The sequence below is a fragment of the Streptomyces sp. S07_1.15 genome (assembly GCF_020739505.1).
Lineage (GTDB): Bacteria > Actinomycetota > Actinomycetes > Streptomycetales > Streptomycetaceae > Streptomyces > Streptomyces xinghaiensis.
Window position 1 is genome coordinate 6,942,519 of the sequence record NZ_JAJBZK010000001.1, and the last position, 55,752, is coordinate 6,998,270.

Here is a 55,752-nt window from a genome sequence, read left to right on the forward strand (position 1 = left end):
TGGCCGGGGAGAGGTGTCCGGTGGCGTGCACCTCGTCGTCGCCCCGCGCGGCCGGGACGATCACGGTGCGGGCCTCGCCCAGCGTCTCGGGACCACAGCCGACCCGGACCGGGAAGTCGGCGTCCGTGCGGATGTCGCCCGGCTCGGGCGCACAGGTCACCACCTCGTACAGCGGTTCCCCGTCCGCCGACCGGGCCCGCCCGAACAACTGGTGCACCACGCCGAGTTCCATGGGAATCAGCCCGTGCCGGACGAGGACGGCGACCGGATGACGGTCCGGGTACCGGAAGACGGCCATGGCGCGATCCTTGCACATACCGGCCGTCCGGCCACTCGTTCCGGCGGCGCCCGGCCCGAAGAATCTCCACAGCGGCCAGAGCGGACCCGCCCCGGCCGAGACCCGCAGGACCCAGGAAGGGACCGTCACATGCGCGTGCTGTGGATCCACGCCCACCCCGAACCGCGCTCCCTGAGCGCCGCTCTCCGCGACGAGGGCCTCCGCGCCCTGCGCGAGTCCGGTCATGAACACCGGCAGAGCGACCTCTACGCCATGGGCTGGGATCCCGTCGTCGACCGCGGCGATTTCCCGGACCACGAGCCGGCCCGCCGCCTGGTCGTCTCCACCGCCTCCAAGGCGGCCCATCTCTCCGGGCGGCTGAGCGCCGACATCCGCGCCGAACAGGAGAAGATCCGCTGGGCCGACACCCTGATCGTGCAGTTCCCGCTCTGGTGGTTCGGCCCGCCGGCGATCCTCAAGGGCTGGTTCGACCGGGTCTTCGTCAAGGGCTTCGCCTACGGCGTCAAGGACCCGGCGGACGGCGGCCGCACCCTGCGCTACGGCGACGGCGGCCTCGCCGGCCGGCGCGCGATGGCCGTCGTCACCACCGGCGGCGCCGCGCCGGCCTTCGGCCCCCGCGGCATCAACGGTGACCTCGACAGCCTGCTCTTCCCGCTGCACCACGGCACGTTCTGGTACACGGGCATGGAAGCCGTCCCGCCTTTCGCCGTGTACGACGCGGACCGCCTGGACCCCGCCGGGTACGCGGCCGCCGCCGCCGGGCTGCGCGAACGGCTGCGCACCCTGCCGGACACCGCGCCGATCCCGTTCCGCCGTGAGGCGGGCGGGGAGTACGACCGGGACTCCGTGCTGCGCGGGGACGTCGCCCCCGGGCGCACGGGGACGGCGGCCCATCTCGCCGCGAGGGCCCCGGCCGGCCGGGACGGCGGCCGTGTGCCCTGCGGTGCCGGGGCAGGGGCCGGCGCCGACGCCGGGGACCGCTGAGCGGGACGGGTGAGAGGGGCGGGGGAGCGGTGAACGGGGCGGGGGCGGTCAGCGGTTCGGCAGCCGGACCACCGTCAGGAAGAACTCGTCGATCTGCCGGATCGCCGAGATGAACGCGTCGAGGTCCACCGGCTTGGTGACGTACGCGTTGGCGTGCAGCTTGTAGCTGCGGAGGATGTCCTCCTCGGCCGCGGAGGTGGTCAGGACCACCACCGGGATGGTGGACAGCTCCGAGTCCGACTTGACCTGCTCCAGGACCTGCCGCCCGTCGTACTTGGGGAGGTTGAGGTCCAGCAGGATCAGGTCGGGCCGGGGCGCCCCGGTGTGGGCGCCGCGCTGGTACAGGAAGTCCAGCGCCTCCTCACCGTCCTGGACGACGTGCAGGGTGTTGCCGATCTTGTCCTCGAAGGCCTCGCGGGTCATCAGGACGTCGCCGGGGTCGTCCTCGACGAGCAGGACCTCGATCGGGCGCGGGGTGTTCATGTGGTGGCTTCCTCGTGGGCGGTGACGGAGTGCGGAACCGTCCGGCCGGGCAGCGTGAAGCAGATGCGGGTGCCCTCGGCCCGGTCGGTGTCCAGGGTGATCCGACCGCCATGATGCTCGACGATCTTCTTGCAGAGTGCCAGACCGATGCCGGTTCCGGTGTACGTCTCCCGGCCGTGCAGCCGCTGGAAGATGATGAAGACCTTCTCGCTGAACTCCGGCGGGATGCCGATCCCGTTGTCGGTCACGCAGAACCGCCACTCCCCGTCCTCCCCGTCCTCCCCGGACTGCTCGGCGGTGATGGTCACCTCGGGGACGCGGTCGGGGGAGCGGAACTTCACGGCGTTGCCGACGAGGTTCTGCCAGAGCATCGCCAGGGTGGTGGGGTCGCCCGTCACCTCGGGCAGCGTCTCCGGGCGCTCGACGCGGGCGCCGGACTCCTCGATCGCGGTCGAGAGGTTCGCCAGGGCGCGGTCCAGCGTCTCGTCGAGCGGCACGGGCCTGCGGTCGTCGTTGACCCGGCCCACCCGGGAGAAGGTCAGCAGATCGTTGATGAGGATCTGCATCCGCTTCGCCCCGTCGACGGCGAAGGCGATGTACTGCTTGCCGCGCTCGTCCAGTTCGTCGCCATACCGTTTCTCCAGCAGCTGGCAGAAGGAGGCCACCTTCCGCAGCGGTTCCTGCAGATCGTGCGAGGCCACATAGGCGAACTGCTCCAGCTCGGCGTTGGAGCGCCGCAGCTCGACGGCCTGGGCGTCGAGGTCGCCGGTCTGCTGGGTGAGCCGGGCCTCGCGGTTCCGGGTGGCCTCCAGCTCCTCCGTGATCCGGTGCCGCATGGCCTCCACGGCCAGGGCGACGGCGCGCACGTCGGCGGGCCCGGCCGCGCTGATGCGGTGGTCGAATTCCCCGTCGGCGACCCGCTGGGACGACTTCCGCAGGGCCAGCAGCGGTCCGCCCACCGTGCGGCGCAGCAGCACCGTCAGGGCGATGGCGGCCAGCACGAAGCTGATGATCATCAGCCCGTAGACCCAGTCGCGGGTGGTGCGGGTGGAGATGAGCTCGGCACGGGCCTCGGCCTTGGCCTCGGCTATGTGCTTGTTCTGTTCGACGAACAGCGCCCGCAGCGCGTCGAAGGACTCCCTGCTGCTCTCCAGCGCCGGGGTGTCGCCGGTCGCCCGCTCCCCGGAGCGGGTGCGCTCCATGAGCGGCACGGCGTGGGCGGAACGCCAGTCGCGGGCGGCCTGTTCGACGGCGGAGAGGTCCTCGGACATCGCGCGGTCCGGCCCGACGAGCGACCGCAGCCGTGCGACGGACCTCCGCTCCTGGGCCCGGCCGTCGGTGTAGGGCTCGAGGAACTGCTCGTCCCCGGTGAGGACGTAGCCGCGGACCCCCGTCTCCTGGTTGAGCAGGGCGCTCTGGAGCTGGTACATCTCGGCGCGGGCCGGCTGGATGCGCTCGACCAGGTCGTTGGACTGCCGCACGGTGCTCGACAGCAGCTGCGCTCCGACGACGGCGCCGCCCAGGACGAACAGCAGCATGAGCGAGAGGATCAGCTGGAACCAGCCCTGCACGGTCAGCCTGCGGCCCGTGAGGGCCGAGCCGTCCGGCCGGAGGGTCTGGGGAAGGGACGACTGGGTCACCGGGGCTTCCTCCATCCGACGCTGACGACCGCGACGTCGTCGGCCAGGCCGCCGTAGTCGGCCGCGGCCAGCTCCGCCCCGTCCACCAGGGCGTCCACGAAGTCCTGCGGGCCGAGACCCGCGCAGGCCTCGCCCGCCGCGAGCTCGCAGAGCCCGTCCTCGCCGAGGCGTTCGCGGCCGGGACCGGTCCGTCCCTCGAACAGCCCGTCCGTGAACATGACCACCTCGGCCTCGTCGGGCAGCGGGAGTTCGGTCTCCGGCCAGCCGACCGTGCCCAGACCCAGGCCCAGCGCGGGCCCGCCCGGCGGCTCCACCAGCTCCACCTCGCCCCGGGTGCGGATCAGCAGGCCCGGGTGGCCGGCGCGGACCACGCGCAGGCTGCCCCGGTCGGGCGGGAGTGTGAGCGAGGTGAAGGTGACGAAGACGGGGGAGTCGGCCCGCTCCGCGACGGTGATCTTCTCCAGGAGTTCCGCCAGGTCGCTGCCCTCGGTGCCGCACAGCACGGCCGTCCGCCAGGCCACGCGCAGGCAGACGCCCAGGGCCGCCTCCGCGGCGCCGTGCCCCGAGACGTCACCGATCACGGCGCGCACGGTGCCGTCCGGCGTCTGCACCACGTCGTAGAAGTCGCCGCCGAGGAGGGCCTGGGCGCGGCCGGGTTCGTAGCGGGCCGCGATGGTGAGGTCGTCGGTGTGCAGCAGCGGCGTGGGCAGCAGACCGCGCTCCAGGCGGGCGTTCTCCTGCGCCCGGAGCCGGCCGGCCTGCAGATCCGCCGCGGTCTGCTCGACCTGCTTGCGCTGGACGGCGTAGCGGATGGCGCGGCCGAAGAGCTCGGACTCCAGCGCGCCCTTGACCAGGTAGTCCTGGGCGCCCGCGGCCACGGCGGCGAGGCCGGCCTCGCCCTCGGCGCGGCCGGTCAGGACCACGACGGCCGTGCTCGGGGCGGCGTTGAGGATCCTGGTGACGGCGGTCACCCCGTCGGCGTCCGGGAGGTGCAGGTCGAGCAGGATGCAGCCCGGCATCAACCGCGCCCCGGCCAGCCACTCCTGGGCCTCGGCCAGGGACCGCACCCACGTCAGCTCGGTGCGGATGTCGCTGTCGGCGAGAAGCTCCTCGACGAGCAGGGCGTCGCCCGCGTCGTCCTCCACCAGGAGGAGGGACTCCGGGTCCCCGCGCCAGCGCGGCCGCGACATCCCGGCGGTGCCGAGCATGTCGGTCGTCACGCCGCCCGCGCCGTTGCCGGGCTCCGGACGAGGACTCGGCACATCCTTCGTACCGCTCACAACCCCCACCCTCCGCCCAGCCGGGCTGCCTCTATGTCTGCTGGACAATACTGTCCGGTCCACCTTGCCACCAGGAAGGTGTCCTCTTTAGCGCATTATGTGTGATTTTTTCCATATTCGGGTTTCGCCGGGCATGCACAGATGGTGACCCCGGCGGTTCGTGTCGGTGGCGAGGGCCCGGGGTGATGGGGGCTCCGTGGTCGCACCCTCTTCGCCGGATCTCCCCGCCATGTTCACGCCATAGTGATCTATCACGAGGAGACTCCTGGGCACCCGAACGCAGGTTCGGGCGTGTCGGAAGTCTACGCGCGTTGCGCATCGGCGGCCGGCACGGACCCCGAGCAGAGGACCGGATATGTCCCCCACCCGTGTCACCCGCTGGAAGCAGCTGGCGCTGCTGGCCGGCGGCCTCTCGATCGCCCTCGTGGCCCCCCACGCCACCGCGGCCGTCGCCCCCGCCGGCCCCGGCACCGGTGCCGCCGCCCCGCTCACGGCGGCCGGCGGCACCGCGTACGACGACTCGTACTACCAGGACGCGCTCGGCCGGACCGGCCCCGCGCTCAAGGACGCGCTGCACGGCATCGTCAGCGAGCAGACGAAGCTGTCCTACTCCCAGGTCTGGGACGCGCTGAAGGCCACCGACGAGGACCCGGCCGACCCGTCCCGGGTGGTGCTGCTCTACAGCGGACGCTCACAGAGCAAGTCCGAGAACGGCGGCGCCGCCGACGAGTGGAACCGCGAGCACGTCTGGGCCAAGTCGCACGGGGACTTCGGTACCGCGACGGGCCCGGGCACCGACATCCACCACCTCCGCCCGACCGATGTCACCGTCAACAGCGCGCGCGGCAACAAGGACTTCGACGAGGGCGGCTCCGAGGTCGGCGAGGCCCCCGGCAACTACACCGACAGCGACTCCTGGGAGCCGCGCGACCGGGTCAAGGGCGACGTGGCCCGGATGATCTTCTATATGGCGGTGCGGTACGAGGGCGGTGACGGCTTCGCGGACCTCGAACTCAACGACCGGGTGGGCAACGGGTCGAATCCCCTGATGGGCCGGGTCTCCATGCTGCTGGAGTGGCACGAGCAGGACCCGCCGGACACCTTCGAGAAGAACCGCAACGAGGTCATATACGCCGACTTCCAGCACAACCGGAACCCGTTCATCGACCACCCGGAGTGGGCCGGGGAGATCTGGGGCTGAATCGTTCCGCCCCGTGGCGCCGCGGACCGCCGGCCGGTGGAGGGCCGGTGATCCGCTCCGGGCCGGCCGGGCCCCGCCGGCCCGGCCGTGCCCGGCCCGGCTCCCGTCCGCCCCGCCGCGCCCGAACCCGCGCGGCGGGGCGGACGCCGGGGCGGCCCGGAGCCGCCATCACCCCCGCGCTCCGTCTGCGGCCCCCGGTCCTCCGGCCGTCCGGCCGTCCTCCGGAGCGGCGTGCGCCCCGGCTCGGAACAGCACCGCGCGGCACTCCGTCCACGCGGCCTCGCTCAGCAGCGGGCGGAGCCGGGTGAGGAGCGCCCGCAGTTCCCCGCCCCGCTGCCGGCGGAACTCCGGGCTCACCCGGGCGATGTCCAGTTCGTTGGCGGCCGTCAGCTCCGCGAAGTCCCGGAGCCGCTGGGGGCCGGGATGGAGGATCCGGCCGGAGAACCGGTCCCGGAAGAGCGGCGGGTCGTCCAGGAGCGCCGGATACGACGCCTTCCGGTCGCAACTCGCGTAGAAGTACACCAGCGCCTCGGCCTCGGCGCCGATGGCCGCCGCGAGCTGCGGGCGGCGGGCGAGGGGCAGCAGGGCGGAGGGAAAGCCGTCCGTCCCGTAGAGGGCGTGGCAGAGTCCGGCGAGCCGCAGCGCGGGCCGGGCGTCCCAGTCACCGAGGAGCTCGCCGACGCGGCGGACGTGCTCCAGCAGTGATCCGCCGGGATGCTCGATCTCCCCGGCGCCCAGCGCGCGGAGCAGGGTCATCGCATGGGTGGCACCGCTCAGGACGGGCATGCCGGTCCCCTTTCCCCGTTCGGAGGGCGGCGGGTCGGCACCCGACCCCCGGCTGTCGCAGCGCTCCGGAGGAAGGTCTGCGCGGTGCGGGGCGGGTTGCCGCCCGGGGCCCGGAACCATCGTCGGACGGGGCAACTCCCAAGTCAATCCTAGGGTTTCCTTGGAGAGGCCCCAGGTCTAGCTTGGGTGTCATGACGTTCGACGACCTCCGCACCTTCGTCGCGGTCTGCGAAGCGGGCAGCCTCAGCGCCGTGGCCCGCGAACAGCACCGCACGCAGCCGGCGGTGAGCCAGCACGTCAGACGGCTGGAACGGGAGCTGGGGCTCGGCCTGCTGGAGCGCCGTCCGCGCGGCGTCACCCCCACCCACGCCGGGCGCATCCTCTACGCGGCCGCCGCCGAGGGCATCGGCGGCATCGACCTGGCGCTGCGCCGGCTCCGCGAACTGCTGGACGGGGAGACGGGCTCGCTGCGGATCACCACCGGCGCGACCACCGTCCGGCACTTCATGGCCGAGGCCGTCGTGGCCTACCGGGAGCGCTATCCGGGGGTCAGCCTGGAGTTCCAGACGGAGAACTCCAGCCGCGGCTGCTTCGCCGCCCTGGCGGCGGACGACGCCGATCTGGCGTGGATCACCATCGGTCCCCCCGTGCGCGGCATCGAGCAGCGGCCCGTCGTCGAACTCCCCTGGGTGCTGGCCGTACGGGACGACGACCCGCTGGCCGAGAAGAGCGCCGTCGGCCCCGGCGACCTGGCGGGCATCCAGCACATCCGGCTCCCCGGGAACTCCACCTCCGGTTCCCGGCTGGACAGCCAACTGCCCCGGCTCGGCGTGCCGTCGGCGTCCGCGACCAGCGTGGCCGACTGGGACACGGCCGTCCTCCTGGCCGAACTCGGGCTCGGCCACGCGCTGGTGCCGGCGATGCCCGGACCTCCGCCCCCGGGGCGGGTCCGGCTCGTCCCCGTCCCGGCGCTGCCCCCGCTGTCGGTCGGCTGGGCCGTGCGGCAGTGGGAAGCCCTGAGCCCGCTCGCGCGCGCCTTCGCCGACACCGTGGACCGCAGCCTGGCGGAACGGTCCGGGCCGGCCCCGGGTGAGGGGGACGGCGCGGGGCGGGAGGACCTCCCGGGCGCCGCCGCCGGCCCGCCGTCGCGAAACAGAGGCGTTACGCGCAAGGGGGTTCGGTGAGGGGACCCGCTGAGGTAACGTCCGTATAACAGCACCGCGTTGCGGCCCGCTTCCGGCGGGCCCCGTCGCGTGCGCACGGGGGAAGGGGCGCTCGGAGTGCCGATCGCCTTGCTCGTCCCTTGTCCCCCTCGAGGCGTGGAGGAGATGCCGGATGCTGATGGCGCACCCGACCGTGCTGCGGAATCTGCTCGAACACTACGAAGCCCTGCGGGCCCTGGCGAAGGAGCAGGTCGTCGCTCCGCACATCCACCGCCAGATGCAGGACACCGCCTACACGCTGTGCGTCTCCACCGGGGCCCGTGACATCGACCAGGCCCTGGCGGAGGCCCGCCGCCGGCTGGACGACGAACTCGCGGCGGCCGCCCCGTAACGGATCCCCCGTCACCGCCCCCGGCCGGCTGCCGGGGGCGAGGGCGTTCCCGGGGCGGCGGCCGCCGCGAGTCCGGCCCCGGATCCGCCGGCCGCGTCCGCCGGGTCAGGAGCCGGAGGCGCCCGGGGTGAGGAACCCGGTCAGCGCCGGGTACCAGCGGGAAGCGATCTTGTGGTCGCCGGAGGAGCTGGGGTGCACGCCGTCATAGGTGTCGGCCGCGGTGTCGAAACCGGTCCACTGGTCGACCGCGACCACGGGCGACTCCGGGGTGCTGATGCCCGAAGCCCACTGCGGGATGCGGTCGTTGAGGTCCCGCACCCGCTGGGCGCACTCGGGGCAGCCGCCCGGGTTCATCGGGATGATCTGGGCGACGAGCACCTTCATCCTCGGGTTGCTCTCCCGCATCTGCCGGACGAGTTCGGTGTACGCGGCCAGGATGCGGTCGGGAGCGATGTTGCTCCAGACGTCGTTGGTGCCGAAGTGCATCATCACGATGTCCGGCCGGGTCGCGGAGAGCCAGCCGGGCAGCTGGTTCCCGTCGGCGACCCGGGTGACCAGGGCTCCGCCGTGTCCCTCGTTCTCCCCGTCGTAGGGCTGCCCGCAGCCCTGGGGACCGAGCGTGCCCACGAAGTCGACCGAGGTGTAGCCGGTGTCCTGCAGCCGGTTCCAGAGGACGGAGCGCCAGCAGCCGGGCGAGCCGGTGATGGAGTCGCCCAGCGGCATGATCCTGGTGGCGGCGGCCGCCGGCTCCCCGCCCGCGGGGGCCGGGGCGGAGACCGGGCCCGCGGGTGCGGCTCCGGCCGGCGGGGCGAGGACGAGCGCGAGCGCCAGGGCCGACCCGGCCATGACCGCCCGGAGGGGGGTTCTGCGCATGGTGGTGGTGCCTCCTGCTGTTCCGTGGGGGACGGTGCGGAACGGGCGGGGCGTCCGGTGCGGTTCCGCCCGGGAACCGTGCCGGGCCGCGTGCCGCGCCTCGGGCACGAGCGTGCGCGGGACGCGCGAGGAGGCCGCGCGCCCCGCGGTGCGGTGAACTCGGGTCGAACCGCCTGACGGTCGGGGGCGGACCGTCAGGCGGAGTACTGTGGGGGTGTGGGAGCGCTCCCATGGTTGAGGGTCATGACAACCTTGTCAACCCCCTCGGTGCGAGCGATGGCAGGACCGCGAAGAAAATAACGGGGGCTCAGCTCTCCGCCGTGCCGCCGCCCGCCGCCCGGTCCGCGCCGCCGGTCCCGGTCCGCGGTTTCTCCGTCCGTTCCGCTTCCCGTCCCTCCGGGTGCTCCTCGGTTTCCCGGCCGTCCTCGGGATCCTGCCAGTTGGGCGTCTCCTCCGGTTCGTCGAAGGAGCGCGCGACCACGATGTCGGTGGAGGAGTGGGCGAGGATCGAGAGCACGATGGTGAGGGCCACCAAGTGGAAGACGAGATCGGCCTCGGCGATGCCGGACTTGAGCACCAGCAGCGCGTAGACCACGGAGGCGAAGCCCTTGGGACCGAACCACATGGCCGCCGCCTGTTCGCGCCGGCTCAGATGGGAGCGGGCGAAGGCGATGGCCAGGGCCACCGGCCGGACCAGCACCAGGGCGAGGACGGCGAACACCCAGCCGCTCCACGAGATCTCGCCCAGGAACTCCACCGAGATCAGCGCGCCGAAGACCAGCAGGGCGGCCAGTTTCAGCAGTTCGGCGACGAGTTCGCCGAACTCGTCGAATGCCTTCCGCTGCCGGGGGCCGAAGGTGGCCACGGTCACGCCCGCGGCGAACGCGGCGAGGAAGAGGTTGGCGTGCAGGACCTGTCCCAGCCCGAGCACGACCAGCCCGATGGCGAAGGCGTTGAGCGGCTCGTAGGCGGCCGAGGCGGCGAAGAAGCGCGTCTGCTCCAGCTTGATGGCCAGCCAGGGCACGGCGACGCCGATGAGGACGCCCAGGGCGAGTTCGGTCGCCAGTTCGTCCAGGTGGAGATCGCCGGACCCCTCGGAGATGCCGAGGAAGAGGATGACGAACGGCAGCGCCAGCCCGTCGTTGATGCCGGACTCGACGTTCAGCACATGCCGGAGCCGCCCGGGGACCCGCTTGTTGCCGACGAGCGCGGCGGCGAAGACCGGGTCGGTGGGGGCCAGGATCGCGCCGAGCAGCAGGGCCTCGGGCCAGTCCAGCCCCACGATGTAGTGGGCGAGGAGGGCGGTGAGGCCGAGGGTCAGCGGCAGGCCCCAGCCCAGGGCCCGGCCGGGCAGCCGCCAGGCGGACCGCAGATCGGTCCAGCCCACCCGCATGCCGTCGGTGAACAGCACCGCGAACAGGGCCAGTTCGGCGAAGTGCTCGACCAGCGCGGAGTCGGCCGTCAGCTGGAGGACACCGGTGGTCTCCTTGCCCAGGAGGAAGCCGGCGATCAGGAACAGCGCGGCGGTGGACAGGATGGTGCGGTGCGCCAGGCTGGACACCAGCACGGCGAGCAGCAGCACCACGGCGAAGGCGAGCAGCACGGCACCCACTCCTTGATCGGCTCGGCGCGGATCAGCGTACCGCCGGGAGGAGCGGCGGCCCCGGGCGGGTCCGGTGCGGGCGCGGCCGCTGGGCCGCCTTCCGCGGCCGCGGGGCGCGGCGGTCAGTCCGGCGGACCGGTCTCCTCCCGTTCCAGCCGCCGGCCGAGTTCGTCCACGACCAGGTCACCGCGGCGCACGGCTCCCGTCCGGTAGGCGGTGCGGCCGACGATCTGCCCGGTCACCGGCACGGTGACCAGCTGGAAGAGGGCGAGCAGCAGAAGGACCAGGCCGTACTTCACGGGCACCTGGAGGGCGGTTCCCAGCAGGATGAGCAGCAGGCCCAGGGTCTGGGTCTTGGACGCCGCGTGCAGCCGGGAGGCGGTGTCCGCGAACCGCAGCAGCCCGATGGCGCCGAGGAGGGAGAAGGCGGCGCCGGACAGCAGGAAGACAGCGGAGAGGACGCCGAGGACGGTGCTCACCGCATGCCCTCCCGCCGCTCGATCAGATGGGCCGCGGTGACCGATCCGATGAAGGCCAGGATCGCCAGTACCAGGAGGACGGGGAGGAAGGAGCCCTCCTTCCGGGCCGCGACCCCCAGGGCCGCACCCGCGACGATCAGCGACAGCAGGACGTCCAGGGCCACGATGCGGTCGAGCGCGACCGGGCCGCGGAGCAGCCGGACGAGAACGAGCAGCGCGGCGGCCGACAGCAGGGCCGTGGTGACGGCGTACACCGTGGTCATGTCGTTCCCTCAGCCGGTCGCGGCCCCTGGTCCCGTCCGGCCGCCCCGGCCCGTGCCAGCGCCCAGGTCACATGGTGCTCGGCCCGCAGCACCTCGTGCCGCCGCCGCTCGGCCTGGCGGGGACTGCCGGCGGGCAGCGCGTGGACGTACAGCAGCCGGCGGTCGCGGTCGATCTCCAGGACGAGGGTGCCGGGCGTCAGCGTGGTCAGGGTGGCCGTCGCGGCGATCAGCAGGTCGGTGTCGGCCCGGAGCGGTACCTCCACGACCGCCGCCCTGGCGCGCGGACCGTGCCGGAGGGCCTGCCAGGCCACGGTGATTCCGGACTGGAGGAGGTCGGCGAGCATGAAACCGAGCAGGAGCACCAGCCGCCACGGCCGGACGGCGACCCGGGGGAGCAGCGGCGGAAGGGCGAAGCCGCGCACGACCGCGGCGGCCAGCGGCACACCGCTGAGCAGGACCGCCGGGCGGGGCGATCCCCAGAGGACCGTCCACAGCGCCAGCAGCCAGCAGAACAGCGGCAGATGGTCCCGGGTGCGGTACAGGAAGCGTGGGACGGTCAAGGCTTTGCCTCCGTGACGAGTACGGCGGACCGGTAGGGGTCCCGGTTCAGCAGGTCCTCGGCGGCCCGTTCGCTGATCCCTGCCAGCGGGCCGGCGAGCACGACGAGGGTCACCCCGGCCAGGGCCATGCCCGCGGTGGTGGCCGCCATCAGCCGGGCCGGCCGGCGCGGGGCGGCCGGCGCCGGGGAAGTGCGCGGGTCCGGCCGGGGCGCCCCGGAGAAGGCGCTGCGGCCGAGGCGCGCCATCGCCGCCAGAGTGAGCAGGCTGGTCAGCAGCGCGGCGGCGACCAGCGCGTATGCGGCGGCGCCCCCGTCCGCGGCCCCGGCCCGCAGCAGCGCCAGCTTGGCCACGAACCCGGACAGCGGCGGGATGCCGGACAGGCTGAGCGCCGGCACGAGGAACAGCAGGGCGAGCAGCGCCGGCGGGGGAGCGCGGCCCTCCATCCGGCGCAGGGCCGGGGTGCCCGCCCCCCGCACGATCAGCCCGGCGACCAGGAACAGCGTCGCCTGGACGACGATGTGGTGGACGATGTACAGGATCGTGCCGGTCAGCCCGGCGACGTCGAACAGCGCCAGCCCGAACAGCATGAAACCGATGTGGCTGACCAGGGTGAAGGACAGCAGCCGGTTGATGTCGTCCTGCGCCAGCGCCCCCAGGATGCCCAGCAGCATGGTGGCGACCGCGAGAACGGCCAGCAGGACCCAGGTCTCCTCCCGGGGGAACAGCAGGGTCTGGGTGCGCACCATCGCGTACACCGCGACCTTGGTGAGCAGCGCCGCGAAGACGGCCGTGATCGGCGCGGGAGCCGTGGGATAGCTGTCCGGCAGCCAGAAGTGCAGCGGCACCATGGCCGATTTGATGCCGAAGACCACGAGCAGCAGCAGGCCGAGGGCGCTCCGCAGCCCGCCGGGGAGTGCGGCCGTCCGCTCGCCGAGCTGGGCCAGGTTCACGGTGCCGGTGGCCGCGTAGACCAGGGCGATCGCCGTGATGAACAGCAGTGAGGAGGTCAGGCTGACGAGGACGTACGTCATGCCGGCCCGGGTCCGCTGCGTCCCGGCGTTCAGCGTGATCAGCACGTACGAGGCGCCGAGCATCACCTCGAAGGCCACGAACAGGTTGAACAGGTCCCCGGTGAGGAAGGCCAGCCCCACCCCGCCGGCCAGCAGCAGGTAGGCCGGATGGAACGCGGTCGCCACCCGGCCGCGCCGCTCGGCCGTGCCCTGGCCCATGGAGAAGAGCAGGACGGCGAGCGCGACCAGCAGCGAGACGGTCAGCAGCAGCGCCGACAAGCGGTCCGCCACCAGGGTGATGCCCGCGGGCGCCTCCCAGCCGCCCACCGGCAGCACCAGGGGACCCCGCCGGTCCGCCAGGACCAGCAGCACGAAGGCGACGGTGAGGACGGTGACGAGCACCGCGGTGCTCAGCGACCGCTGGGCCCACAGATGCCGCCGCAGGGCGATGGACAGCCCCGCGGCGAGGAGCGGCAGGATCACCGGCAGGGCGAGCAGCAGGTTCATCGGTTCCCCTCCGGCGGGTCGTGCGCGGCGTCGTCCGAGTCGTCCGTGCCCTCCGGTTCGCCCGCCTCGACGGACCGTGCCCCGGTTCCCCGCTCCGCCGACTCGGCGCGTTCCCGGGCGGTGCCGATCCGCCGGTCCTCCACGTCGTCCCGTACCTCGTCGTGACCGGTCAGCCACCAGGACCGGTAGGCCAGGGCGAGCAGGAAGGCCGTGAGCCCGAAGGTGATCACGACGGAGGTGAGCGCCATGGCCTGGGGCAGCGGATCGGCGTACCGGCCGGCTTCCGCGGTGCCCCCGCCCGTCAAGGGGGGGTCTCCCGGGCGTCCCGCCGAGAGCAGCAGCAGATTCGTGCCGTGTCCCAGGAGGACGAAGCCGAGCACGATCCGTATCAGCGACCGCTGCATCATCAGCAGGAAGCCCACGGCGTACAGACCGCCGACCACGACGGCGAGGGTGATGTCGGGCGTTCTCACCGTGTGAGGTCTCCTTCCGCCGGTGTCCGTGTTCTCCGCGGGGCGGGAGCGAGGTGCGTGCCCAGGGCCGACAGCAGCTTGAGCGCGACGCCGATCACCAGCAGGTAGACGCCCATGTCGAAGAAGAGGGTGGTGGAGAACTTCAGTGTCCCGATGAGAGGCAGGTGGTGTGCCTCCACCAGGACGCCCGACAGGGGCTCGGCCCCGAGGAGAGCCGGCACCAGACCGGTTCCGGCGGCCAGCGCCAGTCCTCCGCCCGCGAGCAGGCCGGGGTCGACGGGTGCGGTCGTTCCCAGGCCGTCCCGGCCGCCCACGAGATAGCGCAGCACGCACGCGAGCCCCGCCACCAGGCCGCCCGAGAAGCCGCCGCCGGGGTGGGAGTGTCCGGAGAACAGCAGGAACACGGAGACCACCATGAGGGAGGGGAAGGCCATCCAGGTGCTGATCTCCAGCAGCAAGGAGCGCTCCCCGCCCGGCCGTTCGCTGCCGCCGGGCAGCCAGCACTCGTGCGGCTCGTCCCACTGGGCCGTCGGCGAGAGGGCCGCCCGGTCGCCCGGTTCCCCGCGGGCACCGGTCGTGCCGTTCCCGGTACGGGCGGACCCGGCCTCGTCCCCGCCCCGCCGGACCCCGGCCAGGCTCACCACGCCGAGTGCCGCGACCAGCAGCACGGCGATCTCCCCCAGGGTGTCCAGCGCCCGGAAGTCCACGACGATCGCGTTGACGGTGTTGTGGGCACCGGTCTCCGGCAGCAGGCGGAAGTAGTCCTCCGAGACCGCGGGAGCCCGGCGGGCACCGGCGGCGGCCAGGGTGAAGACACCGACGAGGACGCCGATCGATCCGGCCAGCGCGCCCTGCAGGACCCGGGTGCGCGGAGCCGCCTTCTCCGGAGAGAAACGGGCCGGCATCCGGCGCAGCACGAACACCACGACCACCAGTGTCAGCGTCTCCACCAGGAACTGGGTGAGGGCCAGGTCCGGAGCGCCGCGGAGCAGGAACAGCCCCGCCACGCCGTAGCCGACCGCCCCCACCAGCAGGACGCCGGTCAGCCGGTGCCGGGTCGCCGTCACCGCCACGGCCGCGGCCAGCACGACCAGGGCGAGCGGCACCTGGACGGAAGAGGTCCACAGCCGGGTCCCGGCGGGTCCGGTGCCGGTGACGGCCAGGGCGGCTCCCGGCAGGGCCAGTACGGCGCACAGGAGCACCGTCAGGTAGACGGGGAGTGAGCCGACCTGGGTGCCGCGTGCCAGCCGCAGCGCCAGCAGGTCGGTCGCGCGGACGGTCCGCCGGTACGCGCGCTGCGCGTCCGGCAGCCGGACGAGGGTCTTCCACCGCGGGCCGGTCCCGTCGGCCCGCTCGCGGTGAGCCGCGTACAGCGCGGCTCCCAGCAGGAGCGTCAGCACGGACAGTCCCAGCACCGGGGTGAGGCCGTGCCAGAGGGCGAGCTCGTACGGGCCCTCCGGGCCGGCCGGGTAGCGGTCCGCGTAGGCGCGCACGAGGGCCGCCACGCCGTGGTACCACAGGCCCAGCACCAGTCCCGCAACCGAGAGGAACGCGGCCGGAGCGAGGAGGCCGGGGCCCGGCCGGTCCGGGGTGCCCGGCTCCGCCCAGGGCTTGCGGGCGAAGGCCCCCCACAGGAAGCGGCCCGCGTACGCGACGGTGAGGACGGATCCCAGGACCAGTCCGGCCAGCACCGGAAGACGGCCGCCGATCCCGGTGCCGTGCAGGAACGCCTCGTAGCCGGCCTCCTTGCCGAGGAAGCCGAGCAGCGGCGGCACGCCCGCCATGGAGAGGGCGGCGAGCAGAGCCGCCGCGAACACCCCGGGCATCCGGCGGCCCGCGCCGGACAGTTCGCGCACGTCCCGGCTGCCGGCCCGGTGGTCGAGGATGCCGGTCACGAGGAAGAGCGCGGCCTTGAAGGCGGCGTGCGCGGCCAGCATCACGGCCCCCGCCATCGCGGCCGTCCGGGTGCCGGCGCCGAACAGCACCATCAGCAGGCCGAGTTCGCTGATGGTGCCGTAGGCGAGCAGTCTCTTCAGATCCGTCTCCCGGAGCGCCCGCCAGGCGCCCAGGACCATGCTCACCAGCCCGACGGCGAACACCGCCGGCCGCCACGGGGGGACATCGGCGAAACCGGGCGCGAAGCGTGCCACCAGATACACCCCCGCCTTGACCATCGTGGCGGCGTGCAGATAGGCGCTCACCGGAGTGGGCGCCACCATGGCGGCGGGCAGCCAGCCGTGCAGCGGCATCTGGGCGGACTTGGCGAACGCGCCGAGGAGCAGCAGCACCATGGCCACCGTCACCGCGGCGCCGCGCGGCGGGTCGGCGAGGACGGCGGAGATCCGGTAGGTGCCCGCGGTCTCCCCCAGCACGACGAGCCCGGCCAGCAGGGAGAGCCCGCCCGCGACGGTGGTCAGCAGCGCCTGCTCCGCCGCCGGGCGGCGCTCCCGGGAACGCTCCGGGCCGGCGATGAGGAAGTAGGACGCGAGCGTGGTCAGTTCCCAGAAGACGTAGAGCAGGAAGAGGTTGTCCGCGAGGACCAGGCCCGTCATGGCCCCGGCGAAGGCCAGCAGCAGCCCGGCCTCCCGGCCGGTGTCCCGCTCGGTGTAGTACGCGCTGTAGGCCAGGACCGCCGCCCCCACCCCGCCGATCACCCACACCATGAGCAGGGACAGGGCGTCGAGCCGCAGATCGAGGCTCAGCCCCAGGGAGGGCGCCCAGGCCAGGCTCTCCTGTACGGGTGTCCCGGCGAGCACGTCCGGCGCCCGGACGGCGCTCCACACCAGGGCCGCCAGGAGCGGCAGGGCCGCGATCGCCCAGACGGCGCGCCCGGTGCGGCGGCCCCAGCACGGAAGCGCCGCCGCCAGCCCGGCGTGAGCGATTACGAGGACGAGCACGGCGAAGACCACTCCTCGGGTACGGCGGTCCGGTCGGTGCGCCCGGCAGCCGCGGCCCGTACGGGGGGCCGGGCGGCGCCGGGCGGGGCAGGACGGGGGCGGGGGCGTCCGGACGGTGGCCCGCAGGGCCGGACATCCGTGGGACCGGTGGTGCGGCCGCCCGCTGGTGCCATGCGCCCGTCCTCCGTCCTCCGCTGGTGGTCTGCTGACGATGGGTCGGCGGTTCCTCCCGGCGCCGGCGTGCCCGGCGCTCTTGGCTGGGTGCCCCCGGGAGCGCGGGGGAATCCCGGCCGGACCGTGGAACAGGGGCGCTTCCGGAGGACCTCACCGGCTTTCGGTGACGGGCCGTCGGCACGGGGCGGGCGGATCGCCGGCGGGCGGACCGGCCTCCGCCCGGGGACACCGTAAGACGGAGACGGGTGCGCCCGGCGGGCACGGCGGTTCACGGCGCGGCGCGGAGCGCTTCCGTCCCCGGTGCGGGCGATGAGGGCAGTAAACGCTTTCTGCGTGTCCGTCCCGCCTGCGGAGGGGCCTGCGGGGTCCGGGGGGACATCGGGGGCATATCCGGAAAGCCTCGTCAACTGCGCGGCCGATAGGGCCGATTGACGCTCCGGTGTCCGCTTGCTACGTTCCGGGGCGGCGTGAAAGCGCTTCCTCGGCCCCACGCCGACGCTCCCTCACCCCCCACCCATCTCTCACCCGCTCCGAAAGGAGACGAGGTATGTCTTCCACACCGCGAGGACGACGCGGAACAGCTCTGGCCGCCGCCGGAACGGCCCTGGCCGGGCTGATCAGCCTGCTGCTGGCCGCACCCGGACAGGCCCACGGCGCCGGTGCCGCCACGGCGGCGGGGAGCGCCGCCCCCGCCGCCGCTGCCGCCCCCGCCGCCCCGGCCGCCGACTGCGGCACCGGCGGCTACCAGGCCGAAGCCGTCCGCAACGGCAACACCTGGACGGCTCCCGGCTACAGCGGCACCGACATGCTCTCGGCGATGCGCGCGGCCGTCGGCAGCCTGTCGCCCGGGCGGACCTCCAAGCAGCGGGTCGTGGTCCGGGGCTCGGGCTCGATGAGCGCCGGCTCCCGGCTCTCGCTGCCGAGTTACACCGTGCTCGACGTCTGCGGGACCATCAACGTGACCGGCTCGGGCTCCGGCGACCAGGCCCCGGTCTACGCCCGTGGCGCCCGGGACGTGGAGGTCCAGCACCTGACCCTCACCGGCGCCCCGCTGTACGGCATCTTCATGCGGAACGTCGAGAACGTCACACTGGGCCAGATCGACATGCGTCTCTCCGGCGGTCTGGGCATCCGCATCGACAACCACGGCGACCGCTCGGTGCGCTCCCGCAACATCCGCATCGACAACGTCCACGTCTCCGGCACCAGCGCCCACGGCGTGGAGACCTACGGCGTGGACGGGCTCACCATCGGCACGGTCACGGCCCGCAACACCGGCTACTCCGGACTGCTGCTGAACGACACGATCAACGCCACCGTCCAGAAGGTGGACGCCGACGGCGCCGGGACGGGTACCGGCTACGCCGCCTTCCGGATGGCCAACCGCAACGGCCGCATCGGCGACAGCTACCCGGTCAACATCCGGGTGGGCCAGGTCATCGCCCGCGGCGGCGGACGCGGCGTCTTCTGCGTCTCGGAGAGCGGCGGCGCCGTCATCGACCGGGTGGACATCGCGAACACCGGAAGCAACGCCATCCTCATCGAGAACTGCTACAACGTGAACATCGCGGCCCAGAGCGGCACCGTCTCCGGGCCGGGCGACATCCGGATCGCCGCCCGCTCCGAGTTCGCCAACACCCGCGACATCACGCTGCAGAACCTGACGGTCACCAACTCGGCCCTCAGGGAGAGCCCCTGCGGCTCGAACATCACCTACCGCAACCTCAACCTGGTCAATACGAGCCGGAACACCTGTTCCTAGCCGCGTCCCGGAGATCCGCGAGGGCCGTCCGGCCGCGGGCCGGGCGGCCCCTCCGCGCGCCGGGGGTCCGGCCCGGCCGTGCTCCGCCGCGCCGGACCGGCCGGGGCGCCGCCCCGCGCACGGGCCGCCCGTCGTACCGTCGTTCCCGCAACGCCAAGCCATTCCACGCCCGCGGACCCGGCCGCCACCGGCCGGGGCGACCGCCGAGGAAGAGGAGACACCATGGACGACAAGGGCGCCGGCATCAGCGTGTTCGTCACCGGGTCGGCAGACGGCATCGGGCGCGAGACGGCGGCGACGCTGGCCGCCGCGGGACACCGGGTGGTCCTGCACGCCCGCAACACGGTGCGCGCGGAGGAGGCCCGCGCGGCGGTGCCGCGGGCCGCCGGGGTCGTCGCCGGTGACCTCGCCTCGCTGGCGGGCACCCGGGAGCTGGCGGAGGCGGCGGCCGCGGCGGGGCCCTTCGACGTGGTGATCCACAACGCGGGGGTCGGCGGGGGAGCGGCCTGGCGCAGTGTCACCGAGGACAAGCTGGAGCGCATCTTCCAGACGAACGTGCTGGCCCCCTATCTGCTCACCGCCCTGATGCCGAGGCCCCGCCGGCTGGTCTACCTGACCTCCGGACTGGAGGCGGAGGGCACCGTCGACCTCGGCGACCTGCAGTACGAGCGCCGGCCGTGGGACGGCATGCGGGCGTACTCCGACTCCAAACTCCTCGACGTCGTCCTGGCGTTCGCGGTCGCGCGCCGCTGGCCCGGCACCCTCAGCAACGCCGTGGACCCGGGGTGGATCCGGACGCGGATGGGCGGGCCCAACGCCACCGGCGGCCTGCCGGAGGGCGCGGAGACCCAGGTCTGGCTGGCCACCGGTGAGGACCCGGCGGCCAGGGTGACGGGCCGGTACTTCAAGCGGCGGCAGGAGCTGCGGGCCAACCCCGCCGCGTACGACCACGGCGTGCAGGACGGACTGCTCGCCGCCTGCGCGGAACTGACGGGGGCGGAACTCCCGGCCGGCTGACGGCGGCGCGCGGTACGGAAGCCCGGCCCGGCCCGCGCTCCCGGGCGGCCGGGCCCTTGTGGAGCTCGTCCCAAGGGTCCGGCCGCCCGGCCGCTCCGTCGGGGCGGGCGGCCGGATCCCGGCGGCCGCTGCCGCCGCGAGGCGTCAGCGCGTCCCGAACGAGACCCGGTGCAGCCCTCCGGGAAGGTCGTTGGCGACGTACAGCTCGCCGTTCTCGTCCTCGCCGAAGCTCGTGACCTGGGTCGGGAACTCCCCGATCTCGGCGTTGGCGTAGCCGTCGGGGCCGGGCCGGATGCCCCAGACGGTGGAGGAGCAGTAGTCGGTGGCCAGGTAGGTGCCGCCGGCCAGCTCGGCGAACTCCTCGCCCCGGTACACCGGGCCGCCGATCACGGAGCAGCCGGCGACGGAGGAGGGGTAGCTGAACACCGGGTCGGTGTAGTCGGCGTCCGGGTCGCACTGGTCCGCGTTGAGGACTTCCGGTCCCTCCATGCACGACCAGCCGAGGTTCGCCCCGCCCTCGTCGGCGGCCAGATGGTCCACCTCCTCCCAGCTGCCCTGGCCCACGTCGCCGATCCACAGAGAGCCGTCGGCCTCGTCGAGGGAGAAGCGCCAGGGGTTGCGCAGGCCGTGGGCCCAGATCTCGGGCCGGGCGCCCGGGCGGTCCACGAAGGGGTTGTCCGCCGGTACGCAGGAGGACTCCGAGCCGGCGCGGCACCCGGGGCCGACGTCCAGCCGCAGGATCTTCCCGAGCAGGGTGTCCAGGCGCTGTCCGCTGTCGAACGGGTCGCCGGAGCCGCCGCCGTCCCCGATGCTCCAGTACAGATAGCCGTCGGGGCCGAAGGCCAGGTGGCCGCCGTTGTGGTTGGAGTACTGGGCGTGCTCCTGGGTCAGGAGCTCCTCCACGCCGCCCTCGCGGACGTCGATCCGGGCGAGGGTGACGGCGTCGTCCGAGCGGCGGGTGTAGGCGACGTACAGGAGCTGGCTCTCCTCGAAGTCGGGCGCCGGGGCGATGCCCAGCAGCCCGCGCTCGTTGTCGTTCGCGTTGACGCGGCCGGTCAGGTCGAGCAGCGGCTCGGCGGCCAGGCCGGTGTCCGGGTGGTAGACGCGCACGGTGCCGGCCTTCTCGGTGATGAACAGCCGGCCGGTGGCGTCGTCGGGGGAGGCGATGGCGGTGGGGCGCCGCAGACCGGAGGCCACCTGGGTGGTGGTGACCGTCAGGTCCTCCAGCGGTGCGGCCCCGGAGGCGGCCGCGGTGCCCGGACCGGGGTCCCGCTCGCTGAACCGCGACTCCGCCGCCCAGCTGACCGGCGCCACGGCGGCGGTCAGCGTCAGGGCGAGCAGTAACCGGCTGATCCGCTTTCCTCGGGGCATAGCGACTCCTGGGAAGAGGTGGGGGATTCCTGGTGACGGCATGCTTCTCGGTGGTCCGCCGGCGGGCCCGGGCACGGTGGGGCGCGACGGCCCGGATGGGAGCGGTCCCAGCGGCCGGGTTCACTGTGCCACGGCGGACGCCCGGGGTACAGGCCCGGTGTCCGCGGCCGTTCCGTCGCCCCGGCCCGCCGCGGGACCGCCGGCCGCCCCGGCGGCGGCACGCACGGCCCGCAGCGGCCGGGTGGCCACCGGGGCCGTGCTGTGGCGGGGGACGAGCCGCGGGAACAGCTCGGTGCGCGGGTTCTCCGGCTGCTCCCCGCACATCATCCGGGCCAGCAGCCGCAGCGCCGTCGCGGCCATCCCGGAGAGCGGCCGGCGCACCGTGGTCAGGGCCGGGGACGCCCAGCCGGCCCCGGGCAGATCGCCGAAGCCGATCACGCTGACGTCCGCGGGGACCCGTAACCCCCGTGCGGCCAGGGCCTCGTACGCCCCGAGGGCCATGACGTCCGAGCAGGCGAACAGCGCGGTGGGCGGCTCCGGCAGGCCGAGGAGGGCGAGCGTCCGGCGCCGGGCGCAGGCCCGCTCGGAGTCGCCGTGGCGCACGTACTCCGGCCGGGGTGCGACGCCCGCCGCCGCCAGGGCCTCGCGGTGGCCCGCCAGCCGGGCGTCACCGCGCGGTGTGCCGGGGCGGCCGGCGAGCACCGCGATCCGGCGGTGGCCCAGCGCCAGCAGATGGCCGGTCGCCACCGACCCGCCCCGGTGGTCGTCCGCGCCGACGGACGGTGTGCCGGGCGGCGGCCGGCGCGCGGGGTCGATGAGGACGTACGGGACGCGGTGGCCCGCCAGCCACGCGTACTGGCCGGGGCTGAGCCCGGGCAGATGGAACAGCACCCCGGCGGAGCCGCGGGCCGCCAGCTTCTCGGGCCAGCCGGGGCCCGTCCGCCGTCCGCCCGGCCCGCCGAGCCCGTCCGCGACCGAGACCACCACGTCCAGGCCCGCCTCGTGCGCGGCCTCCGTGACGCCGTGCAGCACCGCGCCCGCGCGGGGGCTGTCGGGCGAGCGCACCACCAGGTCGACCATCGCGGGCCGCGGCTTCGGCGCCCCGGCGCGCGGGCGGCGTACATAACCCAGGCGCTCCAGCACCTCGGTGACGCGGCGGCGGGTGTCGGGGGCCACGTCCGCGCGGCCGTTGAGCACCTTGGAGGCGGTCGGCACGGACACCCCGGCCTCGCGGGCGATCACCGCCAGGGTCGGGCCCGCGGCGCTCCCGGTACGAGCCATCGACTTCCCCTTCCGCTCCGCGGCCTCGCGGATCACACCCAGGACAGCCCGAGTCCCCCCGCGGTACCGGCCGGGCAGCGGCCGGCCACCACTGTAGATCGCGCCGCGTCGCCGCAGAAGACCGATGTCCCACGGGATGAGACGGGCCGCGGCGGAGGCTCCCGCGGTGCCCCGCGGGACGGCGCTCCCGGCGCTCCGAAACTTTCGCCGCCGTCCCGAGGGCTGACCCGGAATCACCAGAAGCTCTAACATCCCAACAAAATCCACCAGTTGCGGGCCCGGACGCACAGGCCCCTCCCCCCGCCCCCCCCGCAGGAGATCCGGATGAGCCGTGGTGCCGCGCCCGATCGCAGACTCGTGCTCCGCACGGCGGCGGGGCTGGGAGCCCTCGGTGCCCTCGCCGCCACACCGGGTGCGGCCCGGGCCGCACCCGGTTCCCGCCAGGCCGGCTCCCGCGCGGCCGAGTCCCGCCCCGCCGGGCGCCGCGCGGCCGCCTCGTACGCCAACCCGCTGATCCGCAACCGCGCGGACCCGCACATCCACCGGCACACCGACGGCCACTACTACTGCACGGCCACCGTCCCCGAGTACGACCGCATCGTGCTGCGCCGCTCCGCGACGCTCGCCGGGCTGGCCGGGGCCGGGGAGACGGTGATCTGGCGGCGGCACGGCAGCGGTGACATGGGAGCGCACATCTGGGCGCCCGAGATCCACCACATCGACGGCGCCTGGTACATCTACTTCGCCGCCGGACGCACGGATGACGTCTGGCGCATCCGGATGTGGGTCCTGGAGAACCGGAACGCCGACCCCTTCTCCGGCACCTGGACGGAGCGCGGGCGGATCACCACCGCCTGGGACACCTTCTCCCTGGACGCCACCACCTTCGTCCACCGGGGCACCCGCTATCTCGCCTGGGCCCAGCACGAGCCCGGCATGGACAACAACACCGCCGTCTTCCTCTCCGAGATGGCGGGTCCATGGACGCTGACCGGCCCCCAGGTGCGGCTGACGACCCCCGAGTACGCCTGGGAGACCGCCGGCTACAAGGTCAACGAGGGCCCCGCCGTCATCCAGCGCAACGGCCGTGTCTTCCTTGCCTATTCGGCCAGCGCGACCGACAGCAACTACTGCCTCGGCCTGCTGACCGCCGACGACACCGCCGACCTGCTCGCCCCCGCCTCCTGGAGCAAATCGCCGCGGCCGGTCTTCACCAGCAGCGACGCCACCGGCCAGTACGGCCCCGGCCACAACTCCTTCACCGTCGCCGAGGACGGCCGCACCGACGTCCTCGTCTACCACGCGCGGCAGTACAAGGAGATCAGCGGCGACCCGCTGAACGACCCGAACCGGCACACCCGCCTCCAGGAACTGGGGTGGAAACCGGACGGGACACCCGACTTCGGGATTCCGGTGGCCGACTCCCGGTAGCCGGTCCCGGTGCCCGGCGTCCGGTCCGCACCCGCCGCCGGGGCCGGGTTCACCCCCCACCGCGTTCACCCCCCACCAAGGAGCGTGCCCGAGTTGAACCGCCACCGCCTGCGCGCCGCGCTGCTCGCCCTCTGCCTCTGTCTCGGCCTCACCGGCGCCCTGGTACCGGCCGGCGCCGCACAGGCCGCCCCGGTCACCGTGCTCAACGCCACGCAGTTCACCGACACCTCGGGCGCCCCGCTGCAGGCCCATGGCGGCGGCGTGCTCAAAGTCGGCAGCTACTACTACTGGTTCGGCGAGAACCGCAACGCGGACAACACCTTCCGCTACGTCTCCGCCTACCGCTCCACCGACCTGAAGAACTGGGAGTTCCGCAACCACATCCTCACCCAGGCCGGCGACCCCGAGCTGCAGCGCGCCAACATCGAGCGCCCCAAGGTGATCTACAACCAGCGCACCGGCCAGTACGTCCTGTGGGCCCACAAGGAGAACGGCTCCGACTACAGCGAGGCCCGTGCCGCCGTCGCCACGTCGTCCACCGTCGACGGGAACTACACCTGGCGCGGCAGCTTCCGGCCGCTGGGGCAGCACATGTCGCGCGACATCACCGTCTTCACGGACAGCGACGGCACCGGCTACATGGTCTCGGCCGCCCGGGAGAACTACGACCTGCACATCTACCGGCTCACCGACGACTACACCGGCGTCGCCTCCCTCGTCGCCAACCCCTGGCCCGGCGGCCACCGCGAGGCACCGGCCCTCTTCAAGCGCGGCGGCGTCTACTTCATGCTGACCTCCGGCGCCACCGGCTGGAGCCCCAACCAGCAGAAATACGCCACCGCCACCAGCATCTCCGGCCCCTGGAGCGAGATGCGCAACGTCGGCGACTCCACCACCTACGGCTCCCAGACCGGCTATGTCCTGCCGGTGCAGGGCAGCGGACAGACCTCGTACCTCTACATGGGCGACCGCTGGGGCAACTCCTTCGGCGGCACCGTCAACGACTCCCGGTACGTGTGGGCCCCGCTGTCCTTCCCCTCCGCCACCAGCATGAGCATGGACTACCACCCGGAGCTCGTCATCGACACCGCGGCGGGGACGGTCACCGGCCGCGGCGGGCCGTTCGAGACCCTCACCGCCCGGCACAGCGGCCGGTGCGCCGATGTGACCAGCGAGTCGCTCCGCGCCGGGGCGCTGCTCAAGCAGTACGGGTGCAACGGCGGCGGCAACCAGAAGTTCTGGTTCAAGGACGCCGGGGGCGGCCACGTCCGGCTGATGGCCCGGCACAGCTCCCTCTGCCTCACCGAGACCGGCTCCGCCGTACAGCAGCAGACGTGTTCGGACACGGCGCAGCAGCAGTGGCAGGTCCAGGACGCGGGCGGCGGATACGTCCGGCTGGTGGCCCGCGCCAGCGGCGAATGCCTCGACGTGTCGAACGGGGCCACCGCCGACTCCGCCGAGATCATCACCTACGCCTGCTCGGGCGTCCACAACCAGCAGTGGCGGCGCGGCACCTGACGGCACGCCGGCCGCCCGCTCCGAGGACCGGCGTCCCCGGCACGCCGGGGCCCGCCCCGCCCGGAAGCACCGTCCTCCGACCGAAGGAGCCCCCTCCGTGCGACCAGCACCCGGCCCCCTCCGCGACGAGGAGCCGGCGGCCCGGCCGCCGTTCCCCCTGCCGCCCGAGGACCGTGCCCTCAGCCCCCGCACCGGCTGGACCCGGGCGCACTGGGAGGCCGCCGCCGACGGGCTGCTCGCGGCCGTCACCCCGTACGCCACCCCCGGCCGGGCGCTCTACCACCTCCCCGGCGGCCGGCCGAGCTTCTCCGGCCACCGCTCCGACGGACTGGAGGGCTACGCCCGCACGTTCCTCCTCGCCGCCTTCAGGATCGCGGGCGCCGGCGGCGCCGACCCGCACGGACTCCTCGGCCGGTACGCCGACGGCCTCGCGGCGGGCACCCGCCGGCCCGGCGGCGACGGCCCCGAGGACTGGCCGCGGATCACCGACCGGAGCCAGCCGCTGGTCGAGGCGGCCTCCACGGCCCTGGCACTCCGCCTCACCCGCCCCTGGCTGTGGGACCGGCTGGACGCGGCGGTGCGGGACCGCGCCGCGGCCTGGCTGGCGGACGCCCTCACCGCCGAACCCTGGCCCTGCAACTGGGAGTTGTTCCCCGTCACCGTCGGCGGCTTCCTCGCCGCGACGGGCCACGCCACCGAAGCGGCGCGGGCCGCCCGCGAACACGGCCTCGCCCGGATCGAGACCTGGTACGCGGGCAACGGCTGGTACACCGACGGCCCCGGCCGCGCCTTCGACTACTACAACGGCTGGGCGATGCACCTCTACCCCGTCCTGGAGGCCCACCTCTCCGCCGACGCCCGGCTCCTGAACCGCCACGGCTCCCGGCTGGAGACCCATCTCGCCGACTACGCCCGCCTGTTCGGGGCCGACGGTGCGCCGCTGCACCAGGGCCGCTCGCTCACCTACCGCATGGCGACCACCGCCCCGCTCTGGCTCGGCGCCCTCACCGGCCGCACCCCGCTGAGCCCCGGCACCACCCGCCGCCTGGCCTCCGGCACCCTCCGCCACTTCCTCGACCGGGGGGCGGCCGGCCCGGCGACCGGACTGCTCTCACTCGGCTGGTACGGCCCGTACGAGGGCGTCCTCCAGCGCTACTCCGGCCCCGCCTCCCCGTACTGGGCGGCCAAGGCGTTCCTCGGCCTGCTCCTCCCGCCGGACCACCCGGTGTGGACGGACCCCGAGGAGCCGGGCCCGGCCGAGCGCGCGGACGCGGTCACGGCGCTGCCCGCACCGAACTGGCTGCTCCAGTCCACGTCCGCCGACGGGCTCGTACGGCTGCACAACCACGGCAGCGAGGACGTCCGCTACGACCCGCACTACACGCGCCTCGCCTACTCCACCGCCACCGGCCCGGCCCCGCCCGGAGCGGAACCCGACAACCACTTCGGCCTGCTCGGCGAGGACGGCGCGGTCTCCCCGCGCCACGGCCTGGAACCGCTGGGCGCGGGCGAGGGCTGGGCGGCGTCCCGGCACGGCGTGGGCACCACGGCCCGGGTCGTGAGCGTCGTCCTCGCGCACGGCGCGGCGGAGGTCCGCGTCCACGCCGTGACGGGCGCGCCCCCGGGCACCCCCGTACGCCTCACCGGCTGGGCCGCGGGGCCGGTTCCGCGCTCCGAACTCCTGCCGCTGCACGGACTGGTGGCCACCCCGCCGCTGCCGCCGGTGGCGACGGCGTACACGGCGCGGGCCGTGACGCCCGCCGTGTCGGGGCGGACCGGCGGGGCGGCGAGCGTGTTCGTGTGCGCGGCCCGGCTCACGGCCGAACCCCGGCCCGCACCGCTGGGCGACCTGGTACGGGCCGAGGTGCGCGACGACGGCGCGGCCCGCACGGTGACGGCCCGCTGGCGGGACGGCACGGAACACCGCGTACACCTGACCGCCGGAACGGCGCGGGTCGAACACCGCCCGGCGCCCGCGCCCGGCAGGGCACCCGGGAGAACCACCACCACGTGACCCCGGACCGGCCACCGCCGCCGGACCGGACGGCAGCGGTTTCCGACCCGCCGGCCGACCGCGGTCGAGAACGGTGAGCGGGAGCGCTGTTGTCCGGGCTCTCCGGGCGGGGTGGCCGCCTGCCGGTCCGGGGGACGGCCGGGTGCGCGGTCCCGGCCGGAGGCCCCGGGGCCGGTCTCACCGTGAGCGGGCGAGGCGGAATCCCAGGTCGTCGATGCGCAGGGTCGGGTGGCTCTTGCGGCGGCACGACGCGCGGCAGGCCCGCGGCGGGTCGTGGGCGCCCCCGCCGCGGAACACGCGGTACGGGCCGTAGACCCGGGGATCGTAGAGGTCCCGGCACCATTCCCACACGTTGCCGATCATGTCGTGGAGGCCCCAGGCGTTCGGAGCCCTGGTCGCGACCTCGTGCACGGCCTCGCCGGAGTTGCCCCGGTGCCAGGCGATCTCGTCCAGCTCCCCGTAGCGGATGCCGGAGGTCCCGGCCCGGCAGGCGTACTCCCACTCGGCCTCGGAGGGGAGGCGGTAGCCGTCGGCCTCCGCGTCGCACACCACGTCCCGGCCGTCCGGGTCGTCGCCGGTCGTGTAGCAGGGGGTGAGGCCGTCCGCCCGGGAGAGCAGGTTGCAGAACCGGACGGCGTCCTTCCAGGAGACCTCGGTCACCGGCGTCCGGGGCCCCGCCGGACTCGAGGGCGTTCCGCCCGTGACGGCGCCGTACAGCTCGCGGGTCACGGGGACCGGCGCCAGCAGGAAGGCCCCCACCTCGGCCCGCCAGTTCGTCCTCGTGCCCTCGTCCCGCAGGACGATCTCCCCGGGCGGGAGGGCCACCATGCTCCCGGCCACGGACCGGCGGAAGGCCGGCTCGCGCTTCATCGCCGTCCCCCGGGCCCCAGGGGCTCTGCCCGGTGGTCATCGGTCACCGTGACGGCCCCGGGGGCGTCGGTGACGTGAACGGGTGTACGCGCGCGGGTCCGCGAGGCGTCCCCGGGGTTCGGCCGGTCGTCATGGGGCGAGTCTGCCAGGCCGGCCGGCCCCTCGGCGTCCGCGGAGGGCCGGCACCTCGTGCACCGGGCGCCCCACCAGGGGAATCGCATGATCCGGACGGCCGGGGGAAGACGGAATGCCGACCGCGGGCCGACGCTCCGTACGGCGGGAGCGTCATGCCTCTCCCGGTGTGACCGCTCCCTTCCGGAGCAGCGGCGGTCCTCGCGGTACGCGGAAACGACGCCGGAGCAAGAGAGGTCATCGACACCGTGAGGCCGGGACAGGACGCATCCGACCAACGTACGTACGGAATGAACAGACCGCACGCCGTCATGTGGTGGTGGGGCGGCGTCGGGCTCGGGATTCTTGTCGTAGCGCTCTTCCTGATGAGCGGCCGCTGAGCCGCCGGCCGGGGCGGAGCGGGGCGCCGGGTGCGGGTGGGCCGCACCGGACCCCGTCCCCCCGGCATGCTTTGCTGGTGCCGCCCCCGTGTCTCCTCCGGCAGAAGGTCCCGCCGTGCTCGTCGCCCGCTCCGTGGCCCTGTTCGCCGTCGCCGCCCTCTTCGAGATCGGCGGTGCCTGGCTGGTCTGGCAGGGCATCCGCGAGCACCGGGGGTGGGCCTGGATCGGGGCCGGTGTCATCGCCCTGGGGCTGTACGGGGTGGTGGCCACCTTCCAGAGCGATGAGAACTTCGGCCGTATCCTCGCCGCGTACGGCGGTGTCTTCGTGGCCGGGTCGATCGCCTGGGGCATGATCGCCGACGGGTACCGGCCCGACCGGTTCGACGTCATCGGCGCCCTGGTCTGCCTCGCCGGGATGGCCGTCATCATGTACGGGCCGCGCGGCCACTGAACCGGAAGGCAGCGGGAACGGCCTCCTCCGTCCCACACGGCACCCGTGAACCCTGCCTCCGGCCGAGCGGCTGCCCCGGCTGTCCGTCCCGCCCCCGCTCAGCGGGGCCGCCGCACGGCAGGCCACGCTTGCCGGAGCTCTGTTTCGTGCCCGGAGCCCTGTTTCGTGTCCCGAGCCGGGGCAACCCGGGGCCGGAAAGGCTTCCCAGGAGAAGGGTGACAGTCGTGCGAGGTGTTCCCGGCAGGCAGTTCTTTCCGGGCCGCCGGTCGGCCCGGTCGGCGGCGGCCCTGCTCCTCGCGGCGGCCGCGCTCGCCGGATGCGGCGGCGACGACACCGGGGGAGAGGAATCGGGCCTGGACGTCCGGGGGGTCCAGGAAGCGTTCGAACGCGGCGACCCGGGGGCGGTGACCGGGGAGAGAGGAACGTTCAGCGCCCGGGTCGAGGACGTGATCTCACCGTGGGCGTTCACCATCGGCGGCGGCGAGTTCAGCGACGTGGACCCGCTGCTGGTCATCGAGGAGAACATGCCGCCGGTGGACCAGGACGACCCGGTCCGGGTCGAGGGCATCGTACGGGAGTTCGATCTCTCTCGGGTCGAGAAGGATCTGGGAGTGGATCTCGCGGAGCCGCTGTACCAGGATTTCGGCGATGAGCCGTACGTGAAGGCCGAGAAGATCGCCGAAGACGTCGGCGAGGAGTGAGATTCCCGCGTTCCCCGCGGAAGGGTACGCCGGGGCGGGCCCGAAGACCGCGGGAGAAGGCGTCCGCGAGAGGCGTTCGCCGCACCTCCGGACGACGACCGAACCTCCTGAGCCCGGTCCGGCCCGGTTTCACCACCCGGGCGGAGCAAACCCCGCAGGGTGCGCGAGGCCCCGGCTCACCGGCGAGAGGAACCCAGAACATGCGATCCACAGCAGGACACCGCCGCGCGCGGAAGACCGTCCCCCTGTTCCTCGCCCTGACCCTCGGGGCCGTGCCCCTGACCGGATGCGGTGAGGACAGCGGGGAGGCCGGCCCCGAGGCCTCGGTGCGCGTCGAGGAGCCCCGCGGAGACGGCGGCGGGTACGAATTCGAGTACGGGGACCTGGAGAAGGGCGAGTTCTGGAACGACGTGGAGACCTGGACGGGCAAGCGGGTCACCGTCACCTCCCGGGTCCACGATGTCGTCGACAGCCACTTCTTCACGATCGCCGGCACGAGGGGCGACAACCCGCAGGACCTCCCGGTGCTCTCCGGACCGTCCGTCAAGGAGGGCAGGATCGAGGACGGTGACACGGTACGGGTCACCGGCACCGTGCAGGAGGCGTTCGACACCGCCGAGGCCGAGAAGGAAGTCGGCCTGGACCTGGAGGACGAACTCTTCACGGACTGGCAGGACGAGCACTACATCGTCGCCACGCGGGTCGACACCTCGGTCAGTCTGGACTGACCGCGGCGGGGCGCCGGTGCCCCGCTCCTACGCTCCTCGTCCCGGAGCCGATGAGTTCCCGGCACGTGCGAAGTCAACAGAGCGTTGTTGCCCGCATACGTGGAGGGAATGGCATGAACAGTCGCGGATCCGATGGTGAGGTCCTTGCTCCGGCACAGGAGCCGGAGCCGGAACTCGTGAGGCCCGCCCCGGCGACGACAGCGGTCGTCCGTGGCGTCGTCCCGATGGCCGGTCTGCGGGACTTCTTCGACGCCTCCTTCCGGGAGCTGGCCCGGGTCATGGCAGCGCAGGGGATCGCCCCGACGGGCCCGGCCTTCGGCCTCTATCACGGGGCGCCGGGGGAGACCCTGGACCTGGAGGTCGGGTTCGTCACGGACCGGGCGGTGCGCCCGGAGACCGGGGTCGTGGCCGGTTCGCTTCCCGGAGGGCGGGTCGCGAGGCTGATGCACCACGGCTCGTTCGACCGCCTCAGGTCCTCCTGGGACCGGCTGGGCTCCTGGATGCGGGCGCGGGGACTGCCCGCCGGGGAGGACAGGTGGGAGACCTACGTCACCGAACCCTCCCCGGACATGGACCCGCGTGACCTGCGCACCGAGCTCAACTGGCCCGTGGCGGACTGACCGGGGCCCGCAGGGGGACCGCGCCGCCCGCCCGGGGAGTGGCGGGCGGCGCGGTCCGCGGCTGCCGGGGTCCGGCCCGGCAGCCGGTACGCGGGGGCGGGCCGGACCCGTCAGGTCCGGCCCACCGCCGAGAAGGTGAAGGAGAACTCCGCGGGCGCCGCCTTCAGTCGGTATGGGGGGAGGACGCCCGGTCCGCAGGACTGGGAGCCGATGCCCTGCTGGGCGTGGTCCAGGTTGACCCAGACCAGAGGGCCCGGCGTCAGGTCCGGGGTGTGGCGGGCCGCGTCCAGCTGCTCGGTGGTCCAGCGGCGGGCGGTGAACCAGAAGAGGTCACCGGGGCCGCCGCTCTCGGCGCGCAGGCCCGCTCCGGTGGTGTCGGTGAGCTCGGCCCAGCGGACGTCCGCGCGGGCGCCGTTCTCCTGCGGGCGGACATAGGGGGTCTGCAGTTGGTCGACCGTCATCGACCACAGGCCCGTCATCGCGGCGGCCCGGGTGTCCGGATACGCCTCGCCCGGGCCGCCGCCGAACCAGCGGGCCGAGCCGTGGCGGGCCGGGATGCCGAAGCGGATGCCCAGGCGGGGGAGGGCGCACGGCCAGTCGCCCTCCGGGGTGACCGCGACCGTCAGCCCCAGCCGTCCGCCGTCCGCCGTCCAGCGGTAGTCGGCGCGCAGGGCCAGGTCGGTGGCGGCGGGGGCCACCCTCGTCCGTACGGTCAGGACGTCGCCCGCGACCTCGACCGCGTCCGGGCGGTGCCGCATCCGGTGCAGGCCGAGCGCCCGCCAGAGCGGGCCGTGGCGCAGGTCCGGCTGCCATGGCGCGCCCTCGTCGTTGTCGGTCGGGGCGCGCCAGACGTCCAGCCGGAGATCCGTGACCGGGATGCCGTGCAGGCGCTGGAGCATGCCGGTCGCGGCGTCGAACACCGCCGGGCCGAGGGTGATCAACCGCCCGTCCCGGCGGGCCGGTTCGCCCGTCGGGGGCGGTGGCGGGGACGGGCGCCGGCCGGCGGGGAGCTGCGCCCATGCCACGAGATGGCCCTCCGGTGCCCAGGCGGTGTCGGCGGCGAGGGTGGCCCGGACGGTCCACTGGCGTTCGGCGACAGCCGGACGGCCACGGTCATGACCGGCACCGGCACCGGCACCGGCACCGGCACCGGCACCGGCACCGGCACCAGCACCGGTACCCCGGCCCTCCGTGAGCCGCGGCGGTTCCGGCAGTTTCACCTCCGCGCTCTCGCCGGGGGCCAGCGGCGGCACGGGCAGACCGCCGGACGCCACCGGCTCGCCGTCCGCCTCGCAGGACCAGGTGAAGGCCAGGTGCGACAGACCGGAGAAGTCGTGCGTGTTGGTGATGCGGACGGTGCCCGCCGCGCCGTCGCCCTCGATACGGACGGGCTCGACGACCTTCTTGTACTCGGCGAGACCGGGAGAGGGCGTGCGGTCGGGGAAGAGCAGCCCGTCGCAGACGAAGTTGCCGTCGTGGACCTCCTCCCCGAAGTCTCCGCCGTACGCGAAGTACGGAGTGCCGTCCGCCGTGCGGCGGGTGATCCCGTGGTCGGTCCACTCCCAGACGAAGCCGCCCTGGCAGCGCTCGTACCGCTCGAAGAGGCGCTGGTACTCGGTGAGGCCGCCGGGGCCGTTGCCCATCGCGTGGGCGTACTCGCAGAGGACGAAGGGGAGTTCGCGGCGGCGCGCGTCCAGCTCCGGGTCGTTCAGCGGCTCCTCGGCGCGCCGGCCGATCAGCTCCACCTCGGCGTGCGGGGCGTACATGCGGGAGTAGACGTCGGTGTCGGCGCAGGAGGGGTCGCCCTCGTAGTGCAGCGGCCGGCCGGGGTCCCGGGCGCGGATCCACCCGGCCATGGCCGTCAGCCCGGGGCCGGTGCCGCACTCGTTGCCGAGCGACCAGATGATGACGGACGGATGGTTCTTGTCGCGCTCCACCATCCGCGCGGCGCGGTCCAGCAGGGCGGGGAACCAGCGTTCGTCCCGGACGGGGTTGTTCCGCCAGCCGGTGTCGGCGAAGCCGTGGGTCTCCAGGTCGCACTCGTCGACGACCCAGAGGCCGAGTTCGTCGCAGAGGCCGGGGAAGGCCGGGTGCGGCGGATAGTGGCTGGTGCGGACGGCGTTGATGTTGTGCCGCTTCATCAGCAGCAGGTCCCGGCGCATGGTGTCCGCGTCGACGGTCCGCCCGGTCTCCGGGTGGAACTCGTGCCGGTTCACGCCCCGGAACAGGATCCGGCGGCCGTTGACCTTGAGGACGCCGTCCTGCACCGCGACGGTGCGGAAGCCGACGCGGAGCGCGATCCGCTCGCCGGGCGCGGCCAGTTCGGCCTCGTACAGCCGCGGGGTCTCGGCGGTCCACGGCTCCACGGGCACGGTCGCGCTCTCGCCCGCCGCGAGGTCCAGGCCCAGTTCGGGGACGGTGATCCGGGCGGGAACCGCGCCGCCGCCCGGGCCGGAGCCGGGGCCTTCACCGCCGCCCGCACCGCTCCCGCCGGTCCGGCAGTCCACCCGCAGGGTCCCCGTTCCGGCGCGGTGGTCGTACGAGGCGTGGACGGTGAAGTCGTCCACCGCGCCGGGCGGCCGGTGCAGCAGCGTCACGTCACGGAAGATGCCGGGCAGCCACCACTGGTCCTGGTCCTCCAGATAGCTCCCGGCCGACCACTGGTGGACCCGGACGGCCAGCACATTGCCGCCGGGCCGGAGCAGCGCCCCGACCGCGAACTCGTGCGGCAGCCGGCTGCCCTGGAAGACGCCCAGCTCTACGCCGTTGAGCCAGACCCGGGCGCAGGACTCGACACCGTCGAACCGCAGCACGGTGTCCCCGGAGCCCGCCCCGAGCGGCCAGTCGTCCGGGAGTCCGAAGTGGCGCAGATGGTCGCCGGTGGGGTTCTCGTACGGGACCCGGGGCGGATCGACGGGGAAGGGGTAGCGGGTGTTGGTGTACGCGGGCGCGCCGTGGCCCTGGAGCACCCAGTGACCGGGGACGGCGAGCCGGTCCCACCCGCTCGCGTCGTGGCCGGGGCGGGCGAAGGAGTCGTCCTCGGCGTCGGCCGCGGGAGAGAGCCGGAAGCGCCACGCGCCGCCCAGGTCGAGCCGGCGGGCGTCGGAGGCCGCGTACCAGGCACGGGGCGGGAGGGTGCCGCGCCCGGGCGCTCGGTCCTCGTAGTGCGGAAGGGACGGGCGCCCCGCGGAGGACGGGCCCTCCGCATCCCCGGACGCGCCGGGGCGGGAGGCCACCCCCGCCGGGGCCCCCGAAGCCTCCGGGGCCTCCCGGGCCGTGGGGTCGTCCGCGTTCCGGAGCGGGTCCTGAGGTGTGCTCATGCGTCCCCCTCGGTCAGCCCTTGATCCCCGTCTGCGCCACGCCCTGCACCAGCCAGCGCTGCAGGACGACGAAGACCAGGATCAGGGGCAGGATGGATATCGCCGCGGCCATGAAGATCAAGTGCAGGTTGACGGTTTGTGCGGTGAGATAGGACGACAGCGCCACCTGCACCGTCCAGGACTCCTGGTCCTGGCCGATGACCAGCGGCCAGAGGAAGGCGTTCCAGCCGCCGATGAAGGTGATCACGGCGATCGCCGCGAAGAAGTTCAGCGAGTTGGGCACCACCACCCGCCAGTACGCGCCCCAGTGGTTCAGCCCGTCCACCCGCGCCGCCTCCTCCAGCTCCCGGGGGAAACCCAGGAAGTACTGGCGGAAGAGAAAGGCGGTGAAGCCGCTGAACAGCCCCGGGATGATCAGCCCCCGCAGGCTGGAGACCCAGCCCAGCGACGAGACGAGGACGAACGTCGGGACGAAGGTGACGGCCGCCGGGACCATCAGCGTGCCCAGCACCAGATAGAAGACCTTCTGCGCGTGCCGGTACGGGATGCGGGCCAGCCCGTAGCCGGCGGTGGAGCAGAGCAGCAGGGTGCCCGCGGTGTGCAGCACCCCGACGACCAGTGAGTTCCACAGCGCCCGGGCGAAGGGCACGGCCGGGTCGTCGAACAGCTCCCGGACGTTGCCCCACTGGAGGTCGGTGGGGAAGAACGTCCAGGTCTCCCCGGTGATGTCGGCGTCCGTGGAGAGCGCGTTGCGCGCGATCAGGTAGAAGGGGACGAGGAAGAGGACGGTGGCGACCAGCAGTGCCGCGTACAGCCCCGCGTTGCCGAGGGTGGTGCGGGCGCCCCGCGCCGCCCGGCCGGTTCCCGCCGCTGCGCTCATGCGTCCCTCTCCCGTCCGAAGCCCAGGAACCGCCCCTGGAGCAGGGTGACCAGGCAGATGAGCAGGGCCAGCAGCAGGGCGCCGGCGCTGCCGAGGCCGTAGTCCTGGTTCTCGCCGAGTGCCAGGTTGTACAGGTAGACCAGGGGCGGCCGGCCCCAGGTCGCCTTGTCCAGCAGGTTGTAGAACTCGTCGAACGCCTGGTAGGCGGCGATGAGGAGAAGCAGGATCACCGCGCTGGAGGTGGTGCGCAGCTGCGGCAGCGTGATGTACCGGAAGGTCTGCCAGCCGGGCCGCGCGCCGTCGATGGCCGCCGCCTCGTAGAGGACCCGCGGGATGTTCTGCAGCGCCGCCAGGAAGAGGATCATGTAGAAGCCGGACTGCAGCCACAGCCGCACGGTGACGATCACCAGCCAGTACCACGGCGGATCGGGGGAGGCCAGCCAGGCGACGGAGTCCACCCCGAGCCATCCCAGGACGGTGTTGGCCAGTCCGAAGCGGACCCCGTTGAAGATCGACATCTTCCACACCAGCGAGGCGGCCACATAACTGCACGCCGTCGGGAGGAAGAACGCGGACCGGAAGAACGCCCGCATGAAGCGGATGCGGTGCACCAGCAGCGCCAGCCCCAGCGACAGGGCGAAGGTGAGCGGGACGGCGAAGAGGGCGAACACCGTGAAGGTGCCGAGGCTCCGCACGAAGTCGCCGTCGGAGAGCATCGTCAGGTAGTTCTCGAGCCCCACGAACTCCGTGGGGGTGACGGTGGAGCGCGCCTCGAAGAGGCTCAGCCACAGGCTCCAGCCGATCGGGAGGTAGACGAAGACGAGCAGTCCGGCCAGGAAGGGCCCGGTGAACAGCCAGAAGGCGAGGGCGTGTCCGCGCTCCGCCGTGCGCCCCGTCCCCGGCCGTGCCGGACCGGCCGGCGCCTCGCGGGCCGGCACGGGGCGCCGGCCGCGGCGGGCGGGCCGGTGCGGGGGCGTCGCCATGGTGGTGGCCCCGCCCCTAGCCGAAGATCTTGTCGAGATCGCGCCGGATCTTCTTGTCCGCCTTGTCGAGCTCGCGTTCCGGATCGGCGTCGTCCCGTACGGCGTTGGCCATGACGTCGGTGAGGGTGGTGATCATCGACTGGGTCCAGGACGGGTTGTCGAAGATGCCGGCGGTGTTGAAGAGTTCGACCCCCTCCGCCGCCAGCCCGGACGTGAGCTCCTCCGCACCGGCGGCCACCGATCTGCGCGGCGGGATGTGGAAGCCGTAGTCCAGGCACCACTCGCGCTGGAACTCCTTCTGGTCGATCCACAGCCACTTGACGAACGCCTTGGCCGCGTCGATGTCCTTCGCCTTCGCCGAGACGAACGCCGACCAGCCGCCGTTGTAGACCGCCGGGCGGCCCTTCGGACCGCCGGAGGACGGCCAGGGCATGATGCCGACGTCGTCGCCGTGGGCGTCCAGGATCTGCGGCATCGCCCACATGCCGCACCACTGCATCGCGCACAGCCCCTGGTTGAAGGAGGCCGGGTCCCAGTGCTCGGTGGGCGCCCCCTTGAGCAGCGCCTTGCCCGCGTACAGCCGGCGCAGCTTGCGCAGCGCCTCGACCACCTCGTCGGTGTGGTACGCGATCTCGTTGTCCGGGGTGAGGAGTTCGGCGCCGGTGGACCAGATCAGCGGGTTCTGGACGGGCTGCAGGGTCTGTCCGAGGTAGAGGCCCTTCACCTTGTCCGTGGTGAGCTTCTCGGCCGCCTCGATCAGCGCGTCCAGGGTGTCCGGTGGCTCGATCCCGGCCTTCTCCAGCAGGGACTTGCGGTAGTACAGGAACTGCGGATCGTCGATCATCCGCACGCCGTAGACCTTGCCGTCGATGGTGTGGGAGGCGATATCCGCCTCGTTGAAGTCGTCCTTGACGCCTTCGAGGATGTCGTCGAGCGGCACGATCTGCCGCTCGTGCGCCATGTGGATCTGCGGGTGGAACTCGAAGACGTCCGGCCCGTCGGAGGAGAGCAGTGCGGTGAACAGCTTCTTCTCGTACTCGCCCGGTATCCACTGCACCGAGACGTCCGCGTCCTGGTAGGCCTTGGCGAACTTCTGGGCGGCCTGCTGCGTGCCCGGCTCGCCGTAGGCGTGGTACATCTGCTTGATCGACCGGCCGGATCCCCCGCCGCGGCCGGTGTCCGAGCCGCAGGCGGTCAGCGCGCCCAGGGCCGCGATCCCTCCGGCGGCGCGGAGGACACCGCGGCGGTCCCACTCTCTGCTGCTGATGACCGGCATGTGACGTCCCGTCTGTAGCGGCTCAACTCACTTCTGCCCGACGCGCGTTGAGGTGCGGTCGCGGTGGTGCCGTGGTGCGGTACTGCCGTCGTGGTGCGGGACGCTAGCCATCGTCCAGGGGTTCGGCAAGGGGTTGGAAGAAGTCTTCTCACCGGGGCGTCCCGGAGGGCCGCGGATCACCACGGGCGGTTCGGTATCCCGGACGAGCGGACGGCGGCGGCCCGGGATGCCGGCGCCACGGCCCACCCGGCGCGGGGTCACCACGGCCCAGCGGTTGGAGAGTTCCGGGCGGTGCCCGGTGCTCAGCGGGCGGCCGCGTCCGTGCCGCCGACGGGGCCCGGGAGGAGGGCCGGCGCGCCCGGCCCCGGCGCCCTGCGTCCGACGGAGGCGAGAAAGCCCTCCAGGGCGAAGGTCGCGGCGCCGAGGCTGACGGGGTTGGTGGGAATCGGGCTGAGGACGATCTCGGTGCCGGCCAGCGGCCGGGCCAGCGCGTGCCGGGCCACCACCTCCCGCACCCCGGTGAGCAGGGGTTCCCCGAGCAGGGACGCGACCCAGCTGCTGAGCACGATCACTTCCGGGTTGAGCAGGTTGACGAGGTCGGCGATGCCGGCGCCGAGGAAGCGGGCCGTCTCGCGGACCGCCGCGACCGCCACCGGATCGCCCTCCGCCGCCGCCCGCGCGAGCGCCGCGATGGTGGCGGTCTGGTCGCCCGGGCGCAGCAGCGGGCTGCCCGGGTCGAGCTCCCGCAGCCGGCGCATGATGCCGGGCGCGCCGACATAGGTCTCCACACAGCCGCGGTTGCCGCAGTGGCACGGGTGGCCGTCCAGGACGAGGGTGGTGTGGCCCCACTCGCCGGCGCTGTTGGTGACACCCCGGTGGAGCGAGCCGCCGAGCGCGAGCCCGGCGCCCACCCCCGTACCGAGGTTGACCACGACGGCATCGCCGCGGTCCCGCGCGGCGCCGAACCACAACTCGGCCACCGTGCAGGCGCGGAGCGGGTTGTCGAGGTGGAGCGGGTGAGGGACGTGCCCGGCCAGCAGGCTCAGCAGCGGGACGTCGTGCCAGTCCCAGTTGGGCGCGTAGACCGAGACGCCGCCCTCGCGGTCGACCTGGCCGGGCACGCTGACGCCGACGCCGAGGATCCGGCCGTCCCCGGCTCCGTCCCCGGCTCCGTTCCCGCTCCCGGCCCGCCCCGTCACCGACTCGACGGCCGCCGCGATGTGGCCGACGACCTGACCGGGCCCGCTCTCGCCGGGGCGCAGCTCCTCGTCGGCCCGGGCGAGGACGTTCAACGCCAGGTCGAACAGCTCCACATGGACGTAGGTCTCGGCCACGTCGACCCCGACCAGGGCGCCGCCGGCGGCGTTGACGGCGACCAGGCCGCGTGGCCGGCCCCCCGCCGACTCCTCGAAGCCCACCTCGGTGAGCAGGCCGAGCGCCAGCAGCTCCCCGACGAGGTTGGCGACGGTCGCCAGGCTGAGACCGGTGGCGGAGGCCAGTTCCTGCCGGGAGACGGGGGAGTGGGCGATGATCTGCCGCAGCACCCCGTAACGGTTCGCGGTGCGGATGTCCCGGGACGTACGTCTCACGGCGTGCCCCTCCGCCCCTCGCGCCCTCGCCCTCCCCGGCGAAGCGCCAGGCTATGCGTCCGGGCCGGGTTCGACAAGCGGTTGGGAAAAGGGTCGGAGGAACCGGAACGGGGCCACTGCCGGGACGCGGTGCGGCGCGGCGGCCGGGGCCGCCGCGCCACGGGTGCGGTGCGTCGTGAGGGTGCCGTCCGGGGACCGGTCCGCCGGAGCGCTGGTCAGCTCATGTAGATGTTGGAGTTGCCGCTGCTCTGGTAGCCCTCGGTCGCCAGGATCATGTAGTAGCTGAAGTTGCCCAGCTGCAGTCCCGCTCGGGACCAGGCGTCGAAGTGGTTGCCGGTGGTGATGGTCCCGCCGGTCTTCTTCTGCTGCCGCGTGCTCCAGTACTGGTCGAAGGTCTTGGTGCCCTCGACGGAGGGGGCGTTGTACCGCGTCGTCTTGTAGATGTCGTACGTGCCGCCGTCGCTGTAGACGGTGCCCCGGTGCTCGCCGGTGGGCCGGTAGCTGCCCCAGTTGTCGACGATGTAGTACTCGACGAGGGGGTTCGAGGTCCACCCGTAGAGGCACAGGTAGCCGTTGCCGGAGGGGTTGAAGCTGCCCGAGTACTGCACTGTCCTGCGGCTGCCGTTGCTCCAGCCCTTGCCGCAGACGAAGTTGCCGGTGTTGCTCCACTGGGTGCTGTAGTTGCCGCCCGAGCCCATGGTCATGGAGACCGTGTTCTGGGCGTCGGTCCAGAACGAGTAGTAGTAACCGTTGTGGTTGCCGGTCTGGTTGGTGGTGATGGTCTGGAGGGCGCGGGCCTGGGCGGTGCCGGGCACCACCAGTCCGGACGTGGCCAGCGCCAGGGCGCCGGTGCCGCCGATGAAGCCCCTGCGGCTGAGCGAGCGGCCGGGGGTGTTGTCCTTGTGCATGATTCCTCCTGGTGGGGGCTGGCGGAGGCCAGGCAGCGTGATACGACCCGGCGGGCCTGACGGTGGCCGGGGCGGCGCCGACCGCGAGCGCCGGGGTCGGGCGGCACGCGCGGGATCGGCCGGTCGTCCTGCGGTCGGCGACCGGGGAGGGCCGGGTCGCGCGGGTGAACCGGATCGGCGGGGTCGGGCCCGTCGATGCCGCTAGTGTTGAGCCGGGCTGTCACGTTGTCAACAGTTTCCGGAAGCATTGCGGAAACACCGGCCTGGTAAAGAAGTTCCGCAGGCGGCATTGTGCCTGGTCAAACCTCTCATGGTGTGCTTCTTGGTGACGGCGGTGAATCTGATGCCCGCTCAGTGATCAGGTTTCCGGCCCACGTCATCGAAAATTTTCGGAAACATTCCGGACGGGTCGGCGTCCGGGTGCGAGGGTCGCGACGTCCCCGCCGGCGCGGTGATCGCCGCGTACGGCCGCACCGGCGGACCGCACACCTGCCCGGCCCCGTCGAGGACACCTGACGGCCTCTCATGCGCCGGCGGGCCACGGCCCGGGAGCCCCGCCACCGTCCGGCCCGCGCGGCCTGCCGCGGCGGCCGGGGCGCCATAGGCATTCCCTCTGGCGTCCGCTGACATTTCGTCTTTGCCCTTCGTTGTTTTCCGCATCCAGTGTGAAACGACTCGACGAGGTGCTCACCATGATTTCTCCGAAGATTCGCGGTCTGCGCACGCTCAACGGATTCCTTCGTCAAGCGGACGCGACGTGGGGCGGGGGCTTGAAGGGTGAAATGAAGAAATGAGACCCCAGGCATGAACAACGCATACAGCGACAAGAACGTAGTGATCACGGGCGGCAGCAGTGGCATAGGTGACCGGAGAGGCCGCGGAGCAATTCAAGGTGGAACGGGTCGCGGCGAACCCCATGCGACGTTTCGGAACTCCGGAAGAAGTCGCCCGGGCGGTGGCATTCCTGGCCTTCGACGCCACGTACACCGCGGGCGCCGAGTTCGCGGTGGACGGGGGTACAACCCAGTTGTGAGCAGGCCCGGCCCGTTCCCGGATAAATCCGGTGGATTACCAGAGCTCTTGGCGCAGGAAATCGAGCAGGGCCATTTCCGCCGGGCCCGCCCCGGGCCGGATCGCGGCGACCAGCGGTCCACCCGTGGTGACCGTGGGCAACGCGGTTCCGCCGGCGGAGATTCCCGCCGGCACGGCGAGAGCCGGTCCGCTCCCGGTGGCCTGCGGCGCCGGCGCGATGGACCGGAGAGCGGCGGCGCTCAGAACCGGTCCGGGCACCAGGGTTCCGTCGCCGTACGGAGCTGGAGGCCGGCGCGGGCGGCGGCGCCGGGCCGCAGCTCCGTCACCAGCCCGGCCGCCGCAAGCTGCGGCACGGTCACCCCGCCCAGGTAGACGGCGCCCAACGCGGCAGCGTCGAGGCGCAGTTCCGGCTCGTCGGTGGTGGGGGAGAGGCGGCCGGTGCCGTCCTCCGAGGTCTCCAGCAGCCGGCGCCCGGCGAGATGGCCCTCCGGGTCGGAGATGTCGAGCACGGTGCGGCCGGGCACGTCGTAGCGGCGTGCGGCGAAGGCGCGCGGCCCGTCGAGGACGCGGACCCACAGATCGTCGCCCGTCCGCTCGGTCCGCACCGCGGCGCGCGGATTGACCAGCCACAGCGGCAGCGGGTCGTCCGGCGCGATGTTGCCGATCGCGATCCGGCGCACCAGATCGGTCTCCAGGGCGTACCGCCACAGCGCGGCGGCGGCCGCGGGGCCGGTGGCGGCGTGGTCGAGGACGGTGAGGGTGGCGTCCGGGTCGCCGCCGGTGGTGCGCTGCTCGACGTGGTAGGTGAGCAGTCCGGTGACGCGCCCGTCCCCGTCCCGGTGGGCGGCGGCGAAGAACGGGACGGGCCGGCCGCCGGCGAGGGCCGCCGCACCCGTGATCTCCTCCCAGTGGTCCGGCGGACGGCTGATCGCGCCGTGCCGGGTACGCCGGTAGCGGTCGTGCAACTCCGGTGCCACGCGGCGCAGTTCGGCCATCCCGATCAGCTCGATCCGGGCTCCCGGGCCCAGCTCGCCGATGCCGGGCCGCAGACCGCCGGAGCGCGGCACGTCGATGGTCCAGCCGCCGAACCGGGTCGCCCGGCCGAAGCCGAACCGCCCGTAGATGCCGTACTCGGCGGCCGTGAGGAGCGCGAAGACATCGCCGCGCTCCCGGGCGAGCCCGAGATCGCGCCGCATCATCCGGGTGAGCAGCCCGCGCCGGCGGTGGGTGGAGGTGACGGTGACATCGGCGATCCCGTCGGCGGGCAGCACGGCGCCCCCGGGAACCGTCAGCTCCATCGGGATGCTGCGGAAGGTGCCCACGCACCGCTCGCCGTCCCAGGCGCCGAGGAAGCGCCCCGGCTCGTAGTGCCGCCGCCACCAGTCGGCGGACGGATCCGCCCCGGGCCCGTGCCGCAGGAAACCGGTGTGGAGGGCGCGCTGCCACTCGGGCCCCTCGCTCTGGCCGACGAGGCGGACGTCGATGCCGGTGCCGCCGCGGTCCGCGGACCCTGCTGTCATGGTCGTCGTCATGCCCGCACGGTAGGCGCTCCTCCCGGGGCCGGGCACACACATTTCCGGTGGTGCGGAGGAGCGCAAGAGCTCTCCCGCACCACCGGTGTGACGGCCCGCAGGGCGCGTGCCTAGCGCTTGGCGGCCACTCCGGCCCAGAGACTGACGGCCGCGTCGGTCAGCTCGCCCAGCCTGACCAGTTCCTCGGTCTCCTCGTCCGGGTGCCAGCGGTGCGGCACCTCCAGGCCCGGCTCCACCAGCTCCAGCCCGGTGAAGAACCGCTCCACCTCAGCCTTGCTGCGCACCTGGGCGTTGCCGCCGTCGGCCTTGTAGACGTTGATGGCCTGTTCCCACTCCTCCGGGGCGAAGTCCGGCGTGCACTGGGTGAAGATCAGGTACGAGCCGGGGACCAGCGGCTCCAGCAGGTGCTTGATGATGCCGTGCGGGTCCTGGTCGTCGGTGATGTAGTGGAAGAGGCCGACGAGGCTCAGGGCGATCGGCTGCTCCAGGTCGAGGGTGTCGCGGAGTTCGGCCGATTCGAGGATCGAACGCGGGTCGGTGATGTCCGCCTCGACGTAGGCGGTGCGGCCCTCGGGGGTGCTGCTGAGCAGACCGCGGGCGTGGGTGAGCACGATGGGGTCGTTGTCGGCGTAGACGACCCGGGACTCGGGCGCCACGGCCTGCACGACCTCGTGCAGATTGGGGCTGGTGGGTATTCCGGTGCCGATGTCGAGGAACTGGCGTATGCCGCGTTCGGCGAGGTAGCGGGCCGCCCGGTGCATGAAGGAGCGGTTGGTGCGGGCCGCGGTGCGGAAACCGGGGAAGGCCTGGAGCAGCTTCTCGGCGACCTCCCGGTCCGGCGGGTAGTGGGTCTTGCCGCCCAGGAAGTAGTCGTAGATGCGTGCGCTGTGATGGCGGTCCAGGCCCAGGTCACGGCCTGTGCCCTCCGGCCGGGTCCGTCCGCCGGGTTGGATGTTGCCGCCCATGTGCGCCCCTTCAATCAGGTGATCGATCGTGTTCGGAATCGTAGCCGCAGCGGAGCCGTCGGCCCGGTGTTTCCGCCCACCCAACCACCTTGGCCGATAAGCGGGTTGACCGGCCAGGGTCCGGACGTGGCAATCGGCCGGGAAGCACGGGGGTGTTCGAGGGCGGAAACGGGGCGGACGGTGCGAACCGGGTGGAACGCGGGTGGCGGCGGAGCCCCGGGCCACCGGAAGGGGGTTTTCCGGCGGCCCGGGGCGGTCGGTGCCCGGCCGGACGGCGCGGGCCGGGGCGGGGCGGGTCCGCGGACCGCGGACCGGGGGGCCGTGGATCAGTGCGGTGCGCCGTTGTGCCCGGCGAAGTCCGGCGGGGTGAGCGGGCTCATCGCCGTCACATCACGGGGCACGATCTGGAAGCCCTGCCAGTGGACGGGCATCGGGGCCTGGTCCTCGTCCCGCGCATGGTGGTGGAAGCCGACGTTGACCCAGGTGATGGGGTGCTTGAGGGTCTCGCCGTTCACCCACTTGTCCACGCTCTTGCCGGGGCAGGAGCGGTTGTGGCTGGCGAACTGCTCGCAGGCGTCGTACTGGGTGAAGAACACGTCCTTCTTGGTGTACGGCCGCCCGGGGTACTTGCTGCCGTGCCCGAGGACGAGTTCGTAACTGCGCGGGTGGTTGTCCTTGTTCTTGCCGGCGGTGCTGACGACGCGCCACCAGCGCTGGTCCGCCGCGTTGCCCGCGAGCTCCTTGGTGACCGTGGTGCGCTTGGTCTTCGTCCGCGGCGTGCCGCCGGCCACCGGGGTCGTCGTGGAGTCGAACTGCTCCACCTTGGCCTTCGGGGAGCCGTCGAGACCGAAGTTGAGCCGCCAGAAGACGTTGTGACTGTGACTCAGCGCACGGTCCCTGCTGTTCTTGCCGAGCGGCATGCCGTAGCCGTCGGCCGCGTCGTAGTCACCGGGGGACAGCTCACCGGTCGCGCCGACCTGCGTGGAGATGGTGCCGTCGTCGGAGAACCGCCACTCGGTGATGTACTCGTAGTAGGCGACCTTGTTGACGGTGTAGACGAGCAGGTCCGTGCCCTGGGCGGTCGACACGCTGCCGCCGTCGTCGGACGCCAGCCGGTAGGCGTGGCCGCGGGCACGGGTGGTGACGCACACCCCGTTGGCGGCGGGCACGTCGGGCAGCCGGACCTTCTTCAGGGTGCCGCCCGGGCACTCCTCGGTGCCGAGGTCCGCCACGCCCTCGCCGAAGGAATAGCCGGTGAGGTCGTCGTACTCGGCCCGGCCGTCGTCGTAGGGGACGTGGATCTGGGCGAGCTTGGCGGTGGTGAGCACGGGGATCGGCCGCGGCTCGCCCTTCGGCTGATAGGTGATCTTGTCCAGGACCAGACCGGCCTTGGTCGTGTAGTGCCAGCACATCCGCCAGGTGGTGCCGCCCGAGAGCTTCTTCTCGATCGTGTAGGCCGCGCTGCAGGGTGCCGCCTGCGGTGCGGAGGGCGCCTGCGGCGCGGTGCCGGCCGCGTTGGCCACCGGTCCGGCGGCGGCCGCGGCGCCGCCCACCAGGGCCGTCAGGGCGAGGGCCGCCCGGGCGCGCTTCCGGACAGGGCCGAGTCGTCGTGTCGACATGCGTGATGACTGCTTTCTGGTCTGCCGGGGCCGGTCGGGCACCCGGTGAAGTCGGTGAGGGGGAGGCGGGGAGGTCAGCCGATCCGGCTGACGGTGCCTGCGCTGAGGTCGATCACCAGATGCCGGACGTCGATCCACGGGCCGTCCGTGACCTTGGTGAACAGCCGCACGCAGCGGTGCTCCCCGCAGGCGCGCACCCGGTCGGGCCCCGCGTTCTCCCCGTCCACCCGGTAGATCATCGCGGTGGTGGTGAGCTGCCCCGGTCCGGTGAGCGCATTGCCCGTGGCCGCCTTGTAGTCCTGCTTCAGCCCCGCGCCGAGCGGGTCCGCCAGCAGCACCTCGACGGCCTCCACGGCCTCCGCGCGGGTGGGCGGCGGCTGCTCGCCCTCGCGGGTCTCCGTCTTCTCGACCTCTCCGGTCGACAGATTGACGGTCTTCAGGACGAGCTGGTCGTCCTTGTAGTCGTAGAACGACACCTCCGCGCGGCGCGGCGGTGCCGCGTCGTCCACCTCCGACGGCTTCAGCTCGACGAGATCCGTGCCGAGCACCTCCGGGCCCCGGTCGCCCTCCACGTCCTCGCTGCCCGAGCGGAGCCCCGGCGTGAGGGCCAGGCGCTCCACGCGCCGCAGCTCGTCCGTCGTGAGCCCGTCCCGGCCCACGCCCCGCTTGCCCACGGGCGGCTCCTCCTCGACCACACCCGCCGGCTGCCGGGCGGCCGCGTCCGCCGCCCGGTCACCATTCTCCCCGCCGGGCCTCTCCTCCGCGCCGGCGCCGGTCCCAGCGCCGTCGGAGGCTCCCGCGTTGCCCGGCAGCGTCACGGCGACCGCGATCGCCGTACCGCTCACCGCGATGGCCGCACCCGCCAACAACTTCCCCACCCGGCGGTGCATCAACGTCCCCACTCGTGCTCCCCATCCCCGTACGTCTCCACTCGCGCCCGAAGTGCGCGACTTGGGCAGGAGGACGCCGTGACGGCGAGCGGGGTTCAGCGCCGTTGCCCTCCTTGCGCGTTGTGGCGGCGGCTCCGGGGCCCTTCGGGCAACGCCCCCGGCCCGCAGGGCAGTTCACGGGTGGCGGCGCCGGGGACGGGGCCGGGCCGCGGCCCGGGGGCGGGGCCGCGGCGTGCCGCTCCGGCCGGGCGGGATCATCCCCGGCCGATGAGTCTTCGGCGCCACGGGCGGTCCAGCGGGACAGTGCGGACATATGTGCGGAAACCGAATCGGGAGCAGGGCAGCGGCGCCGGCCGGTGGCGGAGCGGTTTGACGCGCCGCCGGAAGGGACACCCGCACCGCCATGACGAGCGGACTGCTGAAAGGCGCCCTGGCCGGCGCCGCCGGAACAACCGCCCTGAACGCCGCCACCTACGGGGACATGGTCCTGCGGGCCCGTCCCGCGAGCTCGGTGCCGGAACACGCCGTCGACGACCTCGCGAAAAGGGCCGGTCACCCGGTCCCGGGCCGGGGCGAGGACCGGGACAACCGGCTCTCCGGGCTGGGCGCCCTCTCCGGGATCGCGGTGGGCGTCGGGACCGGCGCCGCGCTCGGCGCGCTGCGCCGGGCCGGGCTGCGGCTCCCGCTGTGGCTCGGCGGGGCCGCCGCCGGGGTGCTGGCCATGGCGGCCACCGACCTGCCGATGGCCCGGCTCGGTGTGACCAGTGACCCCCGCTCCTGGTCGGCCCCGGACTGGGTGAGCGACCTCGTCCCGCACCTCGTCTACGGCTATGTCACCGGCGCGGCTCTGGAGGCGATGGACCCGGGCGGCCCCTGAGAGTCCCGGAAGCCGGAAGCCGGAGGGCGGGCGGGAGCCGGGGGACGCGGGACGGGCCCGGCCAGGGGCATGCCCCCTGGCCGGGCCCGTCCCGGGTACGCGGAGGGCCGGTGAAAGCCGTCAGGTGCCGGTCAGCCCGGCCCGCCGGAGGATGCCCCGGGCCTCCTCCGCCTTCCCGCCCCGCACGACGACGTCGTAGCGGGAGGCGACCAGCCGCCGGGTGGACGCGAAGTCACGGCGCCCGCCGGTCGCGGCGTGCCCGACGAAACCGAAGACGGCACCCCAGGCCGCGCCGATGAGGACACCGCCCAGGATCAGCCCGAGCCACACCGGCCCGGTGGTGAAGAGCCCCACGAGCAGCCCGATCAGCAGACCGAACCAGGCACCACCCGCCGCTCCCGCGGCCGCCGCGCGCCCCTTGGTGAGGCGGCCGGTGACGTGCTCCACCAGACGCAGCCCCGACCCGACGATGTCGATGTGCTCCACGGGGAACTTCTCGTCGGAGAGCCGGTCGACCGCGGCCTGGGCCTCCTCGTACGCGTCGTAACTCGCCACCGTGTTCCATGCGGCGCTGATCGGGTCCAGCGGCCGCGCATCGGTCTCGGACATCACGACCCCCTTTCGGTCCAGAGGTTTCGGTCCAGAGGTGTACAGAGGTGAGGTCACGCTCCGGGTGCCCGGCGGGCCGGGGACTACGCACCGCACGCCCGGCCGGTACACGGAGTGTCCCCCGTGCCTCCGGCCGACGGCCGGGCCGGGCCGGGCCGGGGCGCGGTGCACGGGTGCGCGGGTGCGCCGCGGGCCGGAAGGAGGCCCGGGCCGCCGCGCACCCGGCCGGCGCGGGTATGTTGACCGGCACCCCCGCACCCCCGCACCCCCGCACCGCAGGAGAGCCGCCCCGCCATGCCGTCCGACCGCCCGCGCCTGCTCTACGTCACCGACCCCGCCTACCCCGCGCGCGGCCGCCGCTACGGCGACGAGGACCTCGCCCTCTCCGCGCGGCTCCGCGAGGACTTCACCGTCGCCCTGTGCCACCCGCTGGACGCGGCGGAGCTCATGGCCGCCTTCGACGTCGTACTGATCCGCAACAGCGGACCCGTCACCCATTACCAGGCCGCCTTCGACGCCTTCCGCGACCGGGCCCTGGCCGGCGGTGTGCGCGTCCAGCCGCCGCTGACCGGCCGGGGGGACATGGCGGGCAAGGGGTATCTGGCCGAGCTGAGCGCCGCCGGATACCCGGTGATCCCGACCGCGGCCCGCCGCGAGGACCTGGCGGCGCTGCCCGCGGCGGACGAGTACGCCGTCAAACCGCTGCGCGGCGCCGACTCGCACGGCCTGGTCTTCCTCCCCCCGGACCGGCTGGGGGAGGTCCGCTTCGGTGACGTCCTCGTCCAGCCGCGCATCCGTTTCCGGTACGAGGTGTCGTTCTACTTCGTCGACCGGGTCTTCCAGTACGCCCTGTACGCGCCCCGCCCCGAGGAGCGCTGGCGGCTGGAGCCCTACGAGGCGGGCCCGGAGGACCTGCGGTTCGCCCGCCGCTTCGTGGAGTGGAACCCGGCGGACCACGGCGTCCAGCGGGTCGACGCCTGCCGCACCGCGGACGGGGAGCTGCTGCTCGTCGAACTGGAGGACCTCAACCCGTATCTCTCCCTGGACCTGGTGGACGAGGACACCCGCGAGCGCTTCGTCGCCGCGCTCAAGAGCTCCCTGCACCGGCTGGCCGCGGGTGGCCGGGAGACGCCGGCGCGGGCCGCCGGTCCGGGCGGGCCCGCCGCATAGCCCGACCGCGGGCCGCCCCCCGCCGCCGGAGCCGCTCCGGCCGCCTCGGCGAGGGCCCCGGCCGCGCCCCGCCCGGCGCGCTCAGCCGCCGCCCGCGGCCCGGACCGGTACGACGGCCACCGGGCAGGCGGCGGTGTGCAGCACCTCCGCGCTCACCGATCCCAGCAGCGCCCGCCGCACCCCGGTACGGCCGTGGGAGCCGACGACGACCAGCTCCGCCCCGTGGGACGCCTCCGTCAGCGCGGCGGCGGGCCGCCCGGCGACATGGCGCGTGGTGACCGGGACGTTGGGGTATTCGTGCCGCCATGCCGTGGCCAGGTCCTCCAGGTCCCCCGGGCCGTTCTCCGCCCGGGTGACGGCCTCCCGGTCCGGCACGGCCGGTCCCACGGGCTCCACGGTCATCGGTTCCGGCCGGGAGCCCGCCGCCAGCAGGGTCAGCTCCGTCTCCCGCAGCGCGGCCTCCTCGAAGGCGAACCGCAGCGGCTCGGCCGTCGGCTCGGCGGTGTCCACGCCGACGACCACCCGGTGCGCCGGGTGGACCGTGGTCCGGCCCGGCCGGACGACGATCACCGGGCACTCGGCGTGCGTCGCCACCTGCCAGCTCACCGAGCCCAGCGGCAGCCGGGGGAAGCCGCCGGTGCCCCGGTGCCCGACGACCACCAGCGACACCCGCGCGGAGCGGTCGACCAGCGCCGCGGCCGGGCGTCCCGCGAACGGCTCCGCCACCACGTTCAGCCCCGGGTGCTCGGCGTGCGCCTGCGCGGTGAACGGCGCCAGCACGGCCGCAGCCTGCGCCTGCGGGGCGGAGACCTCCCGGTAGACCTCGGCCGCGCCGGCCGGCAGCGGCCACTCCACGGCGTGCAGGATGTGCAGCGGCAGGCCCCGGCGCGCCGCCTCCGCCGCCGCGTGCCGCACCACGATCTGCTGGTCGTGCGCGTCGTCGACGCCCACGAGGACGGGGCCCGGCCCGGTGTCCCCGGGGGCGGGATCCTGCTCCACCATGGCGGCTCCCTCGCGCGTACGGGTGGCACCGGCCGGGGGCTGCGCGGCCCGCCGGCGGACGCCGTACCGGTATCCCCGGCACCCGCTCCGTAAACGCGGGGCCCGCGGGGCCGTCCGGGGGCGGGTGTGCGGGCCGGGACACCGGGAAGGGCTCCGACTGTTCCCGGAACATCGCGACACCGCTGAGGAGAAGAGCAATGGAGTACGCCCGCACCATCACCCTGGACCTCCCCTACGACCAGGCCGTTCCCCGGGTGAAGGAGGCGTTCGCGGAGCAGGGGTTCGGCACGCTCACCGAGATCGACGTCCGCGCGACGCTGAAGAACAAGATCGGCGAGGACATCGAGGACTACGTCATCCTCGGCGCCTGCAACCCGCACCTCGCCCACCGGGCCCTGGACATCGAGCGGGAGATCGGCCTGCTGCTGCCCTGCAACGTCGTGGTGCGCGCCGCGGGGGACGGGACGACCCTGGTCCAGGCGCTGGACCCGGGGGTCATGGTCAGTGTGCCGGGACGGTCGGAGATGGAGCCGGTGGCGGAGGAGGCCGGCCGGCGCATCCAGGCCGCTCTGGAGGCCCTCACGACCTGACGCCCTGGCGCCCGACGGCCCGGCGGGCTGATTCGGATCTCCCGGGCATGCGACCGGCCGGGGTCCCGGAGAGAACGGTCTCTCCGGGACCCCGGCCGGTTCCGCTGTGCGCGGGGCGCCGTGGGCCGTCCGCCGCGGGGGCGGGGTCAGGCGAGAGCGAGGAAGAGCTTCTCCAGTTCCTGCTCGCTCATCGGGGGCGTGTCCTCGTCGGCCGCCGCCATGCACTGCCGCATACCGCTGGCCACGATCTTGAACCCGGCCCGGTCCAGTGCGCGGGACACGGCGGCGAGCTGGGTCACGACATCCTTGCAGTCACGCCCGGCCTCGATCATGGCGATCACGCCTGCCAGCTGTCCCTGGGCGCGGCGCAGACGGTTGAGCACCGCGCCGACAGCTTCCTCGTCCACCTGCATTCGGACGCCTCCTTCATACCGGTTGTTCATGGTACCCGGGCTGGTATGGGCCCGGGCGCGGTGTCCGGCTGCCGGACGGCGGCACCCGGGCGGGGCGGGGGAGGGGAGTGACTCCGGGCCGGGGGCGGGCTTCCTGCCACCGGTGCCGATGGCGTACCGTGGCCGCCCTCGCATACCCCATTGGGTATGGGGAACGCGGTCCCGTGCCGGAACATTCCCGGGCCTGCCCGCGGGCGGTGCCGGGAGGGTGCCCGCCGCCTCCGGGCCGGGCCCCGGGGCTGTGGTGCCGCGGCTCCGGGCCGGGGGGCGCCGGATGCCCCCGGGGGGCTCGGCGCGGGCCCTTCCGCGTCCCGGGAAATACGGGCGGGGGTATAGGGTGTTGTGGCGGACATACCCCCCTAGGTATTTGAGGAAGCAGGAGGAGCGCATGTACTTCGTCGAGACTCTGGCCCTGGAAGGTCTGGGTAACCGCAGCTACCTGGCCGGCGGGCGGACCGCCGCCGTGGCCGTGGACCCGCCCCGCGACATCGACCAGGTTCTCGCCGCGGCCACCCGCCGCGGAGTGCGCATCACCCACGTCGTGGAGACCCACATCCACAACGACTACGTGACCGGCGGCCTGCAGCTCGCGCGCCTCACCGGAGCCCGCTACCTGGTGCCCGCCGGAGCGAACGTCTCGTTCTCCCGTGTCCCCGTCGCCGACGGCGACACCGCGGAGCTGGAGGAGGGCGTCGCCGTACGGGCGGTCGCCACCCCCGGCCACACCCCCCACCACACCTCCTACGTCCTGGAGGACGGCGGAGTGCCGGTGGCCGCCTTCACCGGCGGCTCCCTGCTGATCGGCACCGTCGGCCGCCCCGACCTCGTCGAGCCCCGGCTGACCGAGGAACTGGCCCGCGCGCAGCACGCCTCCGCGCACCGGCTGGCCGAGCTCCCCGACGAGGTGAAGGTCCTGCCCACCCACGGCTTCGGGAGCTTCTGCTCCTCCTCGCAGGCCGAGGGCGAGTCCACCACCATCGGCCGCGAGAAGACCGGCAACGACGCCCTGACCAAGGACGTCGACACCTTCGTCGCCGACATGCTGGCCGGCCTCGACGCCGTCCCCGCCTACTACACGCACATGGGCCCGGCCAACGCCGAGGGCCCCGGCCCCGTCGACCTGACCGCGCCCCGCCGGGCCGACGCCGCCGAGATCGCGGCACGGCTGGCCGCCGGGGAGTGGGTCGTGGACCTGCGCAACCGCGTCGCCTTCGCGGAGGGCCACGTCGCCGGCGCGTTCAACTTCGAGCTCGAAGGACAGCTCGCCACCTACCTGGCCTGGATGATCCCGTGGGGCAAGCCGGTGACCCTGCTCGCCGAGACCCCCGAGCAGATCACCGCCGCGCAGCGCGAACTGGTCCGGGTCGGCATCGACCGCCCGGCCGCCGCCGCCACCGGCGCCCCCGCCGAGTGGGTGGACAACCCGGAGGCGCTGCGCTCCTTCCGCCGCTCGGACTTCGCCACGCTGGCGAAGGAGATCGGGCGCGGCGCGGAGACGGTCGTCCTGGACGTCCGGCGCGACTCCGAGCGGGCCGGCGCCCGGATCCGCGGCTCCGTCCACATCCCCATCCACGAGCTGCACGGCCGGCTCGGCGAGATACCGGAGGGCACGGTGTGGGTGCACTGTGCCGGCGGTATGCGCGCCGGGATCGCCGCGTCGATGCTGGACGCCATGGGCCGCGAGGTGGTGGCCGTGGACGACAGCTTCGACAACGCCGGCGAAGAGGGCCTCGTCGAGAACGGCTGACCCTCCGCCCCCCGAACCGGTGGCCCGTGGCCGGCCGAGGACCCGGCCGCGGGCCACCGCCCGTCCCCCCGTCGCCCGATCCGTCCCTCTCGTCCTCTCCCCGTCCCGCTGTCCGCGCAGTCACCCGGAGATTCCATGACCCTTCCGCACCGCCCCCGCACCCCCGAGATCACCGTGGCCGAGGCCGTCGAGCGAGCCCGCAGCGGCGACGCCGTCCTGCTCGACGTCCGGGAGACCCCCGAGTTCACGGCCGGGCACGCCCCGGACTCCGTCTTCCTGCCGCTCTCCGCGCTGGCCGCCGGCGCGGACCTCCCGGCCGAGGCGCGGGGACGCCGGGTGCTGGCCCTCTGCCGCTCGGGCAACCGCTCCCGGCAGGCGACCGAGATCCTGAACGGCCGCGGCATCGACACCGTCAACGTCGCGGGCGGTATGCGCGCCTGGGAGCAGGCCGGGCTGCCGGTCCGCACGGCCGGCGGAGGCCCCGGCCAGGTCGTCTGACCCGCCCCGCCTCCGCGACCCACCCGATCGCCCCGGCCGTCCGGCCGGGGCGATCGCGCTGCCGGGAAACGGACAGCGCAAGGGGAGCCGGAGCCGCGGGGGCGATGACCGGACCGGGACACCGGAGGATGCCCCTGCGGGTATGGTGTGGGCCGCCGGTTCCTCCCGTCCGTCCACCGGACGGCGGGGAAGCCGCCGCGCGCCCAGGACGTACCCTGACCGACCGGGTACGGGCCGCGCCCGGCCCCCGGCAGGCACCCCCGGCAAGCAGGCCCCGATCCCGTAGGCGCGACGAGTAAGGACCCGGAATCCATGAGCTCGGCTCTGACCCCCCAGCAGCTGCACCCCCGCCTGGACCACCTCACCGTCATAGACGTGCGCACCCCCGGTGAGTACGCGGGCGGCCACATCCCCGGCGCCCTCAACATCCCGCTCGACCAGCTCCGGCGCGCCCTGCCCGAGCTCCGGGAAGCGGCCGGGCGCGGCGAGCTCGCCGTGGTCTGCGCCTCCGGCTCCCGCTCGCAGCAGGCGTGCGAGGAGCTCACCGCGGCCGGTGTCCCCGCCGCGACCCTCGTCGGCGGCACCGACGCCTGGGCGGAGCACGGCCATCCGCTCGACCGGCCCGAGGGCGGCCGCCGGGCCTGGGCGATGGACCGGCAGGTCCGGCTGGTGGCCGGCTCCCTGGTCCTGCTCGGCCTGGTCCTCGGCCTCTTCTTCCCCATGGCGCGGTGGATCTCGGCGTTCATCGCCGGCGGACTGGTCTTCTCCGCCCTCACCAACACCTGCGGCATGGCCGTCATGCTGGGCAAGCTGCCCTACAACAACCGGCCGCGCGGCGGCGCCGGCCTGGACACCACCCTGGCGGAACTCCGCGGCTGACGGCACGGCGCCGCCCCGGGTGCGCGTCCCCACCGCAGGAAGCGGGGGCGCACCCGGGGCGGCGCGGTGTCCGGAGCCGGCCGGACCCCGTGATCCCGGCCGGGCTTCCGGAGGTCCGTCAGCTCGTGCCGTCCGCAACCGGCGGCAGGACGTTGCTCCGGGCCACCCCCGCGTACCAGCGGGCGCTGGACTTCGGAATGCGCGTGCCGGTCGGGTAGTCCACGTACACCGCGCCGAACCGCTTGCTGTAGCCGTAGCCCCACTCGAAGTTGTCGAGCAGCGACCAGAGGAAGTAGCCGCGGACGTCCACCCCGTCCGCGATCGCCCGGTGCACGGCGTCGAGATGGCCGTGGAGGTAGCCGATCCGGCCCGGGTCGCGCACCTCGCCCTCCGGGCCGGCGTAGTCGTCGAAGGCCGCGCCGTTCTCCGTGATCATCAGCGGCAGCCCGGGAACGTCGTCCCGGACCCGGAGCAGCAGGTCGTACAGCCCGCTCGGGTCGACGGCCCACCCCATGGCCGTGGTGTCGCCGGGCGGCAGATGGAAGGCCACCCGGTCACCGCCCGGCCAGGGGCTGTACGGGCTGGCGCCGTGCCCGTCCGAGCGGTGCGCCCCGGCCTCGGCGGCGGCCGAGACGAGGGTGGGCGTGTAGTAGTTGACGCCCAGGAAGTCCAGCGGCTGCCTGATCTCGGCGGTGTCGCCGTCCCGGACGAACGACCAGTCCGTCAGATGCGCGGTGTCGGCCAGGGTGTCGGCCGGGTACGCGCCCTGCAGCATGGGCCCGGTGAAGACCCGGTTGGCGACGCCGTCGATCCGGCGGACCGCGTCCGCGTCCTCGGCGCTGTCCGTCAGCGGCCGTACGTGGTGCAGGTTGAGGGTGACGGACACCTTGGTGCCGGCGGGCGTTCCGGAACGCAGCGCCTGGACGGCCAGCCCGTGCCCGAGGTTGAGGTGGTGCGCCGCGCGGAGCGCCGCCACCTGGTCGGTGCGGCCCGGGGCGTGCACCCCGGAGCCGTAGCCGAGGAAGGCGCTGCACCAGGGCTCGTTGAGGGTGGTCCAGGTCCGGACCCGGTCGCCGAGCGCCTCGGCGGCCAGGGCCGCGTAGTCGGCGAAGCGGTGGGAGGTCTCCCGCTGCGGCCAGCCGCCGGCGTCCTCCAGATCCTGGGGGAGGTCCCAGTGGTAGAGGGTGGCGACCGGCTGGATGCCCTTCTCCAGCAGTTCGTCGGTGAGCCGGCGGTAGAAGTCCAGGCCCTTCTGCAGGGCCGGACCGCGCCCGGTGGGCTGGACGCGCGGCCAGGAGATGGAGAACCGGTAGGCCCCCACCCCCAGATCCGCCATGATCGCGACGTCCTCGCGCCAGCGGTGGTAGTGGTCGGTGGCGATGTCCCCGGTGTCGCCGTTGCGCACCTTCCCGGGCGTGCGGGAGAAGGTGTCCCAGATGGAGGGGGTGCGGCCGTCGATGTCGGCGGCGCCCTCGATCTGGTAGGCGGCGGTGGCGGTGCCCCAGAGGAAGCCGGGCGGGAAGGCGCGGCCGCCGGTGGAGTCCGCGGCGGGGGCGGTCGTACGGGTTGCTGAGGACACGAGGGGTCCTTCCA

The 55,752-nt window shown here is 73.8% G+C and carries 50 protein-coding genes and 1 pseudogene (1 of these 51 cut by a window edge); 21 read left to right on the top strand and 30 right to left on the bottom strand.

Features of this window, described 5'->3' with window-relative positions:
- Positions 1–298, bottom strand: the 5' end (the start) of a protein-coding gene (locus LIX60_RS29860; RefSeq protein ID WP_227962379.1) for a GlxA family transcriptional regulator. 686 nt of this gene lie to the left of the window's left edge; 298 of the gene's 984 nt are visible here — the first part of the coding sequence; its start codon is at positions 296–298; the stop codon falls past the left edge of the window.
- 129 nt (positions 299–427) lie between these two features.
- On the opposite strand from LIX60_RS29860, the gene LIX60_RS29865 reads away from it, so the two are divergent.
- Positions 428–1,282 (top strand): NAD(P)H-dependent oxidoreductase, encoded by an 855-nt coding sequence (locus LIX60_RS29865; RefSeq protein ID WP_227962385.1) that lies wholly within the window; start codon positions 428–430, stop codon positions 1,280–1,282.
- 48 nt (positions 1,283–1,330) lie between these two features.
- On the opposite strand, the gene LIX60_RS29870 is transcribed toward LIX60_RS29865, so the two are convergent.
- Genes LIX60_RS29870 through LIX60_RS29880 form a run of 3 tightly spaced genes read right to left on the bottom strand, consistent with a single transcriptional unit; the run spans position 1,331 to position 4,613 of the window.
- A complete protein-coding gene (locus LIX60_RS29870; RefSeq protein WP_227962389.1) occupies positions 1,331–1,765 on the bottom strand; it encodes a response regulator in 435 nt (144 codons plus the stop codon).
- Positions 1,762–3,420 carry a CHASE3 domain-containing protein gene (locus tag LIX60_RS29875; protein WP_374117945.1) on the bottom strand — a complete coding sequence of 553 codons (1,659 nt, stop codon included), beginning with the start codon at positions 3,418–3,420 and terminating at the stop codon, positions 1,762–1,764. Before LIX60_RS29875 ends, LIX60_RS29870 begins: the two co-directional genes overlap by 4 nt.
- Positions 3,402–4,613, bottom strand: a complete 1,212-nt coding sequence (locus LIX60_RS29880) for a PP2C family protein-serine/threonine phosphatase (RefSeq protein ID WP_227962974.1) — start codon at positions 4,611–4,613, stop codon at positions 3,402–3,404. Before LIX60_RS29880 ends, LIX60_RS29875 begins: the two co-directional genes overlap by 19 nt.
- A gap of 427 nt (positions 4,614–5,040) precedes the next feature.
- Here LIX60_RS29880 and LIX60_RS29885 point away from each other — a divergent pair, with 427 nt between their 5' ends.
- Positions 5,041–5,886, top strand: coding sequence for an endonuclease I family protein (locus LIX60_RS29885; protein ID WP_227962392.1), 846 nt, complete (start codon positions 5,041–5,043; stop codon positions 5,884–5,886).
- 168 nt (positions 5,887–6,054) lie between these two features.
- Here LIX60_RS29885 and LIX60_RS29890 read toward each other — a convergent pair whose 3' ends face one another.
- Positions 6,055–6,672 carry a DUF6817 domain-containing protein gene (locus tag LIX60_RS29890; protein ID WP_227962394.1) on the bottom strand — a complete coding sequence of 206 codons (618 nt, stop codon included), beginning with the start codon at positions 6,670–6,672 and terminating at the stop codon, positions 6,055–6,057.
- A gap of 191 nt (positions 6,673–6,863) precedes the next feature.
- Here LIX60_RS29890 and LIX60_RS29895 point away from each other — a divergent pair, with 191 nt between their 5' ends.
- Both LIX60_RS29895 and LIX60_RS29900 read left to right on the top strand, forming a co-directional pair.
- Entirely contained in the window at positions 6,864–7,856 is a 993-nt protein-coding gene (locus tag LIX60_RS29895) for a LysR family transcriptional regulator (protein WP_227962396.1), read from the top strand.
- A gap of 151 nt (positions 7,857–8,007) precedes the next feature.
- The gene (locus LIX60_RS29900; protein WP_030543400.1) at positions 8,008–8,226 is read left to right on the top strand and encodes a DUF5133 domain-containing protein; all 219 of its coding nucleotides are present in this window, start codon (positions 8,008–8,010) and stop codon (positions 8,224–8,226) included.
- 105 nt (positions 8,227–8,331) lie between these two features.
- Here the strand turns inward: LIX60_RS29900 and LIX60_RS29905 are convergent, their stop codons facing one another.
- From LIX60_RS29905 to LIX60_RS29940, 8 genes are all read right to left on the bottom strand, one after another.
- Positions 8,332–9,099, bottom strand: coding sequence for an SGNH/GDSL hydrolase family protein (locus LIX60_RS29905; protein ID WP_374117946.1), 768 nt, complete (start codon positions 9,097–9,099; stop codon positions 8,332–8,334).
- Positions 9,100–9,406: 307 nt separating this feature from the next.
- Positions 9,407–10,702: a sodium:proton antiporter gene (locus LIX60_RS29910; protein WP_227962398.1), complete on the bottom strand. Its 1,296-nt coding sequence runs from the start codon at positions 10,700–10,702 to the stop codon at positions 9,407–9,409.
- A gap of 122 nt (positions 10,703–10,824) precedes the next feature.
- Positions 10,825–11,181, bottom strand: a complete 357-nt coding sequence (gene mnhG, locus LIX60_RS29915; protein WP_227962400.1) for a monovalent cation/H(+) antiporter subunit G — start codon at positions 11,179–11,181, stop codon at positions 10,825–10,827.
- Complete coding sequence (locus LIX60_RS29920) at positions 11,178–11,444, bottom strand: monovalent cation/H+ antiporter complex subunit F (RefSeq protein WP_227962403.1); 267 nt, start codon at positions 11,442–11,444, stop codon at positions 11,178–11,180. The genes mnhG and LIX60_RS29920 overlap by 4 nt, the downstream gene beginning before the upstream one ends.
- A complete protein-coding gene (locus LIX60_RS29925; RefSeq protein WP_227962410.1) occupies positions 11,441–12,004 on the bottom strand; it encodes a Na+/H+ antiporter subunit E in 564 nt (187 codons plus the stop codon). The genes LIX60_RS29920 and LIX60_RS29925 overlap by 4 nt, the downstream gene beginning before the upstream one ends.
- A complete protein-coding gene (locus LIX60_RS29930) occupies positions 12,001–13,521 on the bottom strand; it encodes a Na+/H+ antiporter subunit D (RefSeq protein ID WP_227962412.1) in 1,521 nt (506 codons plus the stop codon). Before LIX60_RS29930 ends, LIX60_RS29925 begins: the two co-directional genes overlap by 4 nt.
- Positions 13,518–13,994 carry a Na(+)/H(+) antiporter subunit C gene (locus LIX60_RS29935; RefSeq protein ID WP_227962420.1) on the bottom strand — a complete coding sequence of 159 codons (477 nt, stop codon included), beginning with the start codon at positions 13,992–13,994 and terminating at the stop codon, positions 13,518–13,520. Before LIX60_RS29935 ends, LIX60_RS29930 begins: the two co-directional genes overlap by 4 nt.
- On the bottom strand, positions 13,991–16,891 hold the full coding sequence (locus tag LIX60_RS29940; RefSeq protein WP_227962422.1) for a Na+/H+ antiporter subunit A: 2,901 nt from the start codon (positions 16,889–16,891) through the stop codon (positions 13,991–13,993). The genes LIX60_RS29935 and LIX60_RS29940 overlap by 4 nt, the downstream gene beginning before the upstream one ends.
- A gap of 721 nt (positions 16,892–17,612) precedes the next feature.
- Here LIX60_RS29940 and LIX60_RS29945 point away from each other — a divergent pair.
- Together LIX60_RS29945 and LIX60_RS29950 are read left to right on the top strand one after the other, a co-directional pair.
- The gene (locus tag LIX60_RS29945; protein WP_227962424.1) at positions 17,613–18,827 is read left to right on the top strand and encodes a right-handed parallel beta-helix repeat-containing protein; all 1,215 of its coding nucleotides are present in this window, start codon (positions 17,613–17,615) and stop codon (positions 18,825–18,827) included.
- A gap of 222 nt (positions 18,828–19,049) precedes the next feature.
- On the top strand, positions 19,050–19,844 hold the full coding sequence (locus LIX60_RS29950; RefSeq protein WP_227962427.1) for an SDR family NAD(P)-dependent oxidoreductase: 795 nt from the start codon (positions 19,050–19,052) through the stop codon (positions 19,842–19,844).
- A gap of 144 nt (positions 19,845–19,988) precedes the next feature.
- Here the strand turns inward: LIX60_RS29950 and LIX60_RS29955 are convergent, their stop codons facing one another.
- Both LIX60_RS29955 and LIX60_RS29960 read right to left on the bottom strand, forming a co-directional pair.
- Positions 19,989–21,215, bottom strand: coding sequence for a sorbosone dehydrogenase family protein (locus LIX60_RS29955; RefSeq protein WP_227962429.1), 1,227 nt, complete (start codon positions 21,213–21,215; stop codon positions 19,989–19,991).
- Positions 21,216–21,335: 120 nt separating this feature from the next.
- On the bottom strand, positions 21,336–22,496 hold the full coding sequence (locus tag LIX60_RS29960) for a LacI family DNA-binding transcriptional regulator (RefSeq protein WP_227962431.1): 1,161 nt from the start codon (positions 22,494–22,496) through the stop codon (positions 21,336–21,338).
- Positions 22,497–22,820: 324 nt separating this feature from the next.
- Here LIX60_RS29960 and LIX60_RS29965 point away from each other — a divergent pair, with 324 nt between their 5' ends.
- The 3 genes from LIX60_RS29965 to LIX60_RS29975 all read left to right on the top strand — a co-directional run bounded on the left by LIX60_RS29965 (position 22,821) and on the right by LIX60_RS29975 (position 27,459).
- Positions 22,821–23,927: a family 43 glycosylhydrolase gene (locus LIX60_RS29965; protein WP_227962433.1), complete on the top strand. Its 1,107-nt coding sequence runs from the start codon at positions 22,821–22,823 to the stop codon at positions 23,925–23,927.
- 93 nt (positions 23,928–24,020) lie between these two features.
- Complete coding sequence (locus tag LIX60_RS29970; protein ID WP_374117947.1) at positions 24,021–25,445, top strand: RICIN domain-containing protein; 1,425 nt, start codon at positions 24,021–24,023, stop codon at positions 25,443–25,445.
- A gap of 97 nt (positions 25,446–25,542) precedes the next feature.
- Positions 25,543–27,459 (top strand): DUF2264 domain-containing protein, encoded by a 1,917-nt coding sequence (locus LIX60_RS29975; protein WP_227962435.1) that lies wholly within the window; start codon positions 25,543–25,545, stop codon positions 27,457–27,459.
- Between the two features lie 177 nt (positions 27,460–27,636).
- On the opposite strand, the gene LIX60_RS29980 is transcribed toward LIX60_RS29975, so the two are convergent.
- The gene (locus LIX60_RS29980; protein ID WP_227962437.1) at positions 27,637–28,329 is read right to left on the bottom strand and encodes an SUMF1/EgtB/PvdO family nonheme iron enzyme; all 693 of its coding nucleotides are present in this window, start codon (positions 28,327–28,329) and stop codon (positions 27,637–27,639) included.
- A 627-nt stretch (positions 28,330–28,956) separates the two neighbouring features.
- Here LIX60_RS29980 and LIX60_RS29985 point away from each other — a divergent pair.
- The 4 genes from LIX60_RS29985 to LIX60_RS30000 all read left to right on the top strand — a co-directional run bounded on the left by LIX60_RS29985 (position 28,957) and on the right by LIX60_RS30000 (position 31,341).
- Entirely contained in the window at positions 28,957–29,292 is a 336-nt protein-coding gene (locus LIX60_RS29985) for a YnfA family protein (RefSeq protein WP_227962439.1), read from the top strand.
- Between the two features lie 215 nt (positions 29,293–29,507).
- Complete coding sequence (locus LIX60_RS29990; protein ID WP_227962441.1) at positions 29,508–29,993, top strand: hypothetical protein; 486 nt, start codon at positions 29,508–29,510, stop codon at positions 29,991–29,993.
- A gap of 200 nt (positions 29,994–30,193) precedes the next feature.
- Positions 30,194–30,721, top strand: coding sequence for a hypothetical protein (locus tag LIX60_RS29995; RefSeq protein WP_227962443.1), 528 nt, complete (start codon positions 30,194–30,196; stop codon positions 30,719–30,721).
- A 113-nt stretch (positions 30,722–30,834) separates the two neighbouring features.
- Positions 30,835–31,341 carry a GyrI-like domain-containing protein gene (locus LIX60_RS30000; RefSeq protein WP_227962444.1) on the top strand — a complete coding sequence of 169 codons (507 nt, stop codon included), beginning with the start codon at positions 30,835–30,837 and terminating at the stop codon, positions 31,339–31,341.
- A gap of 110 nt (positions 31,342–31,451) precedes the next feature.
- Here the strand turns inward: LIX60_RS30000 and LIX60_RS30005 are convergent, their stop codons facing one another.
- The 6 genes from LIX60_RS30005 to LIX60_RS30030 all read right to left on the bottom strand — a co-directional run bounded on the left by LIX60_RS30005 (position 31,452) and on the right by LIX60_RS30030 (position 40,297).
- Complete coding sequence (locus tag LIX60_RS30005; RefSeq protein ID WP_227962445.1) at positions 31,452–34,661, bottom strand: glycoside hydrolase family 2 TIM barrel-domain containing protein; 3,210 nt, start codon at positions 34,659–34,661, stop codon at positions 31,452–31,454.
- 13 nt (positions 34,662–34,674) lie between these two features.
- A complete protein-coding gene (locus LIX60_RS30010; RefSeq protein WP_227962446.1) occupies positions 34,675–35,541 on the bottom strand; it encodes a carbohydrate ABC transporter permease in 867 nt (288 codons plus the stop codon).
- Positions 35,538–36,524, bottom strand: coding sequence for a carbohydrate ABC transporter permease (locus LIX60_RS30015; protein WP_227962447.1), 987 nt, complete (start codon positions 36,522–36,524; stop codon positions 35,538–35,540). Before LIX60_RS30015 ends, LIX60_RS30010 begins: the two co-directional genes overlap by 4 nt.
- 16 nt (positions 36,525–36,540) lie before the next feature.
- A complete protein-coding gene (locus LIX60_RS30020) occupies positions 36,541–37,800 on the bottom strand; it encodes an ABC transporter substrate-binding protein (protein ID WP_227962448.1) in 1,260 nt (419 codons plus the stop codon).
- A gap of 302 nt (positions 37,801–38,102) precedes the next feature.
- Complete coding sequence (locus LIX60_RS30025) at positions 38,103–39,389, bottom strand: ROK family transcriptional regulator (RefSeq protein ID WP_227962449.1); 1,287 nt, start codon at positions 39,387–39,389, stop codon at positions 38,103–38,105.
- Positions 39,390–39,604: 215 nt separating this feature from the next.
- Entirely contained in the window at positions 39,605–40,297 is a 693-nt protein-coding gene (locus LIX60_RS30030; protein ID WP_227962451.1) for a glycoside hydrolase family 11 protein, read from the bottom strand.
- Positions 40,298–40,962: 665 nt separating this feature from the next.
- Here LIX60_RS30030 and LIX60_RS31655 point away from each other — a divergent pair.
- A complete protein-coding gene (locus LIX60_RS31655) occupies positions 40,963–41,091 on the top strand; it encodes a hypothetical protein (protein ID WP_265584961.1) in 129 nt (42 codons plus the stop codon).
- A gap of 68 nt (positions 41,092–41,159) precedes the next feature.
- Positions 41,160–41,330, top strand: a pseudogene (locus LIX60_RS30035) (SDR family oxidoreductase); the annotation flags it as partial.
- 238 nt (positions 41,331–41,568) lie between these two features.
- Here LIX60_RS30035 and LIX60_RS30040 read toward each other — a convergent pair.
- From LIX60_RS30040 to LIX60_RS30055, 4 genes are all read right to left on the bottom strand, one after another.
- A complete protein-coding gene (locus tag LIX60_RS30040; protein WP_227962453.1) occupies positions 41,569–42,861 on the bottom strand; it encodes a GNAT family N-acetyltransferase in 1,293 nt (430 codons plus the stop codon).
- 110 nt (positions 42,862–42,971) lie between these two features.
- The gene (locus tag LIX60_RS30045) at positions 42,972–43,826 is read right to left on the bottom strand and encodes an SAM-dependent methyltransferase (RefSeq protein ID WP_227962455.1); all 855 of its coding nucleotides are present in this window, start codon (positions 43,824–43,826) and stop codon (positions 42,972–42,974) included.
- Positions 43,827–44,152: 326 nt separating this feature from the next.
- Positions 44,153–45,445 carry a copper amine oxidase gene (locus LIX60_RS30050; RefSeq protein ID WP_227962457.1) on the bottom strand — a complete coding sequence of 431 codons (1,293 nt, stop codon included), beginning with the start codon at positions 45,443–45,445 and terminating at the stop codon, positions 44,153–44,155.
- Between the two features lie 74 nt (positions 45,446–45,519).
- Complete coding sequence (locus LIX60_RS30055) at positions 45,520–46,323, bottom strand: Tat pathway signal sequence domain protein (RefSeq protein ID WP_308101959.1); 804 nt, start codon at positions 46,321–46,323, stop codon at positions 45,520–45,522.
- 415 nt (positions 46,324–46,738) lie between these two features.
- Between LIX60_RS30055 and LIX60_RS30060 the strand changes: the two genes are divergently transcribed.
- Positions 46,739–47,212, top strand: coding sequence for a hypothetical protein (locus LIX60_RS30060; RefSeq protein ID WP_227962459.1), 474 nt, complete (start codon positions 46,739–46,741; stop codon positions 47,210–47,212).
- A 120-nt stretch (positions 47,213–47,332) separates the two neighbouring features.
- Here the strand turns inward: LIX60_RS30060 and LIX60_RS30065 are convergent, their stop codons facing one another.
- On the bottom strand, positions 47,333–47,821 hold the full coding sequence (locus LIX60_RS30065) for a general stress protein (RefSeq protein WP_227962460.1): 489 nt from the start codon (positions 47,819–47,821) through the stop codon (positions 47,333–47,335).
- A 294-nt stretch (positions 47,822–48,115) separates the two neighbouring features.
- Between LIX60_RS30065 and LIX60_RS30070 the strand changes: the two genes are divergently transcribed.
- Positions 48,116–48,991 (top strand): hypothetical protein, encoded by an 876-nt coding sequence (locus LIX60_RS30070; RefSeq protein WP_227962461.1) that lies wholly within the window; start codon positions 48,116–48,118, stop codon positions 48,989–48,991.
- An 81-nt stretch (positions 48,992–49,072) separates the two neighbouring features.
- Here LIX60_RS30070 and LIX60_RS30075 read toward each other — a convergent pair whose 3' ends face one another.
- Positions 49,073–49,993, bottom strand: a complete 921-nt coding sequence (locus LIX60_RS30075) for a universal stress protein (RefSeq protein WP_227962463.1) — start codon at positions 49,991–49,993, stop codon at positions 49,073–49,075.
- A gap of 197 nt (positions 49,994–50,190) precedes the next feature.
- Here LIX60_RS30075 and LIX60_RS30080 point away from each other — a divergent pair, with 197 nt between their 5' ends.
- Positions 50,191–50,583 (top strand): DUF302 domain-containing protein, encoded by a 393-nt coding sequence (locus LIX60_RS30080; RefSeq protein WP_227962465.1) that lies wholly within the window; start codon positions 50,191–50,193, stop codon positions 50,581–50,583.
- 146 nt (positions 50,584–50,729) lie between these two features.
- Here the strand turns inward: LIX60_RS30080 and LIX60_RS30085 are convergent, their stop codons facing one another.
- Positions 50,730–50,996, bottom strand: coding sequence for a metal-sensitive transcriptional regulator (locus LIX60_RS30085; RefSeq protein WP_019707948.1), 267 nt, complete (start codon positions 50,994–50,996; stop codon positions 50,730–50,732).
- A gap of 427 nt (positions 50,997–51,423) precedes the next feature.
- On the opposite strand from LIX60_RS30085, the gene LIX60_RS30090 reads away from it, so the two are divergent.
- The 3 genes from LIX60_RS30090 (at position 51,424) to LIX60_RS30100 (ending at position 54,159) form a co-directional block, all read left to right on the top strand.
- Complete coding sequence (locus LIX60_RS30090; protein ID WP_227962467.1) at positions 51,424–52,782, top strand: MBL fold metallo-hydrolase; 1,359 nt, start codon at positions 51,424–51,426, stop codon at positions 52,780–52,782.
- Between the two features lie 135 nt (positions 52,783–52,917).
- Positions 52,918–53,280 carry a rhodanese-like domain-containing protein gene (locus tag LIX60_RS30095; RefSeq protein WP_227962469.1) on the top strand — a complete coding sequence of 121 codons (363 nt, stop codon included), beginning with the start codon at positions 52,918–52,920 and terminating at the stop codon, positions 53,278–53,280.
- Between the two features lie 312 nt (positions 53,281–53,592).
- Positions 53,593–54,159 carry a rhodanese-like domain-containing protein gene (locus tag LIX60_RS30100; RefSeq protein ID WP_227962471.1) on the top strand — a complete coding sequence of 189 codons (567 nt, stop codon included), beginning with the start codon at positions 53,593–53,595 and terminating at the stop codon, positions 54,157–54,159.
- A gap of 118 nt (positions 54,160–54,277) precedes the next feature.
- On the opposite strand, the gene LIX60_RS30105 is transcribed toward LIX60_RS30100, so the two are convergent.
- Positions 54,278–55,738, bottom strand: a complete 1,461-nt coding sequence (locus LIX60_RS30105) for a GH1 family beta-glucosidase (RefSeq protein ID WP_227962472.1) — start codon at positions 55,736–55,738, stop codon at positions 54,278–54,280.
- Positions 55,739–55,752 lie beyond the last annotated feature (14 nt).

Excerpts from the sequence above, each read along its gene's own strand:
- LIX60_RS30100 (WP_227962471.1), top strand. The coding sequence starts at position 53,593 with ATGAGCTCGGCTCTGACCCCCCAGCAGCTGCACCCCCGCCTGGACCAC.
- LIX60_RS30020 (WP_227962448.1), bottom strand. The coding sequence starts at position 37,800 with ATGCCGGTCATCAGCAGCAGAGAGTGGGACCGCCGCGGTGTCCTCCGC.
- LIX60_RS29955 (WP_227962429.1), bottom strand. The coding sequence starts at position 21,215 with ATGCCCCGAGGAAAGCGGATCAGCCGGTTACTGCTCGCCCTGACGCTG.
- LIX60_RS30045 (WP_227962455.1), bottom strand. The coding sequence starts at position 43,826 with ATGGGCGGCAACATCCAACCCGGCGGACGGACCCGGCCGGAGGGCACA.
- LIX60_RS29890 (WP_227962394.1), bottom strand. The coding sequence starts at position 6,672 with ATGCCCGTCCTGAGCGGTGCCACCCATGCGATGACCCTGCTCCGCGCG.
- LIX60_RS29980 (WP_227962437.1), bottom strand. The coding sequence starts at position 28,329 with ATGAAGCGCGAGCCGGCCTTCCGCCGGTCCGTGGCCGGGAGCATGGTG.
- LIX60_RS29865 (WP_227962385.1), top strand. The coding sequence starts at position 428 with ATGCGCGTGCTGTGGATCCACGCCCACCCCGAACCGCGCTCCCTGAGC.
- LIX60_RS29995 (WP_227962443.1), top strand. The coding sequence starts at position 30,194 with ATGCGATCCACAGCAGGACACCGCCGCGCGCGGAAGACCGTCCCCCTG.
- LIX60_RS30095 (WP_227962469.1), top strand. The coding sequence starts at position 52,918 with ATGACCCTTCCGCACCGCCCCCGCACCCCCGAGATCACCGTGGCCGAG.
- LIX60_RS30085 (WP_019707948.1), bottom strand. The coding sequence starts at position 50,996 with ATGCAGGTGGACGAGGAAGCTGTCGGCGCGGTGCTCAACCGTCTGCGC.
- LIX60_RS30050 (WP_227962457.1), bottom strand. The coding sequence starts at position 45,445 with ATGTCGACACGACGACTCGGCCCTGTCCGGAAGCGCGCCCGGGCGGCC.
- LIX60_RS30005 (WP_227962445.1), bottom strand. The coding sequence starts at position 34,661 with ATGAGCACACCTCAGGACCCGCTCCGGAACGCGGACGACCCCACGGCC.
- LIX60_RS29930 (WP_227962412.1), bottom strand. The coding sequence starts at position 13,521 with ATGAACCTGCTGCTCGCCCTGCCGGTGATCCTGCCGCTCCTCGCCGCG.
- LIX60_RS30015 (WP_227962447.1), bottom strand. The coding sequence starts at position 36,524 with ATGGCGACGCCCCCGCACCGGCCCGCCCGCCGCGGCCGGCGCCCCGTG.
- LIX60_RS30060 (WP_227962459.1), top strand. The coding sequence starts at position 46,739 with ATGACGAGCGGACTGCTGAAAGGCGCCCTGGCCGGCGCCGCCGGAACA.
- LIX60_RS30040 (WP_227962453.1), bottom strand. The coding sequence starts at position 42,861 with ATGACGACGACCATGACAGCAGGGTCCGCGGACCGCGGCGGCACCGGC.
- LIX60_RS30030 (WP_227962451.1), bottom strand. The coding sequence starts at position 40,297 with ATGCACAAGGACAACACCCCCGGCCGCTCGCTCAGCCGCAGGGGCTTC.
- LIX60_RS29920 (WP_227962403.1), bottom strand. The coding sequence starts at position 11,444 with ATGACCACGGTGTACGCCGTCACCACGGCCCTGCTGTCGGCCGCCGCG.
- LIX60_RS29950 (WP_227962427.1), top strand. The coding sequence starts at position 19,050 with ATGGACGACAAGGGCGCCGGCATCAGCGTGTTCGTCACCGGGTCGGCA.
- LIX60_RS29905 (WP_374117946.1), bottom strand. The coding sequence starts at position 9,099 with ATGCGCAGAACCCCCCTCCGGGCGGTCATGGCCGGGTCGGCCCTGGCG.
- LIX60_RS29870 (WP_227962389.1), bottom strand. The coding sequence starts at position 1,765 with ATGAACACCCCGCGCCCGATCGAGGTCCTGCTCGTCGAGGACGACCCC.
- LIX60_RS29880 (WP_227962974.1), bottom strand. The coding sequence starts at position 4,613 with ATGCTCGGCACCGCCGGGATGTCGCGGCCGCGCTGGCGCGGGGACCCG.
- LIX60_RS30075 (WP_227962463.1), bottom strand. The coding sequence starts at position 49,993 with ATGGTGGAGCAGGATCCCGCCCCCGGGGACACCGGGCCGGGCCCCGTC.
- LIX60_RS30065 (WP_227962460.1), bottom strand. The coding sequence starts at position 47,821 with ATGTCCGAGACCGATGCGCGGCCGCTGGACCCGATCAGCGCCGCATGG.
- LIX60_RS29885 (WP_227962392.1), top strand. The coding sequence starts at position 5,041 with ATGTCCCCCACCCGTGTCACCCGCTGGAAGCAGCTGGCGCTGCTGGCC.
- LIX60_RS29895 (WP_227962396.1), top strand. The coding sequence starts at position 6,864 with ATGACGTTCGACGACCTCCGCACCTTCGTCGCGGTCTGCGAAGCGGGC.
- LIX60_RS29945 (WP_227962424.1), top strand. The coding sequence starts at position 17,613 with ATGTCTTCCACACCGCGAGGACGACGCGGAACAGCTCTGGCCGCCGCC.
- LIX60_RS29965 (WP_227962433.1), top strand. The coding sequence starts at position 22,821 with ATGAGCCGTGGTGCCGCGCCCGATCGCAGACTCGTGCTCCGCACGGCG.
- LIX60_RS30080 (WP_227962465.1), top strand. The coding sequence starts at position 50,191 with ATGGAGTACGCCCGCACCATCACCCTGGACCTCCCCTACGACCAGGCC.
- LIX60_RS30000 (WP_227962444.1), top strand. The coding sequence starts at position 30,835 with ATGAACAGTCGCGGATCCGATGGTGAGGTCCTTGCTCCGGCACAGGAG.
- LIX60_RS30070 (WP_227962461.1), top strand. The coding sequence starts at position 48,116 with ATGCCGTCCGACCGCCCGCGCCTGCTCTACGTCACCGACCCCGCCTAC.
- LIX60_RS30090 (WP_227962467.1), top strand. The coding sequence starts at position 51,424 with ATGTACTTCGTCGAGACTCTGGCCCTGGAAGGTCTGGGTAACCGCAGC.
- LIX60_RS29875 (WP_374117945.1), bottom strand. The coding sequence starts at position 3,420 with ATGGAGGAAGCCCCGGTGACCCAGTCGTCCCTTCCCCAGACCCTCCGG.
- LIX60_RS30010 (WP_227962446.1), bottom strand. The coding sequence starts at position 35,541 with ATGAGCGCAGCGGCGGGAACCGGCCGGGCGGCGCGGGGCGCCCGCACC.
- LIX60_RS29900 (WP_030543400.1), top strand. The coding sequence starts at position 8,008 with ATGCTGATGGCGCACCCGACCGTGCTGCGGAATCTGCTCGAACACTAC.
- LIX60_RS29960 (WP_227962431.1), bottom strand. The coding sequence starts at position 22,496 with ATGGCTCGTACCGGGAGCGCCGCGGGCCCGACCCTGGCGGTGATCGCC.